This window comes from Nocardioides sp. Z13_37 (assembly GCF_058355585.1).
In genome coordinates this window covers 1-54,811 of the sequence record NZ_JBZGDV010000002.1, presented here as the reverse complement: position 1 = coordinate 54,811, position 54,811 = coordinate 1, and the positions used below count along the sequence as shown (strand labels likewise).

The 54,811-nt window shown below is 73.0% G+C and carries 57 protein-coding genes, 1 tRNA gene and 1 riboswitch (1 of these 59 cut by a window edge); of the genes, 30 read left to right on the top strand and 28 right to left on the bottom strand.

Annotated features, from left to right (window positions below; all coding sequences use genetic code 11):
• Positions 1 to 1,076: the 3' portion of a NosD domain-containing protein gene (locus AC4H2S_RS05205; RefSeq protein WP_491496740.1), read on the top strand. It extends 379 nt beyond the left edge of the window; the window shows 1,076 of its 1,455 coding nt (coding positions 380-1,455); its start codon lies off the left edge, out of view; it ends in the stop codon at positions 1,074 to 1,076.
• Here AC4H2S_RS05205 and AC4H2S_RS05200 read toward each other — a convergent pair.
• The 3 genes from AC4H2S_RS05200 to abmR form a co-directional block, all read right to left on the bottom strand.
• On the bottom strand, positions 1,062 to 1,574 hold the full coding sequence (locus AC4H2S_RS05200; protein WP_491495905.1) for a GNAT family N-acetyltransferase: 513 nt from the start codon (positions 1,572 to 1,574) through the stop codon (positions 1,062 to 1,064). The two genes, AC4H2S_RS05205 and AC4H2S_RS05200, sit on opposite strands and share 15 nt — an antisense overlap.
• Before the next feature lie 2 nt (positions 1,575 to 1,576).
• On the bottom strand, positions 1,577 to 2,113 hold the full coding sequence (locus AC4H2S_RS05195; RefSeq protein WP_491495904.1) for a DinB family protein: 537 nt from the start codon (positions 2,111 to 2,113) through the stop codon (positions 1,577 to 1,579).
• A gap of 81 nt (positions 2,114 to 2,194) precedes the next feature.
• Complete coding sequence (gene abmR, locus AC4H2S_RS05190; protein ID WP_491495903.1) at positions 2,195 to 2,737, bottom strand: ATP-binding transcription factor AbmR; 543 nt, start codon at positions 2,735 to 2,737, stop codon at positions 2,195 to 2,197.
• 50 nt (positions 2,738 to 2,787) lie between these two features.
• Here abmR and AC4H2S_RS05185 point away from each other — a divergent pair, with 50 nt between their 5' ends.
• The gene (locus AC4H2S_RS05185) at positions 2,788 to 3,159 is read left to right on the top strand and encodes a YchJ family protein (protein ID WP_491495902.1); all 372 of its coding nucleotides are present in this window, start codon (positions 2,788 to 2,790) and stop codon (positions 3,157 to 3,159) included.
• Here the strand turns inward: AC4H2S_RS05185 and AC4H2S_RS05180 are convergent.
• From AC4H2S_RS05180 to AC4H2S_RS05160, 5 genes are read right to left on the bottom strand one after another with little or no spacing between them, the layout of a single operon-like run.
• A complete protein-coding gene (locus tag AC4H2S_RS05180) occupies positions 3,149 to 3,778 on the bottom strand; it encodes a YigZ family protein (protein ID WP_491495901.1) in 630 nt (209 codons plus the stop codon). The two genes, AC4H2S_RS05185 and AC4H2S_RS05180, sit on opposite strands and share 11 nt — an antisense overlap.
• A complete protein-coding gene (locus AC4H2S_RS05175) occupies positions 3,775 to 4,845 on the bottom strand; it encodes a YihY/virulence factor BrkB family protein (RefSeq protein WP_491495900.1) in 1,071 nt (356 codons plus the stop codon). The genes AC4H2S_RS05180 and AC4H2S_RS05175 overlap by 4 nt, the downstream gene beginning before the upstream one ends.
• Positions 4,846 to 4,881: 36 nt before the next feature.
• Positions 4,882 to 5,661, bottom strand: a complete 780-nt coding sequence (locus AC4H2S_RS05170) for a TSUP family transporter (RefSeq protein WP_491495899.1) — start codon at positions 5,659 to 5,661, stop codon at positions 4,882 to 4,884.
• 14 nt (positions 5,662 to 5,675) lie between these two features.
• Entirely contained in the window at positions 5,676 to 6,104 is a 429-nt protein-coding gene (locus AC4H2S_RS05165) for a hypothetical protein (protein WP_491495898.1), read from the bottom strand.
• A complete protein-coding gene (locus AC4H2S_RS05160; protein WP_491495897.1) occupies positions 6,101 to 7,492 on the bottom strand; it encodes a cystathionine beta-synthase in 1,392 nt (463 codons plus the stop codon). Before AC4H2S_RS05160 ends, AC4H2S_RS05165 begins: the two co-directional genes overlap by 4 nt.
• 61 nt (positions 7,493 to 7,553) lie before the next feature.
• On the opposite strand from AC4H2S_RS05160, the gene AC4H2S_RS05155 reads away from it, so the two are divergent.
• Entirely contained in the window at positions 7,554 to 8,621 is a 1,068-nt protein-coding gene (locus AC4H2S_RS05155; protein WP_491495896.1) for an SGNH/GDSL hydrolase family protein, read from the top strand.
• 96 nt (positions 8,622 to 8,717) lie between these two features.
• Here the strand turns inward: AC4H2S_RS05155 and AC4H2S_RS05150 are convergent, their stop codons facing one another.
• A complete protein-coding gene (locus tag AC4H2S_RS05150) occupies positions 8,718 to 9,578 on the bottom strand; it encodes a Bax inhibitor-1/YccA family protein (RefSeq protein ID WP_491495895.1) in 861 nt (286 codons plus the stop codon).
• A 190-nt stretch (positions 9,579 to 9,768) separates the two neighbouring features.
• Between AC4H2S_RS05150 and AC4H2S_RS05145 the strand changes: the two genes are divergently transcribed.
• Positions 9,769 to 9,984 (top strand): helix-turn-helix transcriptional regulator, encoded by a 216-nt coding sequence (locus tag AC4H2S_RS05145; protein ID WP_491495894.1) that lies wholly within the window; start codon positions 9,769 to 9,771, stop codon positions 9,982 to 9,984.
• Complete coding sequence (locus AC4H2S_RS05140; protein WP_491495893.1) at positions 9,971 to 10,366, top strand: hypothetical protein; 396 nt, start codon at positions 9,971 to 9,973, stop codon at positions 10,364 to 10,366. Before AC4H2S_RS05145 ends, AC4H2S_RS05140 begins: the two co-directional genes overlap by 14 nt.
• Before the next feature lie 39 nt (positions 10,367 to 10,405).
• On the opposite strand, the gene AC4H2S_RS05135 is transcribed toward AC4H2S_RS05140, so the two are convergent.
• From AC4H2S_RS05135 to mfd, 11 genes are all read right to left on the bottom strand, one after another.
• Positions 10,406 to 10,482 (bottom strand) — tRNA-Leu (locus AC4H2S_RS05135).
• Positions 10,483 to 10,490: 8 nt separating this feature from the next.
• Positions 10,491 to 11,048 (bottom strand): peptide deformylase, encoded by a 558-nt coding sequence (def, locus tag AC4H2S_RS05130; protein WP_491495892.1) that lies wholly within the window; start codon positions 11,046 to 11,048, stop codon positions 10,491 to 10,493.
• 11 nt (positions 11,049 to 11,059) lie between these two features.
• Positions 11,060 to 11,587 (bottom strand): glycine cleavage system transcriptional repressor, encoded by a 528-nt coding sequence (locus AC4H2S_RS05125; RefSeq protein ID WP_491495891.1) that lies wholly within the window; start codon positions 11,585 to 11,587, stop codon positions 11,060 to 11,062.
• Between the two features lie 4 nt (positions 11,588 to 11,591).
• Positions 11,592 to 12,425: a uracil-DNA glycosylase gene (locus tag AC4H2S_RS05120; RefSeq protein WP_491495890.1), complete on the bottom strand. Its 834-nt coding sequence runs from the start codon at positions 12,423 to 12,425 to the stop codon at positions 11,592 to 11,594.
• A complete protein-coding gene (locus tag AC4H2S_RS05115; protein WP_491495889.1) occupies positions 12,422 to 13,351 on the bottom strand; it encodes a Ppx/GppA phosphatase family protein in 930 nt (309 codons plus the stop codon). The genes AC4H2S_RS05120 and AC4H2S_RS05115 overlap by 4 nt, the downstream gene beginning before the upstream one ends.
• Positions 13,352 to 13,394: 43 nt before the next feature.
• Complete coding sequence (locus tag AC4H2S_RS05110) at positions 13,395 to 13,895, bottom strand: DUF501 domain-containing protein (protein ID WP_491496739.1); 501 nt, start codon at positions 13,893 to 13,895, stop codon at positions 13,395 to 13,397.
• A gap of 32 nt (positions 13,896 to 13,927) precedes the next feature.
• The gene (locus AC4H2S_RS05105) at positions 13,928 to 14,554 is read right to left on the bottom strand and encodes an FtsB family cell division protein (protein WP_491495888.1); all 627 of its coding nucleotides are present in this window, start codon (positions 14,552 to 14,554) and stop codon (positions 13,928 to 13,930) included.
• 19 nt (positions 14,555 to 14,573) lie between these two features.
• A complete protein-coding gene (gene eno, locus AC4H2S_RS05100) occupies positions 14,574 to 15,851 on the bottom strand; it encodes a phosphopyruvate hydratase (protein WP_491495887.1) in 1,278 nt (425 codons plus the stop codon).
• A gap of 54 nt (positions 15,852 to 15,905) precedes the next feature.
• Positions 15,906 to 16,391, bottom strand: a complete 486-nt coding sequence (locus AC4H2S_RS05095) for a MazG nucleotide pyrophosphohydrolase domain-containing protein (RefSeq protein ID WP_491495886.1) — start codon at positions 16,389 to 16,391, stop codon at positions 15,906 to 15,908.
• A 4-nt stretch (positions 16,392 to 16,395) separates the two neighbouring features.
• Complete coding sequence (locus AC4H2S_RS05090) at positions 16,396 to 17,064, bottom strand: hypothetical protein (protein ID WP_491495885.1); 669 nt, start codon at positions 17,062 to 17,064, stop codon at positions 16,396 to 16,398.
• 4 nt (positions 17,065 to 17,068) lie between these two features.
• Positions 17,069 to 20,770, bottom strand: a complete 3,702-nt coding sequence (mfd, locus tag AC4H2S_RS05085) for a transcription-repair coupling factor (protein WP_491495884.1) — start codon at positions 20,768 to 20,770, stop codon at positions 17,069 to 17,071.
• Positions 20,771 to 20,843: 73 nt separating this feature from the next.
• On the opposite strand from mfd, the gene AC4H2S_RS05080 reads away from it, so the two are divergent.
• From AC4H2S_RS05080 to AC4H2S_RS05070, 3 genes are all read left to right on the top strand, one after another.
• On the top strand, positions 20,844 to 21,557 hold the full coding sequence (locus tag AC4H2S_RS05080) for a hypothetical protein (RefSeq protein ID WP_491495883.1): 714 nt from the start codon (positions 20,844 to 20,846) through the stop codon (positions 21,555 to 21,557).
• Between the two features lie 110 nt (positions 21,558 to 21,667).
• The gene (locus tag AC4H2S_RS05075) at positions 21,668 to 22,339 is read left to right on the top strand and encodes a hypothetical protein (RefSeq protein WP_491495882.1); all 672 of its coding nucleotides are present in this window, start codon (positions 21,668 to 21,670) and stop codon (positions 22,337 to 22,339) included.
• 42 nt (positions 22,340 to 22,381) lie between these two features.
• Positions 22,382 to 23,896: a M28 family metallopeptidase gene (locus AC4H2S_RS05070; RefSeq protein ID WP_491495881.1), complete on the top strand. Its 1,515-nt coding sequence runs from the start codon at positions 22,382 to 22,384 to the stop codon at positions 23,894 to 23,896.
• 21 nt (positions 23,897 to 23,917) lie between these two features.
• On the opposite strand, the gene AC4H2S_RS05065 is transcribed toward AC4H2S_RS05070, so the two are convergent.
• Entirely contained in the window at positions 23,918 to 24,328 is a 411-nt protein-coding gene (locus AC4H2S_RS05065) for a VOC family protein (protein ID WP_491495880.1), read from the bottom strand.
• Positions 24,329 to 24,413: 85 nt separating this feature from the next.
• Positions 24,414 to 24,478: riboswitch (guanidine-III (ykkC-III) riboswitch) on the top strand.
• Between the two features lie 12 nt (positions 24,479 to 24,490).
• Between AC4H2S_RS05065 and AC4H2S_RS05060 the strand changes: the two genes are divergently transcribed.
• Complete coding sequence (locus AC4H2S_RS05060; protein WP_491495879.1) at positions 24,491 to 24,805, top strand: DMT family transporter; 315 nt, start codon at positions 24,491 to 24,493, stop codon at positions 24,803 to 24,805.
• Between the two features lie 34 nt (positions 24,806 to 24,839).
• Here the strand turns inward: AC4H2S_RS05060 and AC4H2S_RS05055 are convergent, their stop codons facing one another.
• Positions 24,840 to 25,610 carry a 3'(2'),5'-bisphosphate nucleotidase CysQ gene (locus AC4H2S_RS05055; RefSeq protein ID WP_491495878.1) on the bottom strand — a complete coding sequence of 257 codons (771 nt, stop codon included), beginning with the start codon at positions 25,608 to 25,610 and terminating at the stop codon, positions 24,840 to 24,842.
• A 10-nt stretch (positions 25,611 to 25,620) separates the two neighbouring features.
• The gene (locus tag AC4H2S_RS05050; RefSeq protein ID WP_491495877.1) at positions 25,621 to 26,472 is read right to left on the bottom strand and encodes a helix-turn-helix transcriptional regulator; all 852 of its coding nucleotides are present in this window, start codon (positions 26,470 to 26,472) and stop codon (positions 25,621 to 25,623) included.
• A 440-nt stretch (positions 26,473 to 26,912) separates the two neighbouring features.
• Between AC4H2S_RS05050 and AC4H2S_RS05045 the strand changes: the two genes are divergently transcribed.
• The 7 genes from AC4H2S_RS05045 to AC4H2S_RS05015 all read left to right on the top strand — a co-directional run bounded on the left by AC4H2S_RS05045 (position 26,913) and on the right by AC4H2S_RS05015 (position 35,505).
• Positions 26,913 to 28,361: a sensor histidine kinase gene (locus AC4H2S_RS05045; RefSeq protein ID WP_491495876.1), complete on the top strand. Its 1,449-nt coding sequence runs from the start codon at positions 26,913 to 26,915 to the stop codon at positions 28,359 to 28,361.
• Entirely contained in the window at positions 28,339 to 29,022 is a 684-nt protein-coding gene (locus tag AC4H2S_RS05040) for a LuxR C-terminal-related transcriptional regulator (protein ID WP_491495875.1), read from the top strand. Before AC4H2S_RS05045 ends, AC4H2S_RS05040 begins: the two co-directional genes overlap by 23 nt.
• 349 nt (positions 29,023 to 29,371) lie before the next feature.
• Positions 29,372 to 30,838 (top strand): sugar transferase, encoded by a 1,467-nt coding sequence (locus AC4H2S_RS05035; RefSeq protein WP_491496738.1) that lies wholly within the window; start codon positions 29,372 to 29,374, stop codon positions 30,836 to 30,838.
• A gap of 47 nt (positions 30,839 to 30,885) precedes the next feature.
• On the top strand, positions 30,886 to 31,614 hold the full coding sequence (locus AC4H2S_RS05030; RefSeq protein WP_491495874.1) for a hypothetical protein: 729 nt from the start codon (positions 30,886 to 30,888) through the stop codon (positions 31,612 to 31,614).
• A 4-nt stretch (positions 31,615 to 31,618) separates the two neighbouring features.
• Entirely contained in the window at positions 31,619 to 32,893 is a 1,275-nt protein-coding gene (locus tag AC4H2S_RS05025; RefSeq protein ID WP_491495873.1) for an MFS transporter, read from the top strand.
• On the top strand, positions 32,890 to 33,906 hold the full coding sequence (locus tag AC4H2S_RS05020) for a TolB-like translocation protein (protein ID WP_491495872.1): 1,017 nt from the start codon (positions 32,890 to 32,892) through the stop codon (positions 33,904 to 33,906). The genes AC4H2S_RS05025 and AC4H2S_RS05020 overlap by 4 nt, the downstream gene beginning before the upstream one ends.
• 147 nt (positions 33,907 to 34,053) lie before the next feature.
• Entirely contained in the window at positions 34,054 to 35,505 is a 1,452-nt protein-coding gene (locus tag AC4H2S_RS05015; protein ID WP_491495871.1) for a DUF4082 domain-containing protein, read from the top strand.
• A gap of 13 nt (positions 35,506 to 35,518) precedes the next feature.
• Here AC4H2S_RS05015 and AC4H2S_RS05010 read toward each other — a convergent pair whose 3' ends face one another.
• Positions 35,519 to 36,388 (bottom strand): GNAT family N-acetyltransferase, encoded by an 870-nt coding sequence (locus AC4H2S_RS05010; protein WP_491495870.1) that lies wholly within the window; start codon positions 36,386 to 36,388, stop codon positions 35,519 to 35,521.
• Between the two features lie 119 nt (positions 36,389 to 36,507).
• Between AC4H2S_RS05010 and AC4H2S_RS05005 the strand changes: the two genes are divergently transcribed.
• Positions 36,508 to 37,167, top strand: coding sequence for a polysaccharide deacetylase family protein (locus AC4H2S_RS05005; protein ID WP_491495869.1), 660 nt, complete (start codon positions 36,508 to 36,510; stop codon positions 37,165 to 37,167).
• A gap of 10 nt (positions 37,168 to 37,177) precedes the next feature.
• On the opposite strand, the gene AC4H2S_RS05000 is transcribed toward AC4H2S_RS05005, so the two are convergent.
• Positions 37,178 to 38,131 (bottom strand): hypothetical protein, encoded by a 954-nt coding sequence (locus AC4H2S_RS05000; RefSeq protein WP_491495868.1) that lies wholly within the window; start codon positions 38,129 to 38,131, stop codon positions 37,178 to 37,180.
• 137 nt (positions 38,132 to 38,268) lie between these two features.
• Between AC4H2S_RS05000 and AC4H2S_RS04995 the strand changes: the two genes are divergently transcribed.
• The gene (locus tag AC4H2S_RS04995) at positions 38,269 to 39,399 is read left to right on the top strand and encodes a hypothetical protein (RefSeq protein WP_491495867.1); all 1,131 of its coding nucleotides are present in this window, start codon (positions 38,269 to 38,271) and stop codon (positions 39,397 to 39,399) included.
• A 43-nt stretch (positions 39,400 to 39,442) separates the two neighbouring features.
• Here AC4H2S_RS04995 and acpS read toward each other — a convergent pair whose 3' ends face one another.
• The gene (acpS, locus tag AC4H2S_RS04990) at positions 39,443 to 39,853 is read right to left on the bottom strand and encodes a holo-ACP synthase (RefSeq protein WP_491495866.1); all 411 of its coding nucleotides are present in this window, start codon (positions 39,851 to 39,853) and stop codon (positions 39,443 to 39,445) included.
• 204 nt (positions 39,854 to 40,057) lie between these two features.
• On the opposite strand from acpS, the gene AC4H2S_RS04985 reads away from it, so the two are divergent.
• From AC4H2S_RS04985 to AC4H2S_RS04930, 12 genes are all read left to right on the top strand, one after another.
• On the top strand, positions 40,058 to 40,327 hold the full coding sequence (locus AC4H2S_RS04985) for an acyl carrier protein (RefSeq protein WP_491495865.1): 270 nt from the start codon (positions 40,058 to 40,060) through the stop codon (positions 40,325 to 40,327).
• Between the two features lie 22 nt (positions 40,328 to 40,349).
• Positions 40,350 to 41,192, top strand: a complete 843-nt coding sequence (locus AC4H2S_RS04980) for a serine O-acetyltransferase (protein ID WP_491495864.1) — start codon at positions 40,350 to 40,352, stop codon at positions 41,190 to 41,192.
• Positions 41,192 to 43,189 (top strand): asparagine synthase (glutamine-hydrolyzing), encoded by a 1,998-nt coding sequence (gene asnB / locus AC4H2S_RS04975; protein ID WP_491495863.1) that lies wholly within the window; start codon positions 41,192 to 41,194, stop codon positions 43,187 to 43,189. Before AC4H2S_RS04980 ends, asnB begins: the two co-directional genes overlap by 1 nt.
• Positions 43,186 to 44,199, top strand: a complete 1,014-nt coding sequence (nadE, locus tag AC4H2S_RS04970) for an NAD(+) synthase (protein WP_491495862.1) — start codon at positions 43,186 to 43,188, stop codon at positions 44,197 to 44,199. The genes asnB and nadE overlap by 4 nt, the downstream gene beginning before the upstream one ends.
• Before the next feature lie 25 nt (positions 44,200 to 44,224).
• Positions 44,225 to 44,872, top strand: coding sequence for a hypothetical protein (locus AC4H2S_RS04965; protein ID WP_491495861.1), 648 nt, complete (start codon positions 44,225 to 44,227; stop codon positions 44,870 to 44,872).
• Positions 44,869 to 45,843 carry a glycosyltransferase gene (locus AC4H2S_RS04960; protein ID WP_491495860.1) on the top strand — a complete coding sequence of 325 codons (975 nt, stop codon included), beginning with the start codon at positions 44,869 to 44,871 and terminating at the stop codon, positions 45,841 to 45,843. The genes AC4H2S_RS04965 and AC4H2S_RS04960 overlap by 4 nt, the downstream gene beginning before the upstream one ends.
• A 91-nt stretch (positions 45,844 to 45,934) precedes the next feature.
• Positions 45,935 to 47,503, top strand: a complete 1,569-nt coding sequence (locus tag AC4H2S_RS04955; protein ID WP_491495859.1) for an acyl-CoA ligase (AMP-forming), exosortase A system-associated — start codon at positions 45,935 to 45,937, stop codon at positions 47,501 to 47,503.
• Positions 47,500 to 48,726 (top strand): pyridoxal-dependent decarboxylase, exosortase A system-associated, encoded by a 1,227-nt coding sequence (locus AC4H2S_RS04950; RefSeq protein WP_491495858.1) that lies wholly within the window; start codon positions 47,500 to 47,502, stop codon positions 48,724 to 48,726. The genes AC4H2S_RS04955 and AC4H2S_RS04950 overlap by 4 nt, the downstream gene beginning before the upstream one ends.
• Complete coding sequence (locus AC4H2S_RS04945; RefSeq protein ID WP_491495857.1) at positions 48,723 to 49,010, top strand: acyl carrier protein; 288 nt, start codon at positions 48,723 to 48,725, stop codon at positions 49,008 to 49,010. Before AC4H2S_RS04950 ends, AC4H2S_RS04945 begins: the two co-directional genes overlap by 4 nt.
• Positions 49,011 to 49,025: 15 nt before the next feature.
• The gene (locus AC4H2S_RS04940; RefSeq protein WP_491495856.1) at positions 49,026 to 49,835 is read left to right on the top strand and encodes a hypothetical protein; all 810 of its coding nucleotides are present in this window, start codon (positions 49,026 to 49,028) and stop codon (positions 49,833 to 49,835) included.
• Positions 49,832 to 51,166, top strand: coding sequence for an O-antigen ligase family protein (locus AC4H2S_RS04935; RefSeq protein WP_491495855.1), 1,335 nt, complete (start codon positions 49,832 to 49,834; stop codon positions 51,164 to 51,166). Before AC4H2S_RS04940 ends, AC4H2S_RS04935 begins: the two co-directional genes overlap by 4 nt.
• A 44-nt stretch (positions 51,167 to 51,210) precedes the next feature.
• Complete coding sequence (locus AC4H2S_RS04930; protein ID WP_491495854.1) at positions 51,211 to 52,665, top strand: hypothetical protein; 1,455 nt, start codon at positions 51,211 to 51,213, stop codon at positions 52,663 to 52,665.
• Positions 52,666 to 52,774: 109 nt separating this feature from the next.
• On the opposite strand, the gene AC4H2S_RS04925 is transcribed toward AC4H2S_RS04930, so the two are convergent.
• Entirely contained in the window at positions 52,775 to 53,821 is a 1,047-nt protein-coding gene (locus tag AC4H2S_RS04925) for a helix-turn-helix domain-containing protein (protein ID WP_491495853.1), read from the bottom strand.
• Entirely contained in the window at positions 53,818 to 54,474 is a 657-nt protein-coding gene (locus AC4H2S_RS04920) for a hypothetical protein (RefSeq protein WP_491495852.1), read from the bottom strand. The genes AC4H2S_RS04925 and AC4H2S_RS04920 overlap by 4 nt, the downstream gene beginning before the upstream one ends.
• Between the last annotated feature and the right edge of the window lie 337 nt (positions 54,475 to 54,811).

Sequence of the window (54,811 nt, the reverse complement as noted above, 5' to 3'; positions counted from 1 at the left end):
GGCTGCGCGGGGCCGGGCGGGGCGCCACCGTGCTCCGCACGTCGCTCGACGGGGAGGACGACAGCGCCGTCGTACGTGCGATGGGCGTGCACGACGCCGCCCTCGCGGCTCTCACCATCAGCTCCGAGCACGCCGGCGAGCTCGGCACCGACCCCGACGACGAGGGGCCGGGGGGTGGGCCCATGTATGGCGTGCAGATCGGTGACGGCAGCCGGCGGATCCTGGTCGAGGACGTCTCCGTGGAGCTGTTCCAGCGTCACGGCATCACGCTCAAGGCCAGCCGCGAGGTGACGGTGACCGGCTGCCGGGTCGCCGACGCCACCAGCGTCGGCCCGGGCGGGTCGGGCTACGGCATCGCCGTGGAGGGCATGGCCGACCAGCGCGATCCCGACGCCGCCGACGACTCCCGGCACAACGTGGTCGTGGACAACCACCTGGACGGCACGCACCTGCGCCACGGCATCCTGCTGCAGTTCCCCACGCACCACAACCTGATCGCGGGCAACACCATCGACGGGGGCGTGCTGGACGCGATCGACCTGCACGGTGAGGGCGAGTACCTCAACGAGATCCGCGACAACACGGTCACCGACGTCGGCGCTGCCGCCGTGGCACTGGGCAACTCCGGAGGCGAGCAGCACCGGCACGACGCGAGCGGTGAGGGCAACTGGATCCACGACAACCGGCTGGTGGGCAACGTCCAGGGGGTGCTCGTCATCCTCGGCACCCCCGACACCCTCGTCGAGGACAACGACATCGTGGGCAGCCGCGGCTCCGCCGTGGGCATCGAGCTGCGCAACGCGCCCGGGACGGTCGTGCGCGACAACACCGTCGCCGGGGGCGACGACGACTTCTGGGCGATCCGGGTGACCGAGGACGAGGGCACCGACGGCCGGGGCGCCGGCGTCGCCACCGACGTGCTGATCGCCGGCAACCGGCTCACCGGCCCGGCGAACGGCATCGACGTCGAGGCGGGACGCGCGATCGAGGTCACCGGCAACTCGATCGACGTCGACGGCACCCCGGTGCGGGTCTCCCCGGACGCGGAGGTCCGCGGCGTGTCAGGGACGCGATGACACGTGGGGCCGGGCCAGGTCGAGGTACATCACGTGGAGGCCGACCCTGCCGTGGCGGGCGCTGTCGAAGGCACGCGGCACCGTGCCCACGACCTCGAAGCCGAGCTGCTGCCACAGGCGCACGGCGGCCGCGTTGGTCTCGACGACCGCGTTGAACTGGATGCCGGCGAAGCCCTGCCCGCGGTGCCAGGCCACCATGTCGTCGGCGAGCCGCCGCCCGACGCCGCGGCCGCGGGCCGCCGCGTCCACCATGAAGGACGCGGTGCCGACGTGCGCGCCGCGCCCCGGCCGGTTGGGGCCCATCTTGGCGGAGCCGAGCACGCGGCCGCCCTCCTCGAGGACGGTCACCCGGCTGCCGTCGAACCACCAACCGCGCGCCTGTTCGGAGGTCGCACCGAGCGGGTAGGCGTAGGTCTCGCCGGCCTCGACGACCTCGCGCCAGATCGGCCAGATGGCGGGCCAGTCGGCCTCGGTGGCATCGCGGATGCCCGTCGCCACGCTCATACGTCGGTGGCGCCGTCGATCGACTGGCGGATCAGGTCGGCGTGGCCCGCGTGCCGGGCGTACTCCTCGACCATGTGCACGAGTACCCAGCGGATGGTGGCGGTCTCGCCCCTCTCCGGCGGACGGGGGCGCGCGACGCGCCGGCCGATGTCGGGGTCGGTCGCCAGCGCGGCGTCGAGGCAGGCGTCGGAACGCTGGATGGCCGCGGCGAGCAGGCCGTCGAGCTCGGCGTGGGTCTGCCCGGCGGCGCTGTGCCAGTCCCAGTCGGGGTCGTCGCCCCACGGGGCGGCGTCCCACGGAGGAGCCGGCTCGTTGGCCGCGAGGTGGTAGGACAGCCACCAGTCCTCGACGTAGGCCAGGTGCTTGAGCATCCCGCCCAGGGTGAGGTCACTCGGCGCCAGCGGCTGGTCGAGCTGGGCGTCGGTGAGCCCGCTGGCCTGCAGCCGGACGGTCGCGCGGAAGTGGTCGAGGAAGGACCGCAGCATCGTGGTCTCGTCGGCGTTGAAGGGCGGGTCGGGCCGCTCGATCGTCATGGCAGGTGACGCTAGCGGTTCGACGCGCGGACATCGCACCGGTTTTCGTGCGGCGACCCCGCTGCGGGAGCGGGGCGGCGCTCAGAGCTCCGGGCCCTCGCCGCGCAGCTTGTCGACCTCGGCCATGGCGTCGCGCAGCTGCCCGAGCCACTCCTCGGCGTGCTCGCCGACGAGCCGCACCGACCACGCGAGCGCGTCGGACCGGGACCGGGCGACGCCGGCGTCGACGAGGGTGTCGAGCACGCGCCGCTCGGGCTGACGCAGCCGGGTCATCACCGGCGCGGCGACGTGGGTGAAGAGCGCCTCGGTGTCGCCGATCCGCACCCCCCACGACACCTTGCGCTGGTAGCGGGCCTGGGCCTCGCGCGCGATCTCGATGCGCTCGGCCTTGGTCTCGGCGCGGAAGCGGCCGATGCGGCCCTCCGCCTCGGCGCCGCTGAGGTCGTCGGCACCGGCCAGGGTGCCCACGACGAGGATCTCCTCACGGTCGACGGTGACGTCGACCGTGCTGAACCATGCCTCGGGCAGCCGCCCGTGGAACCACTCGGACGCGTCGGAGGCGTCCGGCAGGTCGGCGACCTGCCACCCGCCGCGGCGACCGCGGCGGCTCTCGTCTGTCTTCATGTATTACATGATTACACCGCAACGCAAACGGTGTCGATATCCTCGCGGGCGTGCTCTCCACCCCCTGCCCCTGCGGGTCCGGCGCCACCTACGACGCGTGCTGCGGCCCGCTGCTCGCCAACGTCGCGCAGGCCTCGACGCCGGAGCAGCTGATGCGCTCGCGCTACACCGCCTTCGTCACCGGCGACGCCGACCACCTCTTCCGCACCTGGCACCCGCGCACCCGCCCCGACGACGTGCGCCCCGACCCCGGCACGCGCTGGACCGGCCTGCGGATCGTGGCCGCCGAAGGCGACACCGTCGAGTTCGTCGCGACCTTCGAGGGCGGGCAGGTGCACGAAGTCAGCAGGTTCGAGCGCCGCGCCGGACGGTGGTGCTACGTCGACGGCGACGTGGAGCTGGGCGGGGACGTCACTCGCTGACGTCGACCCACCGCTCCCCCACCGCGACCGGGCGCAGCCGGCCACCGGTGGCCGCGGCCACGAGCTCGCCGAGGCGGTCGACCTCGGCGGGCGGGGCGGCCAGCAGCAGCCGCACCTGCGCGTCGTACGCCGCGTCGAGGACCGTGACGCCCCGCGAGCGCAGCTCCCCCTCGACCCGGCCCGCGTCGGCGTGGTCGAGGTCGAGTGCGAGCTCGGTCAGCAGCGAGCGGCGCAGCACCCCGGCCGCCGCCACCGCTCCCCGCACGGCGTCGCCGTAGGCCCGCACCAGGCCGCCCGCGCCGAGCAGCGTGCCCCCGAACCACCGGGTCACCACGGCCGCGACGTCGCTCAGCCCGGCCCCGCGGAGCACCTCGAGCATCGGGGCGCCCGCCGTGCCGGCCGGCTCGCCGTCGTCGGAGGAGCGCTGGACGGCGGCGTCGGGGCCGAGCACGAACGCCGAGCAGTGGTGCCGCGCGTCCCAGTGCTCGCGCCGCAGGGCGGCCACGAGGGCGCGCGCCTCGTCCTCGGTGGACACCCGGCTCAGCGTGCAGAGGAAGCGCGAGCCTCGGTCCTCCACGACGGCGGTCGCGTCGCGCGCGATCGTCAGGTAGGAGGTCACGCCGGGCGCTGCGACGGCTCGTCCGAGGTCTCGGGCGCCGGCTCCGGCGCCGGCTCAGGTCGGCTGTCGCGTGGGTCGTCCGGTGGACGCTCGGCGGGACCGGGCTTCCAGCGCACCACCACCTCCTCGAACCCCTTGTGCCGCTGCATGCCCGCGTAGAGGGCATAGGCCCTGCGGTCGGCATCGGTCAGCTCGACGTTGTCGGTGAACGGCGTGAGCAGGGCCCGCGGCCACAGCCGGCGCGAGAGCACCACGTTGATCTCGGTGGCCAGCACGGCCATCACCGCGCCGATCCACAGGAAGCCGATCAGGCCGAGGACGAGGCCGAACGTCTTGGTCATCGAGGTGGTGTTGACCAGCGTGCGGTCGACGTAGGCCGCGCCGCCGATCTGGAGCAGCTGCCACATCACCGCGAGGGTGAACCCTCCCGGCGCCGCCCGCCAGAACGAGTGCTGTCCGGTGGCGGCGAAGCGGAAGAGGTAGGTCAGCCCGGTGCCGACCACCAGCACCGTGATCACCGGGAGCAGCCCCTTCACCGCGCCGCCGATGACCTCGGTGAACAGGTCGGTGGTGCTGGCGACGGTCGACACGATCGTCACCGCGAGCAGCGAGAGGCCGGCCGTCAGGAGCAGCAGCAGCGTCTTGACCCGGGCGTAGAGCGGGTTGGGGCGGCTGTTGCGCGGCACCGACCAGGCGACGTGCTGGGTGTTCTGCAGCGCCTGGCCGAGCCCCATCGCGCCGTAGAGCGCGGCGAGCCCACCGACCACGACACCGGCGACGGAGCCCTGCAGCCCCTCGGGCCGGCCGAGCTCGTCGCCGATGATGGGGAACTGCGAGAGCGCCGAGTTGAGGATCGCCTCCTGCCACTGCGGCTCGTCGCGCAGGACCAGGCCGAGGATCGAGGTGCCGAGCAGCATCAGCGGGAAGATCGCGATGAAGGCGTAGTAGGTCAGCGCGGCGGCCAGGTAGGGACCCTGGTCGTCGAAGAACTTGTAGATCACCGCGATCGGGAAGCCCAGCACGGGATGCCGACGCTGGAACCCGTCGACTGCCGAGACCGCTCCCACCACATGGAGGCTACCGGGCGCACCCGCCCGATCCCGTCACCACCAGCCGAGCAGCTGCCCGCCGAGTCTCACGACGAACCCCGAGACCACGACGAGGAAGAACGCCCGGACGAAGCGCGCGCCCCGCGCCATCGCCAGCCGGGCACCGCAGTAGCCGCCGGTCACGTTGGCCGCGGCCATGACCAGCGCGAGGTCCCAGATGACCGCGTCCTGGGGGATGAAGACGGCCAGCGCGGCCAGGTTGGTCGCCCAGTTGGCGAGCTTGGCCTTGGCGGAGGCCTCGAGGAAGTTGTAGCCCAGCAGCCCGACCAGCGCGAACACCAGGAACGAGCCGGTGCCCGGGCCGATGGCGCCGTCGTAGAACCCGATGGTGAGGCCGGTCAGGGTGACGACGGTGAGGTGACCCCCGTGCTGGAAGCGCAGCCGGGTCAGCTCGCCGACGCTCGGCCGCATCAGCACATAGCCGCCCACGACCACCAGCACGACCAGGATGATCGGGTCGAAGGCGCTGCGCGGCAGCATCGAGGCCACCAGCGCCCCGCCCGCCGACCCGAGACCGGCGGCCAGCATCAGCGGCAGGAACGTGCGTGGGTCGGGGCGGATGCGCCGCACGTACGTCGCTGCGCTGATCGACGTGCCGCAGAACGACGCCAGCTTGTTGGTGGCCGCGATCTGCACCACGGACGCGCCCGGCAGGCCCACCAGCAGGGCGGGCAGCTGCACCAGGCCACCGCCGCCGACGACGGCGTCGACGAACCCGGCGACCAGCGACGCCAGCACCAGGAAGAGGATGACCTCGGCGGAGAGGTCACCCATGTCGAGCCCCCACGTCAGCTGGAGGTGGTGTCTCGGCTGAACTCCTGCACCACGACGGCGTCATAGTCGTTCGGCATGGTGGCGCTCAGGCCGGGGCAGACGAACTCCTGCGACTGGTCGGGCGCCATGGTGGCGGCCGAGCAGTTGAGGGTCGCGACCGGCGCCCCGTCGGCGGAGAACACCATCTCGAAGATCGCTGCCCGCTCCTCGTCCGAGGCGTTGGTGATCGTGCCCTTCACCTCGGGGGTGGTCACCTCCTCGGCGCCCGTCGAGCGCTTGACGCCCTGGAGCTTCCAGCCCTCCTCGACGCTGAAGCCGTTCCAGGTGAATGCCTCGCCGACCTCGACCTCGACCGGGTCGGTGCCGGTGTTGACGTCGTCGCCACACGCGGCCAGCCCACCGAGGCACGCGAGGGACAGCACGGTCGCGACGAGACGCCTCACGAGGCGGCCACGAAGGTGAGGAGGTCCTGGCGGGTCAGCACGCCGATGGGCTTGCCGTCCTCCTGCACCAGCACGGCGTCGGCGTGCTCGAGGAGCGTGACGGCGTCGGCGGCGGCCTCGGTCGAGCCGATGGTCGGCAGCGCCTCCGACATGTGGTCCTCGACCTGGTCGGTCAGCTTGGCGGTGCCGGTGAAGAGGGCGTCGAGGAGGGTGCGCTCGGAGACCGACCCCGCGACCTCGGCGGCCACGATCGGCGGCTCGGCGCGGACCACGGGCATCTGGCTGACGCCGTACTCCTGGAGGATGTGGACGGCCTCGGCGATCGTCTCCCCCGGGTGGGTGTGCACCAGGTCGGGCAGCTGGCCGGCCTTGCCGCGCAGCACCTCGCCGACGGTGCGGTGGTCGGCCTGTGCGCCGGTGGCGAAGCCGTACTGGCCGAGCCAGTCGTCGTTGAAGACCTTGGTGAGGTAGCCGCGGCCCGAGTCGGGCAGCAGCACGACGACCACGGCGTCGGTGCGCCCCTCGGCCGCCAGCTCGTGGGCGACCTGGCGGGCGGCGAAGGCCGCCATGCCGGCGGACCCGCCGACGAGCATGGCCTCCTCACGGGCCAGGCGCCGGGTGAAGGCGAACGAGTCGGCGTCGGAGACCTCGATGACGCGGTCGGCCACGCCCCGGTCGTAGGTCTCGGGCCAGAAGTCCTCGCCCACGCCCTCGACGAGGTAGGGGCGCCCGGTGCCGCCGGAGTAGACGGACCCGGCCGGATCGGCACCGATGACCTGGATGTCGGGGTTCTGCTCCTTGAGGTAGCGCCCCACCCCGCTGATCGTGCCGCCGGTGCCCATGCCGGTGACGAAGTGCGTGATCCGGCCGTCCGTCTGCTCCCAGATCTCCGGGCCGGTCGTCTCGTAGTGCGAGCGCGGGTTGTGGGGGTTGGAGTACTGGTCGGGCTTCCACGCGCCGGGCTGGGAGGCGAGGCGGTCGCTCACGTTGTAGTAGGAGTCGGGGTGCTCCGGCGCGACGGCGGTCGGGCAGACCACGACCTCGGCGCCGTAGGCCTTGAGCACGTTGCGCTTGTCCTCGCTGACCTTGTCGGGGCACACGAAGATGCAGTGGTAGCCCTTCTGCTGGGCCACCATCGCCAGCCCCACGCCGGTGTTGCCCGACGTCGGCTCGACGATCGTGCCGCCCGGCTCGAGCTCGCCCGACGCCTCGGCGGCCTCGATCATCCGCGACGCGATGCGGTCCTTCACCGACCCCCCCGGGTTGAGGTACTCCACCTTCGCGAGGACCAGCGGCGCGACCGCGTCCTCGGCGAGGTCGAGGGTCCGGCCGAGCCGGACGAGCGGGGTGTTGCCGATCAGGTCCAGGAGCGAGTTCACGTACTGCACGCGGCCAATCTAGCCCGCGGTTCGCCCGAAGCCGTCAACGCCGGTTGCGTAGCATCGGGGTGTGGGGGCAACAGGAGCAGCACGCAAGCTGGCATCGGCCGCCGCCCTGGGCGGTGGCGGGCTGTCCGTGCTCGGCGCCGGGCTCTACGGGGTGCTGGTCGCCGAGGCGAAGTTCGCGCGGAGGATCATCGGCAACGCGGACGACATCCCGCCCGACGCCACCGGCTGGTACGGCCGCGGCAGGCCCGGGCCGGCGATCCGGATCGCCCTGCTGGGCGACTCCAGCGCGGCCGGCTACGGCGTGGAGCGCGTCGAGGAGACGACGGGCGCCCACCTCGCCACCGGGGTCGCCGCCCAGGCCGACCGCCGGGTGCACCTGCGCTCCTTCGCCGTCGTCGGAGCACAGTCGAGCGCTCTCGCCGAGCAGGTCGACGCCGCCCTCGGCACCCACCCCGACCTCGCCGTCGTGCTGATCGGCGCCAACGACGTCACCCACAGGCTGCGGCCGTCGGCGTCGGTGCGACACCTGGCCGAGGGCGTACGCCGCCTGCGCGAGGCGGGCGTCGTGGTCGTGGTCGGCACCTGTCCCGACCTCGGCACCATCCGCCCGATCCCCCCGCCGCTCAAGCAGGTCGCCCGCGAGTGGTCGCGCCGCCTCGCGGCCGCCCAGACCATCACGGTCGTCGAGAACGGCGGCCGGTCGGTCTCGCTCGGCGACATCCTCGGCCCGGAGTTCGACGCCGCTCCCGCGGTGCTCTTCGGACCCGACCAGTTCCACCCCTCGGCCGACGGCTACGAGCAGCTCTCGTCCGTGCTGGTCCCCTCGTGCCTGGCCGCCCTGGACCTGCTGCCCGAGGACGAGGCGATGCCCGAGCCGCGGCGTCGCGAGGGCGTCCTCCCGGTCGCGGCCGCGGCCGTGCGCGCCGCGCGCACGCCCGGCACGGAGGTCGACGGCACCGAGGTCGGCGGCACCCAGCGAGGCCTGCGCGGCCGCTGGGTCGAGCTGCGCCACCGCCGGCGCCGCCCCTCCACCGACGCCGAGTCGCCGGGCGAGCACGAGGACGAGCACGAGGACAAGCACGCGGTGGCCGAGGTCTCCCCCGTCGGCACCCCAGCCGCCCAGGACTGAGCGACGGGCCCTACGACCTCCGGACGTGCCGCGGCCCGCCCGAGCTGAGCTCGGGCGGGCCGGCGGTGTGGTGCAGGTCGGTGCGGGTCGGACGCCTCAGTCGCCACGCAGGATCGCGAGGATCCGGAGCAGGTTGGTGTAGATCCAGACCAGGCTGACGGTCAGGCCGAAGGCCGCACGCCACGACTCGCGCTCGGGGAGGCCGGCGGCGACGCCGTTCTCCACGAAGTCGAAGTCGAGGATGAGCATGAAGACACCGAGGGTGAGGCCGACGATCGACATGACCAGGCCGAGGGTGCCGAAGCCGAAGAGGCCGGTCTGGACGCCGAAGAGGCTCAGCACCAGCGACAGCAGGCCGAGGCCGACCATGCCGAACATGCCCGCGATCACGAAGGTGCGGAACTTGGCGCCGACCTTGATGTCGAAGAACTTGTAGGCGGCCAGCGTGCCGATGAACGCGGCGAAGGTGCCGAGCACGGCCTGGGTGACGATGCCGTCACCGAACTGGGCGTCGAAGACCTTGCTGATCGCGCCGAGGGCGACACCCTCGGCGGCCGCGAACGCCAGCACCAGCGCAGGGCTGATCACGCGCTTGAAGCTGTTTACCAGCGACAGCAGGAACGCCACACCGGCGCCGAGCATCGACAGGGTCAGCGCCCGGCCGTAGGCCTCCTGGCTGACCGAGGTCATGTCGCCGATCCACCACCAGGTGAGGAACGCCGTCACGAAGACGAGGCCGACGGACATGGCGGTCTTCTGGACCACCGAGTCGACCGTCATCCGGCCCTGGTCGACCTGACCGGGCGCGCCGGTGCCCCACGTCGAGGGGTCGGTGCCCGCGTCGCCGTAGCCGGGGTAGGCGCCGCCTCCGCCGGCGTAGGTCTGGTTGCCGTAGGCGTTCGACGAGGAGCGGTTGAACTCCTCGGAACGGGCGAAAACTGGGTTGTTGCTTCTCATGGTCTCTCCTTGGAGGCCGCCTCCGGAGCTTCCGGGGGGTCGGCGCCGTCGCGGTGACGACGCCTGTGGTGTCACGCCACTCTAGCCGGGGTGACATCGGTTCAAACGTGCGTACGCGGCGCGCTGTTCCCCGTCACAGCAACTTCTCAGGTTGCCGCGTGGTGTCAAGCGACCTTGACAACTCCGGGTCATGTCAAGCACCCTTTACGCCGTGCGCAACACCATCCGCGAGGTACGGCTCGAGCGAGGCCTGTCGCAGGCCCAGCTCGGGGAGGCGATGGGCGTCTCGCGTCAGACCATCATCTCGATCGAGACGGGGCGCTACCTGCCGTCCCTCCCGTTGGCCGTCGGCCTCGCCCGATTCTTCGACACCGCAGTAGAGGAGCTCTTCCATGACGACGACTGACGTCACGCAGCGCAGGCGCTGGACGATCCCGACCGTCGCAGTCGCGATCGGTGTGGCCTACCTCGTCGCAGGCCTCATGGGCGGCGACACGGCCTTCGCGTGGGGCGGCCTGGCCCTGATGACGGCGTTGGCCGTCGGGGCCTGGTTGCTCAGCATGCGCAGCGAGACCGTCGAGGGGCTGCTCGATCGCCGGGACGAGCGCATCAACAGCATCGACCGCGACGCGTCCCTCGTCAGCGGGATGGTCGTCCTCGTCGCGGTCCTGGTGGGATTCGTCGTGGAGGTCGCCCTCGGGCGGGACGGACAGCCCTACGTCACCCTCGGCGCCATCGGCGGACTGGCCTACATCGCCGCGCTGGTCTGGCTCCGCTTCCGCCGGTGATCCGCCCCCGGCACGACCTGGAGCCCGATCGCGACGTGGTGGTGCCCCGGCTGGGGTTCGAACCCAGACTGTGCGGTTTTTAAGACCGCTTCCTCTACCGGTTGGGATACCGGGGCGTGCGCACCTACAGGTAGGTCTTGCGAGCGTAGACGGCGTGGGCGCCGGCGGCGCGATCGAGGAACAACAGCCCGTCGCAGTGGTCGATCTCGTGCTGCAGCGCCCGCGCCTCGAACGCCTCGGCCTCGATCTCGACCTCCTCGCCGGTGCCCGGCAACTGCCCGCGCACGACGACGCGGCTGGCGCGCTTGACGTCGCCAGTGAGGTCCGGCACCGACATGCACCCCTCGCGGGCCTTCTCGTTGCGGCTGCCCGAGACCACCTCGGCGTTGCAGAGCACGAAGGTGCCGTGGTGCGCCCGGGTCTTGGGGTGCGCGGACACGTCGACGCAGAACACCTTGGCGCCCACGCCGACCTGCGGCGCGGCCAGGCCCACGCAGCCGGGCGAGACGCGCATGGTGGCGACGAGGTCGGCGGCGAGCCGGACGACGTCGGGCGAGGTCGGGTCGACCCTCTCGCCGACCGTCGACAGCACGGCGGCGGGCGCTCGTACGACCTCGCGGAGCTCCCCGGCCACGCCGAGGTCGGTCTCGGTCCACTCCAGGACCCGGGTGTTGACGGCCATCGCTCGCGTGCTCAGAGCTCGTCGGTGTCGGCGGCGCGGAGGGTGACGCCGACACCGAGGTCGGCGGCCACCCGGGACAGCTCCCCCTCGACGGCGGCGGCGTCGGTGCCGGCCGGCAGGTCGACCTCGGCGACGAGCAGGTAGAGGTCGCCGGCGAGCCGGGTGGTGAGGTCGGTGATGTTGCCCCCGACGCCCGCGATGACCGTGACGACCGCGGACACGATGCCGGGACGGTCGCCGCCGTGGACCGACAGCACCCACGACGTCCCGTCGCTGGCCGGGACGTGCTCGGTGGGGACCTCGCGGACCGTCACGGTCAGGCTGCCGTCGGCGGCGAGCGGCGCGAGCGCCTGCTCGATCTCGGCGTCGGGCACCGAGCCCTCGCAGACCAGCATCATCGCGAAGTGGCCGCGCAGCAGGGTCATCGTCGAGTCCTCGAGGTTGAGGCCCAGCCCGGCGAGCCTGCCGGTGGTCTCGGCGATGATGCCGGGGCGGTCGTGGCCGAGGACGGTGATGGCGTGGAGGGTCACGCCGCGCATCCTCTCAGTCGGCCGCGGTGGCCAGCGCGCGGGCACGCTCGAAGACCTCGTCGGTCATCTCGCGGGTGAGCCGACGCGTGTAGGTGTTGTGCGGCGAGGGGTGGTAGCAGCCGAGGAGGGCGACCCCGCCCATCACCACCTCGACACCGTGGCCGAACCTCGGTCGGCTCGCCGGCGCGGGCGCGCCCGCCGCGACGAGCGAGCGCAGCGCCCCGTCCCACCCGAAGCCGCCGAGCGCCACCACCACCCGCACCGTGGGCAGCAGCGCGAGCTCGGCGGCGATCCACGGCGCGCAGGTGTCGCGCTCGGCAGCGGTCGGCTTGTTCTCCGGCGGCGCGCACCGCACGGTCGCGACCATCCGCGCGCCCATCAGCCGCTGCCCGTCACCGGCGTGCTCGCTCGTCGGCTGCGCGGCCCACCCGGTGCGGTGCAGGCTGGCGAAGAGCCAGTCGGCGCTGGGGTCGCCGGTGAAGATCCGTCCGGTCCGGTTGCCGCCGTTGGCCGCGGGCGCCAGGCCGACGACCAGGAGCGACGGCTCCGGGTCGCCCCAGCCCGCGATGGGCCGGCCCCAGTAGGGCTGGTCGGCGAACGACGCCCGCTTCGCGACCGCGACCTCCTCGCGCCACGCGACCAGGCGCGGGCACGCGGAGCAGACGCTCACCCGGGCGTCCAGCTCGGACAGCGGCACGTCGCTCGCCAGGCGTCGTACGTCGTCGGCGTCGCGCGCGACGGGCGTGTCGGGCGCGGCCGGGTCGTCGGGCCACCCGGTGCCGGGGGCGACCGGGCTGGTGAAGGAACCGCCCACGACGGGGTGCGGCAGGAGCACCTGCTCGCTCATCGCGCGACCGCCGCCGCCATGCCGTGCAGGATGTCGGCCTCGGAGACGACGTGCTCGAGCACCGGCACGCGGTCGAGGATGCGACTCCAGATCAGCGCACCGGCACCGATGACGTCGGCGCGGCCGGGATGCATGTAGGGCAGCGCGCGACGCTGCGCCACCGTCATCGCCACCAGCGCGTCGACGAACGACGCGGTCGCGGCGTTGGGGAGCACCGCCCCGTCGAAGCCGTCGCGGTCGTAGGCCCCCAGGCCGAGGACGCCGCACGCGATCGTCTTGATGGTGCCCGAGGTGCCGACGACCGTGCGCGCCCGCCCGAGCGGGACCCCGCAGTCGTCGAGATGCCGGTCGATGTCGGCGACGCAGGCGGCGACCTCCGCCGCCGTCGGGGGGTCGCTGTGGAGGTGGCGCTCGTGGAGGCGCACCGAGCCGATGTCCATCGACACCGCCTGCCGCTCCTCCCGGCGGCCCAGCACGAGCTCGGTCGACCCGCCGCCGATGTCGACGACGAGCACGGGCGCCGGCGGCACCGGGTCCTGGGCGGCGATCGCGCCGGCGTAGACCAGCGCGGCCTCCTCGTCACCCGACAGCACCTCCGGCTCGATGCCCAGCCGGCTGCGCACCCCCTCGGCGAAGACCTCCGCGTTGGCGGCGTCGCGGGTCGCGGACGTCGCGCAGAAGCGCACCCGCTCCGGGGGGACACCGAGGTCGCGGACCATGGCGGCCATCTCGTCGATCGCGGCGAACGTGCGCGCCAGGGCCTCGTCGGCCAGCACGCCGGTGCGGTCCACGTCCTGCCCGAGGCGTACGACCCGCGACTCGCGCAGCACCACGTCGAGCCGGCCGCCGTCGAGGACGCGTCCGACGAGCAGCTTGATCGAGTTGGTGCCGCAGTCGACGGCGGCGACGAGCCCGGGATCGGTCATGGACTCATTGTGCCGCCCGGATCGCGCCGCCCCTCGGGTCGCGTCAGTCGACGCTCACGCAGGGGCCGGACGACCACCAGTCGCCGAGCAGGTCGAGGACCTCGTCGCCGAGCGGGTTGACCCCGCGACCCATCGCCAGCGACTGCGCGGCGAGCACGTGCAGGCACTTGACCCGGTCGGGCATGCCGCCCGCGGTGATCCCCTCGATCTCGGGCACGTCGAGCCCGGCCCGCTCGGCGACCTCGGCGCGGGCCTCCAGGTAGCGCTCGTGCGCCCGGCGGTAGGCCGCGGCCAGCTCCTCGTCGGCGCCGAGGCGGGCCTGCATCTCCTTCATCAGGCCCGAGCCCTCGAGGGTGCCGATGCGCGAGGCCGCCCGCGGGCAGGTGAGGTAGAAGGTCGTGGGGAACGGCGTTCCGTTGGGCAGCCGCGGCTCGGTGGTCACCACGTCGGGGTTCCCGCAGGGGCACCGGTGGCCCACGGAGTCGATGCCGCGCGGGCGGCGCTTGAGCTGGGCGCGGATGGCGGCCTCGTCGGCCGGGTCGATGCGCTGCTCGGGAGAGGGGGTCGTGTCGTCGCTCACTGCTTCGTTCCGTCGGTGGTGCCGTCGACCAGGTCGGCCGGCCGCTGCTCGGGCGGGGGTGGGTTGCCGGCGAACTCCATGGACTCCCAGGCGGTCGTCCACCAGGCCGTGGGCACCGTCTTGATCACGTCGTCGGGGTCGTTGAGGGAGGCCTGCGCCTCCAGGGGCCTGCCGTCGGGCCCGATCACCTCGAAGCCGGCCTCGCCGGGCATCAGGTAGCCGAACCGGGCGCGGGCCTGGGCCTTGACGTAGGCCGGGTCGTCCCAGCGCTTCTTCTCCCGCTCGAGGTCGTTGATGCTGGCCTCACGCTCGGCGATCTGCGCCTTGAGGTCGCCGATGTGCGAGCGCTGCTGCAGGTAGGCCCGCAGCGACGAGGCGTAGGACACCGTCAGCACGGCCAGCACCAGCACCAGCACAGCGGCGCGCCCGGTGAACCGCGGCGGACGGCGCCGGCCGCTCCCCGAGCCGTCACCGGAGCCGCGCCCCGGTGGCTTGTCGGAGCCACGCCCCGGTGGCTTGCCGGAACCGCTCGCCGAGCCGTCCGCGGCCGGCCCCCGCGCACGGGAGCCCCGCGCTCCCGGTCGCGTGCCGCCCGCACGCGGACCGGGACCGGAGGAAGGCATGGCGCCCAGTGTGCCTGCTTCAGCCGCCGAATCGCGGGAAGGCACCCCGGCCGGCGTAGCGAGCCGCGTCACCCAGCTCGTCCTCGATGCGGAGCAGCTGGTTGTACTTGGCGACGCGGTCGGACCGGGCCGGCGCACCGGTCTTGATCTGGCCGCAGTTGGTGGCCACCGCCAGGTCGGCGATCGTGGTGTCCTCGGTCTCGCCCGAGCGGTGGCTCATCATGTTGCGGAAGCCGGCGCGGTGGGCGAGCTCGACCGCGTCGAGGGTCTCCGACAGCGAGCCGATCTGGTTGACCTTGACCAGCATCGCGTTGGCCTGGCCGCCGTCGATGCCGCGCTGCAGGCGCTCGACGTTGGTCACGAAGAGGTCGTCGCCGACCAGCTGGGCCTTGGTGCCCAGGGCGTCGGTGATCGCCTTCCAGCCGTCCCAGTCCTCCTCGTCGAGCGGGTCCTCGATGGAGACGATGGGATAGCTGGCGACGAGGTCGGCGTAGTAGTCGACCATCGCGTCGGTGGTCGTCTTCTTGCCCTCGAACGTGTAGGAGCCCTTGTCGTGGAACTCGCTCGCGGCGACGTCCATGGCGAGCGCGATGTCCGTGCCGAGGGTGAAGCCGGCGGCCTTGACCGCCTCGGCGATCAGGTCGAGCGCGGCGCGGTTGCTCGCCAGGTCGGGGGCGAAGCCGCCCTCGTCGCCGAGCCCGGTCGACAGGCCCTTCTTCTTCAGCACCGACTTGAGCGCGTGGTAGACCTCCGCGCCGTGCTGCAGGGCCTCGCGGAAGGTCGGCGCGCCGATCGGCGCGATCATGAACTCCTGGACGTCGACGTTGGAGTCGGCGTGGGCGCCACCGTTGAGGATGTTCATCATCGGCACGGGCAGCAGGTGCGCGTTGGGACCGCCGACGTAGCGGAACAGCGCCAGGCCGGCCGACTCCGCCGCGGCCTTGGCGGTCGCGAGGGAGACGCCGAGGATCGCGTTGGCGCCGAGGTTGGCCTTGTTGGCGGTGCCGTCGAGGTCGAGCATCGTCTGGTCGACCAGGCGCTGGTCGTCGGCGTCGAGCCCGATGATCGCCCCGGAGATGGTGTCGACGACGCCGGCGACGGCCTTCTGCACGCCCTTGCCGAGGTAGCGCTTGCCGCCGTCGCGCAGCTCCACCGCCTCGAAGGCGCCGGTGGAGGCCCCGCTGGGCACGGCCGCGCGGCCGAACGCACCGTCCTCGAGCAGCACCTCCACCTCGACGGTGGGGTTGCCGCGCGAGTCGAGGATCTCACGGGCACCGACAGCAGCGATGATCGACATGGAGGACTCCTGTGGGGAACGTCTGAGGGAGGAACGTCGTGCTCGGCTGCCAGCCTAGTCGCGCCCGCCCCCGGCGTCGTCGGGGCGTCCCGGCGCGGACGTCACGGGACCCTCGGACTTCTCGGCCGCCTTCTCGGCCGCCTTCTCGGCCGCCTTCGCAGCGTTGTAGAGCCGCATCACCTCGGCGGTGTCGGTCGCCACGGCGTCGCCGAAGACGTGCGGGTTGCGGCGCTCCATCTTGGCGATCACCCCGCGAGCCACGTCGTCGAGGGTGAACTCGCCGGCCTCCTCGGCCATGACCGCGTGGATCACCACCTGGAGCAGCAGGTCGCCGAGCTCGTCGCACAGCGCGGCCGGGTCGCCCGACTCGATCGCCTCGACGACCTCCTCGGCCTCCTCGCGCACGTAGGGGATCAGCGAGGTGTGGGTCTGCTCCCGCTTCCAGGGGCACTCCCGCTGGAGCACCCGCATCTGGTCGGCGAAGGCCTCCAGCGCGGAGCCCTGGGTGCCCTCGGGGTCGTCGGAAGCGCCGCCCGTCATGGCCTCAGCCGCAGCGCTGGGTGACCGGCAGGGAGGAGGCGAACGACGGGTCGGGCTCGGTCGCGAGGCCCGACCTCGCGAAGTCGCCGACCGCCACCGAGGTGTTGGTGTCGACCGGCGAGAGCACCCCGTCGACGCTGCGCAGGCCGTAGCGCGGGTCGATCTCGAGGTCGTGGGTGTCGGGCCACGTGTTGAAGACCTCGATGCCGGCCTGCGTGGTCTGCTCGGTGGTCGGGTCCGGCACGCCCTGGTCCTCGAGGACGATGCGCCCGACCTGGTCGAGGACGTCCTGGGCGTAGGCCGAGGCGGACGCCAGCTCGACGAAGTCGTCGCGGACCTCCTCGGGCTTGGTGGCCGCGGTGCCCTGTCGCTGGGCGACGTCGTTGTAGTAGCCCGAGCCCGGCTCGACGCCGTACTCGTCGGCGATCTGCGAGACCTGGGCGCGCAGGGTCAGCAGCTGCACGACGTACTGGCGCACGAAGCCCATCGGCACCTCGGTCTCGAGCTCGCCCACCGCGGTGCAGTAGTTGGCCGTCACCCGGTCGACCTCGCGGGTCGTGATCTCCTCGTCGCCGACCTGCACGGCCACACCGGGGCTGATGCCGCCGCAGCCGGTCAGCAGCAGTCCTGCGAGGGCCGTCGTCGCGGCCGTCATCAGGCGGGTCTTGCTCACGGGGTCACTCCTTGGTCGATGCTGCGGGGGCGGCGCCGCTGGGCGCGGGGGCGGGCGGGGCGACGACCTCGTCGATCACGCCTCGGGCCCATTCAAGCAGGGCCACGCCCGCCACCGGACGCACGGGGAACCCGGTGCCCTGCGGCCGCGGCACGAGGATCGTGCTGACGGGGGCCTTGACGACGCTGCGCGGGTGGAGCCGCTGGAGGCGTACGACGCGCGACTCGGGGAGGTCGACCGGCGCGAAGCGGACGTACTTGCCGGCCACCGTGACCTCGCGGACGCCGACCTGGCGGCAGCGCGCCCGGAACCGGGCCACGACGAGCAGCGACTCCACCACCTCGGGCGGGGTGCCGTAGCGGTCGACCAGCTCGGCGCGCACCTCGTCGACGTCGGCATCGGTGCGCACCTCGGCCAGCCGCTTGTAGATCTCCAGCCGCAGCCGCTCGCTGGGGATGTAGTCGTGGGGCAGGTGGGCGTCGACCGGCAGCTCGATGCGCACCTCGGCGAGCTCCTCCTCGCCGCCGCCCTTGAAGTCGGCGACCGCCTCGCCGACCAGCCGCACGTAGAGGTCGAAGCCGACGTCGGCGATGTGGCCCGACTGCTCGCCGCCGAGCAGGTTGCCCGCGCCGCGGATCTCGAGGTCCTTCATCGCGATGGCCATGCCGCCGCCGAGGTCGGAGTGCTGGGCCAGGGTCGCGAGCCGCTCGTGGGCGGTCTCGGTCAGCGGCTTCTCGGCCGGATAGAGGAAGTAGGCGTAGGCGCGCTCGCGCGAGCGGCCCACCCGCCCGCGCAGCTGGTGCAGCTGGGACAGGCCGAGGGTGTCGGCGCGCTCGATGATCATCGTGTTGGCGTTGGACACGTCGAGACCCGACTCCACCAGCGTCGTGCAGACGAGCACGTCGAAGCGCTTCTCCCAGAAGTCGAGCATGACCTGCTCGAGCTGGCGCTCGTTCATCTGGCCGTGCGCGGTCGCGACCCGGGCCTCCGGCACGAGCTCGCGGATGCGGGCGGCCGCCTTCTCGATCGACTGCACCCGGTTGTGGATGTAGAAGACCTGGCCCTCGCGCAGCAGCTCGCGCCGCACGGCCGCGACGATCTGGCGGTCCTCGTAGGCGCCGACGTAGGTGAGCACCGGGTGCCGCTCCTCGGGCGGGGTGGTGATCGTGGACATCTCGCGGATGCCGGTGACCGCCATCTCGAGCGTGCGCGGGATCGGCGTCGCGCTCATCGACAGCACGTCGACCGACGTGCGCATCCGCTTCATCTGCTCCTTGTGCTCGACGCCGAAGCGCTGCTCCTCGTCGACGATGATCAGGCCGAGGTCCTTGACCACGATGTCGGGGTTGAGCAGGCGGTGGGTGCCGACGACGATGTCGATCGAGCCGTCCGCGAGGCCGGCGACGACCTCCTTGGCCTCCTTGTCGGTCTGGAAGCGCGAGAGCGCCCGGATCTCGACCGGGAAGCCGCTCATCCGCTCCGAGAACGTCGACAGGTGCTGGGTGACGAGCAGCGTCGTGGGCACCAGCACGGCGACCTGCTTGCCGTCCTGCACCGCCTTGAACGCCGCGCGCACCGCGATCTCGGTCTTGCCGTAGCCCACGTCGCCGCACACCAGCCGGTCCATCGGCACGACGCTGCGCATGTCGGACTTGACCTCCTCGACCGTCGTCAGCTGGTCGACGGTCTCGGTGAACGGGAAGGCGTCCTCGAGCTCGCGCTGCCACGGGGTGTCGGGCCCGAAGGCGAAGCCCTTGGTGGCCTGCCGGGCCGCGTAGAGCTTGATCAGCTCGGCGGCGATCTCGCGGACCGCGCGGCGCGCCTTGTTCTTGCGCTTGGTCCAGTCGCCGCCGCCGAGGCGGTCGAGGCTGGGGTTCTCCCCGCCGACGTAGCGGGTGACCTGGTCGAGCGTGTCGGCCGGGACGTAGAGCATGTCGTTGGGGCCGCCGCGCTTGCTGGGGCCGTACTCCAGGACGAGGTACTCGCGCACCGCGCCGCTGATCTCGCGCTGCCTCATCTCCACGAAGCGGCCGACGCCGTGCTGCTCGTGGACGACGTAGTCGCCGGCCTTGAGCTCGAGCGGGTCGATCTGCTTCTTGCGCCGCGCCGGCATCTTGCGCATGTCGCGCGTCGAGGCCTTCTGCCCGGACAGGTCGTCGCCGGTGACGACCGCGACGCGCGCCTCGTCGTCGACGATGCCGTGCACGAGGTGGCCGCAGGTCACGGTGACCACGTGGGGCCCCGCGGTCTCCTCGTCCTCGACGAGGCGGGCGGCGATGTCGTTCTCGCCGAGCAGCTCGACGAAGCGCTGGGCCGGACCGTGGCCGGCGTGCACCACGACGACGTCGACGTCGTCGGTGACCCAGCCGCGGATGTCGTCGACGGCCTGCTGGAGGTCGCCGCGGTAGGCCTCGGCGGGATGCACCGGCAGGGTGCGGCTCGGCACCCCGGCGGTCGCGGCGTCGGGCACCACGTCGTCGGTGTCGATCCCGAACGGGCTCACCGTCCACCACGCGTGGCCCAGCCCGAGCGCGTGCTGCCGGACGTCGGCGACCTCGCGGTAGGACGCCGCGCCGAGGTCGATGGGCGCCGTGCCACCACCGGCGGCCGCGGCCCAGGAGGCGCCGAGGAACTCCTCGCTGGTCGCGACGAGGTCGTGGGCGCGGGTGCGGGCGCGCTCGGGGTCGAGCACCAGCACCGTGGTGTCGGCCGGCATGAGGTCGACCAGCAGCTCCATCGAGTCGACCAGGGCGACCGCGAGCGACTCCATGCCCTCCACCGCGATGCCGGCGGCCATCTTGTCGGTGAGCTCGACCAGCTGGGGGTGCGCCTGGCCGAGCTCGGCGGCGCGGCGGCGTACGTCGTCGGTCAGCAGCAGCTCGCGGCACGGCGGCGCCCACAGCCGCTCGACCGTCTCGAGGGTGCGCTGGTCGGCGACGGAGAAGGCGCGGACGTCCTCGACGTCGTCGCCCCAGAACTCCACGCGCAGCGGGTGCTCCTCGGTGGGCGGGAAGACGTCGACGATGCCACCGCGCACCGCGAACTCCCCGCGCCGCTCGACCATGTCGACGCGGGAGTAGGCCGCGTCGGCCAGGCCGCGCACGACCTCCTCCAGCGGACGGGTGTCGCCCGGCGCCAGCTCGACCGGCTCGATGTCGGCGAGGCCGGCGACCTGCGGCTGGAGCAGGCTGCGGATGGGGGCCACGACGACCTTGAGCGGGCCGTTGGCGGCGTCGGAGCCCGGGTGGCGCAGGCGCCGCAGCACGGCGAGGCGGCGCCCGACGGTGTCGCTGCGGGGGCTGAGCCGCTCGTGGGGCAGCGTCTCCCAGCTCGGGTAGTAGGCGACGGAGGCGGGGTCGACGAGGTCGGCCAGCTCCTCGACGAGGTCCTCGGCCTCGCGCGAGGTCGCCGTGACGGCGAGCACCGTGCGGCCGCGCTCGACCAGCCCGTGCACGACGAACGGCCGCACCGCCGCGGGGCCGGTCAGGTCGAGCGTGGACTGCACCGCGGCGTCGGCCAACGCGCCGCCCAGCGTGGGAGCGGCGACGACGCGCCGAGCGACGGCGGCGAGGGGCGTGGACGACACCGGAGATCCCTTCGAGAGCACGCGTGAGAGCCCCCGTGTGGTCCGAGACGGGGGAGGATGAAAGTCTACGGGGGCTGCCGGAGGGGGACGGGAGAGAGGGGTTTGTCCCGTGCGTCCCATGGGTAGCAAGCACGTCGACGCCCGGCGCAGCCGGGCGTGTCAGATCTTTCACCTGAGAGGAACACACGGGGACATGCGCATCACTCGTCTCATCGCAGGAACGGTCACGGCCGGACTGCTCGGCCTCGCGCCCATCGCCATCGCCGCACCCAGCAGCGCGACCGAGAACCTGACCGCCACGGTCACCGCCACGCCCAGCGCGACCGCCGTCAAGTACGGCGACGACTTCTACGTCAGCGTGACGCTCACCGGCTCCGACGGCCGCAGCGTCAGCTACGGCAACTCGACCCTCTACGCCTTCGAGGCCGGCTCGGCCGGGTGGGTGCCGGTCGCCACCGGTGACTACGCGTCGAGCTCGTTCTACGACGTCAAGCCGGCCGCCAACACCCAGTACAAGGTCGTCTACAACGGCTACACCGCCACCTCGACCTACCAGAACAACTACGCGCCCGCTGAGTCCGCGCCGTTCACCGTCGGCGTCGCGCGCAACGTGACGATCGGCAAGGCCAAGGCCCGCCTCACTATCAAGGGCAAGGTCAAGCCGGACTACAAGAAGAGCAAGGTCAAGATCCAGATCAAGAAGGGCAAGAAGTACAAGAAGTTCAAGACGGTCAAGACCGACAAGAAGAGCAAGTTCCAGGTCCGCCTTCCTGCCGCCAAGCGGGGCAAGCGCCTCTACTTCAAGATCACCGTCCCGGGGAACTCGAAGTTCCTCGCCTACAGTGAGGTCTGGTACACGTACAGCTACAAGGCACCTCTCGCGCGCAGCGCCGCCGAGCGGGCCTGAGGCTCACCAGCTCCACCACTGATCACCACTGCTTCACCACGTGAGCCAGCGTCGCCCGTCGAGGGTGGCGCTGGCTCACGGCCCATCCCGAACCACCGAGGGGCGCGAGAATGTCCTCCCACCGCGGCACCGCCCGAGTCCTCGTCGCAGGAGTGCTCGTCGCCACGATGACCGCGGTCGCCGCCCCCGCCACGGCCGCTGACACGGTGTCGACGACGACCGCCGCCCTGCCGAGCGAGACGGTCGTCGAGTTCGGGGACCTCATCGACATCGACGTCGACGTCGACGCCCCGTCGGGCTCCGCGCCCACCACCGGCACGACGACCCTCCTCGCCAAGCGGGCCACGTCCGAGGAGTGGCGCGCGATCGCGACGAACTCCTCGCCCCTGCTCGACTTCACCGGCATCAAGCCGCGGATGAACACCTCGTACAAGGTCGCCTACAACGGCGACAAGGCGAGCTCCTCGCAGGACGACAGTTACCTCTCCAGCACGTCGGACGAGTTCACCGTCCAGGTCGCCCGCACCATCACCCGCCCGTCCGGCGGGTTCGCGATCAAGGGCAAGGTGCGACCCCGCTACGCGCAGAAGAAGATCGTCGTCAAGGTCTCGCGCAAGCAGTACTCCGGCTACACGCGCTACCGGGTCATCAGGACCGACGAGCGAGGCAGGTACCGCCTGGCCCTCCCCCGCCGCAAGGGAACGTGGTTCTGGTCGTTCGAGACCAAGGGCGACATCGCCTACCTCCCCGCGAGCTTCCGCTGGCGCACCTGGGTCTCCTGACCTCTTTACCGTTCGACTGTCGGACACATAGGTTCGCCTTCCATGAACCACTTCTCGGGATCAGACCAGTCCACCCTGCCCACCCACACCACCGAGCCCGGCTCGTCCACCCCGGCGCTCACCCGCCGCAGGCTCCTCGCCGGGGCCGCGGGAGGCGTCGCGATCGTCGCCGCCGGGCAGCCCGCCTGGGCCGCCGACGCCACCCGCCCCGGAGCGGTGCGCGGCCCCTCCCTCGCCGTCCGTGACCGCCTCGTCGTGAAGGGCATCCGCCCCTCGCGCGCGCTGTCGGACCTGCGGGTGCTCTCCGAGCGCATCGGCCCGCGGATCGGCGGCACCGCCTCGGAGCGGGCCGCCGCCGAGTTCGCGCTCACCTCGTTCCGCAGCGCCGGCTGCCGCGACGTACGCCTCGAGCCGTTCGCCGTTGCCGACAAGTTCCTGGCCGACATCGGCGACCCCGACCGCCAGCTGGCCAACGACATCAGCTGGCAGGCCGGCGCGTCCCCCGACGCGGGACTGGACCGTGCCCCGGTCACCGGGCGCGTGGTCGACGTGAAGGCGGCGACCGCCCCCACGTGGCCCGCCGACCCGGCGGCGATCACCGGCGCGGTCGTGCTGGCCGACGACGCCCAGGACGCCACCCCCGCCACCCGCGTCGAGCTGCGGGCGGCGTTCGTGCTCGAGGCCCAGCGCCGCGGGGCGGCGGCCGTGATCCTCCTGCCCGCCGACCTGGAGTATCCCCGCCGGGCCTCCGCCTCCTCCCTGCGCCTGGTGCCCACGACGGGGTCGAGCGCCCCGCCGTGGACGCCCGTCGCGACGATCCCCGTGCTGGGTGTCGCGCAGGTGCAGAAGCGGCTGCTGCGCGAGGAGCTCGCGGTCCGGCCGCTGCGCCTGACGATCCGCACGACCTCGCACCGGGGCCTGACCAGCAACAACGTCTTCGCCGACATCCCCGGTCGCGCGCGCTCCGGGGGCCCGCTCGTCTACATCTCCGGGCACTACGACTCGGTGATCGGCGCCCCCGGCGCCAACGACGACGGCTCGGGCACCGTGCTCACGCTCGAGCTGGCCCGGGTCCTGCGCAAGCTGCCCAAGGTCGACGCCACGATCCGGCTCGCGCTGTGGGGCTCGGAGGAGCAGGGCCTCCTCGGCTCCCGCCACCACGTCTCCCAGCTCTCCGCGACCGAGCGCGGCCGCATCCGCGGCGTGTTCCAGAACGACATGGTCGGCACCAGCTGGAGCCCCGCCACCCGCTACTGGCAGCTGTCCTTCTCGGGCGCCGGCAACGCGACCACCGACCAGATCACCGCGGCCTCGCGACGGCTGGGCTACGAGCCGCAGATCTCGCCGGTGACCCAGCGCGGGGCCAGCGACCACCAGTCGTTCCAGGAGGTCGGCATCGCCTCGGCCAACTTCTCCTGGCGTGGCGAGGCGACGCCGGCGCTGCTCGAGCCGCCCTACCACTCGCCCGAGGACACCATCGAGAAGAACATCAGCATGGACCGGCTCACGGTGAGCATGGAGATGATCGGCTGCGCGGCCTACGCGCTGGCCACCTGACCCACGGCGCAGGCCGTCTGCTCACGCGGGCGGGGGTGGACCGGCGTCCACCTCCGCCTGCGAGCGCAGGATGCAGAACTGGTTGCCCTCCGGATCGGCGAACACCACCCACCCGGTGCCGGGCCCCCACCGCCCGCGGTGGTCGCCGAGCTCGGTCGCGCCGAGGCCGCGGACCCGCTCCACCTCGTCGGCCTGCGTGCCCGTGCGCGGGCGCAGGTCGAAGTGGACGCGCTTGGCCGGCAGCTCCTCGTCGGGCACCTCGATGAACAGGATGCGGTGACCGGTGTCGGGGTCGAGGATCATGCACTCGTCGTGGCCAGGCTCGTTGGGGTCGTCCTCCTCGTCGACGTAGCCCAGCAGCTGCTTCCACCACTCGGAGAGCTCGTAGGCGTCGTGGCAGTCGACGGTCGTGTGCGAGACGAAGGAGGTCATGCCGCACACGCTGGCAAGGTGCAGCGGTGCCCCGCAAGGGGGTTTGCGGCCGAGTTGCCCGGCCCGACCCGGCGTGACACCGTGGGCCGTGCCCCGACCGCGGGCGACCGGACGAGGGAGCCGTACCCGGACAGCGACAAGACGGCCGTCGAGGAGATGGCCATGGCCTGGTTCGTGCTCGTCCTGTCCGGCGTCCTGGAGGCGGTGTGGGCCACCGCCCTCGGCCGCTCCGACGGGCTCACCCGCCCGCTTCCCACCGCGACGTTCCTCGTCGCGCTCGCGATGAGCATGGGCGGCCTGGGCTACGCCATGCGCACCCTGCCGGTCGGCACGTCGTACGCCGTGTGGGTGGGCATCGGCGCCGTGCTGACCGTGGTGGTGGCGATGCTCACCGGCACCGAGTCGTTCTCGGTGGTCAAGGCCCTGCTGCTCGCCGGGCTCGTCGGGTGCATCGTCGGGCTCAAGCTGGTGCACTGACGGCGCCCGGCGCGTCGGGCCCAGACGCCGGGCGTCAGTCGGTGCCGTGGCGGCGGACGAAGTCCACGATCTGCTCGGCCAGCTCGGGGCGGCACACGATCAGGTCGGGCAGCGAGGTGTCGTCGGCGTTGTAGACCAGCGGCGAGCCGTCGACGCGGCTGCAGTGCAGGCCGGCCGCCCGCGCGACCGCGACCGGCGCCGCGTTGTCCCACTGGTACTGCCCGCCGGCGTGGACGTAGGCGTCGGCGATGTCGCGCACCACGCTCATCACCTTGACGCCGGCGCTGCCCATCGGCACCAGCTCGGCGTCGAGGTCGGCGGCCAGCGCCTCGACGAAGGCGGGCGGACGGCTGCGGGAGACCGCGATGCGCGGACGCTGCGACGTGCGCGGGGGCACCACGCTCGGCCGGCCGGTGCTGAAGGTCTCCCCCAGCGCGGGCTGGGCGACCGCGCCGGCGACGAGGTCGCCGTCCTCCCACAGCGCCACGTGGACGGCCCAGTCGTCGCGGGGCGGCTCGGAGAACTCCCGGGTGCCGTCGAGCGGGTCGATGATCCACACGCGACGCGCGGTGAGGCGCGACTTGTCGTCGGCCGCCTCCTCCGACAGCACCGCGTCGTCCGGGCGGTGCAGGGTGAGGACGCGGTCGAGCTCGGCCTGGGCCGCGGCGTCGCCGGCGTCCTTCAGGGCCTTGCCCTCCAGGCCCTCGGCCGCCGCCCCGGCGCGCACGTCGAGCAGCACCGAGCCGGCGCGCTCGGCCGCCCAGGCGGCGAAGGCGTGGTCGTCGAGCGTGGCGGGATCGATCATGGACGGCAGCCTAGCGACGCACCAGCACCAGGGCCGGGGGCGCCTGGTCCGGGCGCCCCTTCCGGGGGTCCGGGACCAGTCCCGTCGCGGGCAGCACCGACCCGACCGGGACGCGCACCTCCCCCGCCGCTCGTGGCTCCGCGGCCGGCTCGGCCCGCGGCGGCTCCCCCGGCTCCGGGTCTGCCTCCGGGTCTGCCTCCGGGTCCGACTCGTAGGCCTGGTGGAACATCGCCACGGCCTTGAGCTGCGTCGAGACGCCGAGCTTGGCGCGCAGCGCCTTGACGTGGCTGCGGACGGTGCCCTCGGCGACCCCCATCTCGACGCCCACCTCGGCCACCCGCCGCCCGGACGCGAGCAGCTCGAGGACGCGACGCTGCTGGGGCGAGAGCGTCTCGAGCTGGGCGCGTGCCTGCCGCCGCCGGTCGAGGTCGCGGGCGTGGGCGGCGCGGAGCTCGGCCCGCGTGGCCGGATCCATCGCCGAGTCGCCGGCGACGAGTCGTCGTACGACGTCGGCGAGCTGGGTCACCGAGGTCGACACGGTCACCACGTCGACGGTCTCGTGGGCCAGGACACCGCCCCATCGCACGGAGGCCTCGGCGGACGTCACCACCACGACCCGGCCTGCGCCTCGGCGCGCCAGCGCCTCGACATGAGCCACAACCTCGGAGTTGTCAAGACCGTCCACGACGGCGACGAAGATCGCAGGACCGAGATCCTCCACGTCGCCGGAGGATGCCGGACCGACCACGGACTCCCACCGTCGGGTGCGCGCGGGCACCCCGACGGAGTCGAGCGCGGCTGTGATCGCCTGCGCCACCAAGAGGTGCGGGGACAGCACCCACACCGGACCCGCCACGCTCATGTACGCCTCCCTCGCCGCTGATCGCGCCTCCCAGCCTGTCCGGACCGGGGCGGGGGCAGGGCCCTCACTGCCGAACGTGCACCGAATTGGGGAGGCGGGCCGAGCCGGGGCCGCAGCGCCCTACCCGCTTGAAGGGAAATTCGCGGCCGCTGGACCTGCCCTGACAGCGTCCTGCACGGCTCCTTGACGAAGCCTGCAGGACTCCTGCGAACGGCGGACCAGACCGGCTTTGCCCGATATGGGGTACGCCTCACACAATCAATGGACCCCCCGCACCACGGATCGCACTCTCGTCAAGGGAAGTGCACTCACATACCAACCACGTCGACCTCGCAGGGCGCCGGGAACGCTCACCGCGATCGACGTGGACGCCACGAAGCTGTATCGCAGGGGGAAGCACGATGTTGGGGATGTTGGGGATGGGGTTCTGCAGTGGGGACATGCGTCATTGGGGCCGCATGGGGATGACGGGACTGGTCTCGTTCCTGGTGCTGGTCTGGATCGGATCGGGGTCGGACCACCCGTGGTGGGCACCGCCGTCGGCGACGACGGTGCCGACGCTCGGGGAGGGCGTCGTCAGCGGCGTCTTCGTCGCCGCAGCCGGGTGCGCAGCCATGGTCACCTGGCGCAAGCACGCCGGGGCGGTGGCCGGATGGATCGTGGCGACCGGGGCGCTCGTCGCCGGCCAGGCGCTCGCCGTCACGCTGATCGCGCTGCACGACCCGCCGCCGCACGGAGGGAGCATGCACCTCGCACTGCTCGTGGCCGGGCTGATCGGCATGCTCGGCGTGATCGTGCCGCTCCTGGCACCCGAGCGGGTACGGCGCGTGGTCGACGAGACCTTCGTCATCGGCATGGGGCTCGGGCTCGTCGCCGCGGGCCACCTGCTGCTGCAGTTCCCGCGGACGCAGCCGCCCTCACCGGCGATGCAGCTGCTCGTCGGTGTGCTGCTCGCGACGCACCTGCTGGCCGCCGTGCTGGTGCTCCAGCAGCGGATCGCGTCCCGCCCGCTGAGCCTGCTGCTGCTGGCCACCGTCGGCGTGGTCGTCTCGGGCCAGCTGGTCCCGCCGACCGGGCTCGCCGGCGGCACCCTCGACGCCGCCCTCTGGCTGGCGCGCACCGCGGTCGGCGCCGCGTGGCTCGGGATCGCCTTCGCGGGCCTGCGCCGCAGCCTGGAGGAGGAGCGACGTCGCATCGACTCCTTCGAGCACGTGCTCGTCGACTCCACCCGCGAGCAGCGCGAGCGGCTCCACGAGCTGCGGAGCATGGTCGCCGGCCTGGTCTCCGGGTCGGCCCTGCTCGACCGGCAGGACATCCCGCCGCAGACCCGCGAGCGCCTGTGGGCCTCGGTGCGCCGCGAGCTCGACCGGATGGAGCGGATGCTCACCGGCGCCGGGGACCCCGCCGCCGACCTGCGCCTCGACGACGCGCTGACCCAGATCCTCGACCTGCAGCGGCTCAAGGGCCGCCGCGTCGAGCTGCACGCGGCCCCCGAGGTCGTGCGGGCCCGCTTCGACTCCCTCGCCGAGGTCCTCAACATCCTCGTCGACAACGCCGCCAAGCACGGCGGCACCGACGCCAGCGTCGTGGAGGTCACCCGCCGCGACGCCGAGACCGTCGACATCACGGTGACCGACTTCGGCCGTGGCATCCCACCCGAGCAGCGGCCACAGATCTTCGACTGGGGACGCCGCGGCAGCGACTCGCGTGGCGAGGGCATCGGCCTCAACGTCGCCCAGCGGCTGATGACCGAGGCCGGCGGGTCGCTTCGGCTCGCCGAGCGCGAGGGCGCCGGGTCGTCGTTCGTGATCTCGCTGCCGGCCGCCCGCCGCTCGACCGAGAACGACCTGAGGATGGAGGACGACCGTGCCGGGCGCATCTCGCGGTGAGCACCGCGTCCTGATCATCGACGACCACGTGCTGTTCGCGGAGTCGCTCGAGCTCGCCCTGTCGCTGGAGGGCTACGACGTGCGACGCCTCGAGCCCCCGGAGGAGGGCGGCTCGATGGCGACGCTGAGGTCGCTGGCCCTGCGGGCCAACCCCCGCACGGTCCTGCTGGACCTCGACCTCGGCCGGTTCGGCGACGGGATGAACCTCGTCGCGCCGCTCGCCCGGGCCAACGCCAACGTGGTCGTGCTGACCGCCTCGGACGACGTCGGCCGGTGGGGGGCGTGCATGCGGCTGGGGGCGCGCAAGGTGCTCTCCAAGAGCGGGGCGCTGCAACAGGCGCTCTCGACCGTGCGGCGGCTGCACCAGGGGCTGCCGGTGGTCACCCGCGAGGAGCTCGAGTCGCTCCTCGAGGCCTGGGCGCGCGACCGCCAGGTCCACGACGACGTACGCCGCCGCCTCGACCTGCTCACCCCGCGCGAGCGGCAGGTGCTGGGAGCGCTCATCGAGGGCCGCACGGTGCGCTCGATCGCCCAGGACAGCGTGGTGTCGGAGGCGACCGTCCGTACGCAGGTGAAGTCGATCCTCGGCAAGCTCGAGGTCTCCTCGCAGCTCGCTGCCGTCGGCATGGCCAACCAGATCGGATGGAAGCTCGGCGCCTGACCCAGCGGACCCGCGCACGCGGTTGCGGCGGCCGAGGAGGGGGACCTCGGCCGCCGCCACTGGTTCGCGTCGGTTCCAGGTGACGAAGCGTGGGGTTCCGCGTCACGCGAGCGGCCACCGAAGTGGCCAGTGCGGGGCTGGCCCGAGTGATGCGAACCAGTGCTGGTGTACCGCCTCGAGCCTAGGGCCGGCCCCCGCGCGGTGCCCATCCCTCTGAATGGGTATCTCCCGGGCCTGCACCGCTTTCGCTCATTTGCGGCATGCCCCCGGCGACAGGGCTTCCTAGGCTCGCGGCAAGGTCAGCAACGGGGTGCCTTGGGCGGTGTCTCCGGAGGGGGGGTTGGTGAGCATGACGCAGGTCGTGTCCGACGTATTCACCACGGACGGAGGCGTGCTGGGGAGACCGATCCCCCGCCCGCGCGGCATCGCAGCGGTGCCACCCCTGGTGGCGCCCGTCGCGGAGCCACTCGTCGACACCGTCCCCCGTCGCGCGTCGACTCCTCGCGCCTGGCCGGCGCCGGCCCTGGACCTGGCGCTCGCCATGACCCTCGCGGTCGGCTGGTCCACCCTCGGCAGGGTCGGGCTCGGCGCCGCACTGGCCGTCGCCGTCGTGTGGCCCGCCGCGCTCGCGATGTCGGGCCGCTACCGCCACCAGGCCCTCGGCCACGCGCGGTCCGAGCGGCTCGCGGTGGTGCTCGGCGCCGGCGGGCGCACCGCCGTCCTCGCTCTGGCGGCCTCGCCGTGGCTCGCCGACGCCCACCCGGCGTCCCTGGGCGTGCTCGTGGCCGGCCTCACGGTCACCAGTGCCGTCCCGTTCGTCGGCCCCGGACGCTCCCGGCCCCGCATCGTGCTCGCCGGCAAGCCGCGTGCGGTCCGCGAGGCCGTGGCGCAGCTCCACGCCAGCGGCACCCACGAGGTGGTCGCCGCCTGCCTGACCCGGGCCTCGACCACGCCGGTCGAGGGCGACGTGCCCGTCTACGTCGGCATCGAGTCGTCCTCGACGGCCGCGCAGGACCACGGCGCCGACGCGCTGGTGGTGCTGCCCGGAGCGCACCTGTCGCCGGTCGAGGTGCGGCGGCTGCACTGGTCACTGGGCAGGACGGGCACCGAGCTCTTCCTCGGCACCGGTCTCCTCGACGTCGAGCCCACGCGCACCCGCGTCATGTCGACCGCCGGCCTCGACGTGCTGCACGTCGGCAAGCCGACGCTCCACGGGCCGCGCCGGCTGCTCAAGGACCTCGTCGAGCGCACGATCGCCCTCGTCGCCCTCGTCCTCGCCCTGCCGCTGATCGCGGTCCTGGCGGTGGCCATCCGCCGCGAGACGCCGGGCCCGGCGTTCTTCCGCCAGGAGCGCATCGGGCGCGACGGCGTGCCGTTCACGATGCTCAAGCTGCGCTCGATGGGGATCGACGCCGAGTCGGTGCGCACCGGCTTGGCCGACGTCAACGAGAAGGACGGCGTGCTGTTCAAGATCGCCCAGGACCCCCGGGTCACGCGGCTGGGCAGCCGGCTGCGCCGCTACTCCCTCGACGAGCTGCCCCAGCTGTGGAACGTCGTGCGGGGCGACATGTCGCTGGTGGGTCCCCGCCCGGCGCTGCCGAGCGAGGTCGCGCAGTACGACATCGACCCGCGGCGCCGGCTCGTCGTCAAGCCGGGCGTGACGGGCCTGTGGCAGGTCTCCGGTCGCTCCGACCTGACCTGGGCGGAGTCGGTCCGGCTCGACCTGAAGTACGTCGAGAACTGGTCGCTGCGCCTCGACCTCTCGATCCTCGTCCGCACCGTCAGCGCCGTGCTCGGGCACCGCGGCGCCTACTGATCACGCAACAGCTCGTTCCACCAACGACCGTGGGGGTCGGCACATCCATGAACACCACACCAGCGCGCATCGCCGTGCTCGGCGTCGCAGCCTGCCTCGTCCTCGGCGGCTGCGGCGCCGGACCGGCGTCGCCGGAGGACACGTCCAGCTCGCCCTCGGCCGCAGCGGGCTCGGCCGGTCCGCCGTCGCCGTCACCGTCCGCCGGCAAGGCGAGCGGGGAAGCGGGCAGGGAAGCGGGCGGGTCCGGAGCCGCCGAGACCGACGGCAGCGTTGCCGGCGACGCCGGCGACGAGGGAGCCGACCCGCCCGACGGCGCCGACGACGGCACGAGCCCGGGGCTCGAGGTGCCGCAGGCGCCCGAGGCCCCGGTCACCAGCCTCGCCCAGCTCCTCCCCCCGAGCGACCCCGCGCCGCTCGTGACCTCGCCCCTCCCGCGCGCGGCGAGCGCGCGGGGACGCCTGGTGCGACGCTTCCCCTCCGCCCTGCGGCCCACCCGCGCCGCGCGGGTGCAGAGCAGCAGCGTCTCGCCCTCGGGCGACCGCCTCCAGGTCGGACTGGTCGCCGTGACCACGCTGTCCGCGCCGCAGGTGCTCCTCGCCTACCGCGACCGCCTCGCCCGCCGGGGGCTGACCGAGACGACCGCGCCGCCGGCCCTGGCCGGCTCCGAGGCGGCCGCCTTCCGGCGCGGCGACAGCGTGGTGACCGTGACGGTGACCCCGCGCGGGTCGGGGGCGACCTACTCGCTCCACGCCTCGCTGCGCGCCGGGCGCGGGTGAGCCGGTGTACATCACGCTCCGCGACCGGCCCGTCGCCGGCGCCACCACGACAGGCACCACCACGACGGGCACCACCTCGACCCGGCCCCCGGTCGGGCGGGTCGTCGTCACGCTGGGCATCGTCTCGCTGCTGACCGACGTGTCGTCGGAGTCGGTCTCGGCGATCCTCCCGCTCTACCTCACCGCCGTCGTCGGCCTCACGCCCGTGGCGTACGGGCTCGTCGACGGCCTCTACCAGGGCGTCAGCGCGCTCGTGCGTCTCGGTGGCGGGTGGCTGGCCGACGCCTCCGACCGTCCCAAGTGGGTGGCGTTCCTGGGCTACGGCCTCTCGGCGGTGGCCCGCGTGTTCCTGCTGTTCGCCAGCGGGGCGGCCGGGATCGCCGCCGTCGTCACCGCCGACCGGATCGGCAAGGGGATCCGCACCGCCCCGCGCGACGCGATGATCAGCACCGCCGCGCCGACCGAGCACCTCGCGCGTGCCTTCGGCGTGCACCGGATGCTCGACACGATCGGCGCCGCCCTCGGTCCGCTGATCGCGTTCGGCCTGCTGCTGGTGGTCCCCGACGGCTACTCGGTGGTGCTCGTGGTCTCCCTCGCGTTCGCCCTGGCCGGCGTGGCGCTGCTGGGACTGCTGGGCCCCGACGTGCGCACCCGGCGCGACGCGGCCCCGGCCGGGCCCACACCGCCGCCCTTCCGGTGGCGCGACCTCACCGACGCCCGGCTGCGCCCGCTGCTCGCGGTCGCCGGAGTGCTGGGCCTGCTCACGGTGGGCGACGGATTCATCTACCTCGCGCTGCTCGACCACGGCGGCATCAACGTCACCTGGTTCCCGCTGTTCTACGTCGGCACCAACGTGGCCTACCTGCTGCTGGCCGTGCCGATCGGGCGCCTGGCCGACCGGGTCGGACGGGCCCGCACGCTCATCGTGGGCCACCTGGCCCTCGTCGGCGCCTACCTGTGCGCCGTGCTGCCGACCTCGACCGCCGCGGCCACCGTCGGGACGCTGCTCCTGCTGGGCACGTTCTACGCCGCGACCGACGGCGTCATCGCCGCGATCGCCGGTCGACTCGTCCCCGTGCAGGCCCGCACCAGCGGCATCGCCGCTGCCCAGACCGTGGTGGCCCTGGCCCGGATGCTCGCCTCGGCGGGCTTCGGCGTGCTGTGGCTGGTGCTCGGCCCGGCGGGCGCCATGGCCACCGTCGCGGCCCTGCTCACCGTGGCCGTCCTGATCGCCGCCACCCGCGTGGGGCGCCTCGACGGCGCGGCGGTCACCTCGTGAGCGCTCGCGCCCGCGTGCTGGCGTTCCTCGCCCTGGTGGTGGTCCTCGCCGTCGCGGCGACCGCCTACGTCGTCGTCGAGCGCCGCGAGGTGCGCGCTCAGCGCGCGGCCGAGCCCGACGCCGAGCAGGCGCCGATCGCCACGGTGACGGACGGCCCGCGGATCGTCTTCCGCCACACCGGCACCGACAGCGAGTACGGCGTCGTGGCGGTCGTGCCGCTCGACGACCCCAGCGGTCCGCGGGCGTTCACCGGGGTCTCGTGCGACCGCGTCGCGGCCCGCAGCACCGGCGCCTCCTGCCTGGTCACCGACCCCGGCGTGGCATCGGCCGCCGAGGTGGTCGCGCTCGACGCGGACTGGCAGGAGATCGGGCGCGAGGACCTGCCCGGCATCCCGAGCCGCACCCGGCTCAGCCCCGACGGGACACTCGTGGCGACCACGATCTTCGTGGCCGGGCACTCCTACATGTCGACCGGCTTCTCCACCGCCACCGAGGTGCACGCGGTCGACGGTGGCGAGCGGTGGGGCAACCTGGAGGACTTCCAGCTCGTGATCGACGGCCGGCGGGTCAACCCGGTGGACCGCAACGTGTGGGGGGTGACGTTCGCGGACGACCGGACGTTCTACGCCACCGTCGCGACGGGTGGGCGTACGTGGCTGGTCGAGGGCGACCTCGCCGAGCGCACGCTGACCTCGGTGTCGTCCGACGCCGAGTGTCCCTCGATCTCCCCCGACGGCACCCGGGTGGCGTTCAAGGTCGACGTCGACCCGGGCCGCCGGGTCGTGTGGCAGGTCGCCGTCCAGGACCTCGCCACCGGCGAGCGGACCCTGCTCGCCGAGGGACCGCGCGGGCTCGACGACCAGGTCGAGTGGCTCGACGACGACACGATCCTCTACGGGATGCCGCGTGCCGACGAGCCCGGCGTGAGCGACACCTGGGCGGTCGACACGACGGCGGACGCCGCTCCGCGGCTGCTCATCGAGCAGGCGTGGTCGGCCACCGTCGTGCGCTGATCGCGCCGTCCGCGGCAGCCGACACAATTTGGGGAACTTGCCCAGCGGCCTTGTCGACCCCCGTAAGGGTGAGGATGATCCCGTGGGAGCTGCGCACACCCCCACCAGCGCGGTCCTGCCCCTGCCCCCGTTCATCGAGGTGCCCCCATGTCCTCCCCCAGCGTCGCCACGTCCCGAGGCCGCCGCCGGCTCGTCCCCCTGTTCGTGCTGGCCGTGGTGCTGACCGCCCTCGCGCTCGCCGAGCGCCCCACCCCGTCCGCCCACGGCGGCACCGCCCCCGAGCGGACGCGTGCCGACGAGGTCGGCGTGCTGACCAGCCGCGCCCCCGCCGCCGAGGTGCGCCGGGGCGCGCAGCGCGAGGTCGGGATGCGGTTCTCCCCCAAGGTCGCCGGCACGGCGATCGGCGTGCGCTACTACAAGCCACGGCGCTCGCGGGCCTCGACGCCCGAGACCGCGACGCTGTGGTCGCGGCGCGGTGAGGTGCTGGCCCGGGCCGACGTGCGACCGGTGCGCGGCAAGGGCTGGAAGCGGGTCGCGTTCGGCTCGAGCGTCACCCTGGCGCCCGGCACGGGCTACGTCGTGTCGGTGCACACCGGCGCCGCGGGGATCCACCCCGCCACGGCCGGCGGCTTCCGCAAGGCCAAGGCCAACGCCCACCTGCGGGCGCCGGGCGGGCGCAACGGCGTCACCCGGGTCGGCGGCACCTCGCGCTTCCCGAGCAAGCAGGCACCCCGCGACGCCAACTACTGGGTCGACGTGCGCTTCGTCCCGTCGAGCGACGAGCCCACGTCCGAGCCCACCCCGCCCCCGCCGCCGAGCAAGTGGCCCGGCCCCGACAACACCGGCGTGCCCGCCGGCACGACGCTGACGCCCTACACCGGCCCGTGCACGATCACCTCGGCGCGCACGCTCTCCGCCGTGGACGCCACGTCGTGCGGCGCGCTCGTCATCAACACCACGGGCGTGGTCATCGAGAAGTCGCTCGTGCCGCGCGTGCAGTCGATCTACGGCGACGGCAGCAGCTCGGTCACCATCAGCGACTCCGACGTGCGCGCCGGCGCCACCTCGACCGGAGCGCTCTGGGGCTACAACATCACCGCGCGACGGGTGGACGTCACCGGTGGCCAGCACAGCTTCCACTGCAACAACAACTGCGAGGTCACCGACTCGTGGCTGCACGACCAGTACAACGCCGAGGGCGAGAGCTTCCACAACAACGCGTTCATCTCCAACGGCGGGCGCAACATGGTCCTGCGCCACAACACGCTGCACTGCACCGCGATCCTCAACCGCACCGACGGCGGGTGCACGGCCGACGTGTCGCTGTTCGGCGACTTCGACCCCATCGACAACGTCACCATCGACAACAACTACCTGCGGGCCAACAACTCGTCGATCTCCTACTGCGCCTACGGCGGCGACTCCACGTCCAAGCCCTACACCGCCACCAACGTGCGGTTCACCAACAACGTCTTTGAGCGTGGCGCCAACCGCAAGTGCGGCGTCTACGGCCCGGTGACGTCGTTCGATCGCAACGCCTCCGGCAACGTGTGGACGGGCAACGTGTGGGACAGCGGCGAGACGGTGGGTCCCGGCTAGGCCGGCGGGCCGCTCACCACGGCACGCAGGTCAGCTCGCTGTAGAGGTAGTCGACCGCGCGGGGCTCGAGCGAGGCGCCGCGGAACATCCGTGGCCGCGGAGCCGACTGCATCCGCGACAGCCGGGGCCGGTGACCCGTCACCCGCCGCTCGGCGAGGGTGACGAGGGCGCGATGGCGCAGGAGCAGGTGCCGGTAGGGCGCGTGCCCGGCGCGGGCGAGCACCGCGGGGTCGGAGACGTGGAGCAGCGAGGCGAAGAGCGGCAGGCCCTTGCGCCGCTCGCTGCGGGCGATCACGTAGCAGGTGTCGTGCCCGACACGCACCACGAAGTGCAGTGCCGCGGCGGCGTCGCGGTGGTCGCGGTAGACACGCAGGTCTGCCCCGGTCAGCGCCGCCTCGATGTCCTCCGGCGCCGTCAGCACGCGGACGCCCCGGCGGGTCGGGAGCGGGAGGTTGGGGACGAGCGCGGTGGCGGTGTCGAGGCTGCGGAAGCCCAGGCGCTCGTTGAGCGCCACCACGTTGCCGCTGGGCGAGAGGTCGACGAAGTCGTAGCCGCGCTGTCGCAGCATCGCCCGCGCCAGGCGTACGCCGTGGGCGCGGTGCTCCTCGAGCACGCACCACGCCGCCACGTTGCACAGCCGGTGCGTGCGGCCCTCGACCACCCGCTCGGAGTAGAACGCCAGGTAGACCCCCACCACGTCGTCGCCGTGACGCAGCAGGAAGCCGTGGTTGGGGGCGTCGACGCTCCAGGGCGGCACGGCGCACCTGGCCCACTCGGCCGCACTCAACCTGGCGTTGAGGTGCTGGTGCAGGAACGTGGCGACCGCCCCGATGTCGTCGTCGGTGATCGGCGCCAGGTCCACCCCCACGGACTCCCCTGACATGTTCCCACCGTAGGAAGGTGCGTCCGCCGAGCCGGGCCGACCCCGGGGCACATACCCACATTTTGTGAGCCTCCGCGGCAGGCGAGCGGCACGCGGGCGGGCCGCCTACGGTTCGAGCCATGAGCGTGGTGAACGTCTGCTTCCACGGCATCGGCGCCCCGCAGCGCCGACGCGAGCCGGGTGAGGACACCTACTGGATCGACCGCGACGTCTTCCTGGGCGTGCTCGACCGGGTGGTCGGGCGGCCCGACGTGCGGCTGAGCTTCGACGACGGCAACTCCTCCGACGTGGAGATCGCCCTGCCGGCGCTGCGCGAGCGCGGCCTGCGGGCGACCTTCTTCGTGATCGCGGGGCGGCTCGACCAGCCGGGCAGCCTGAGCCGCGACGATGTCCGGCTGCTGCACGGCTCGGGCATGGGCATCGGCAGCCACGGCATGGCCCACCGGCCCTGGCGCGGGCTCGACCCGGCCCGGCGGCGCGAGGAGCTGGTCACCGCGCGCTCGGTGCTCGAGGACGTGACCGGCACCCGGGTGCACGACGCGGCGCTGCCGCTCGGCCGCTACGACCGCGGCGTCCTCGCCGAGCTGCGCCCGCTCGGCTACCGCACGGTGCAGACCAGCGACCGCCGCTGGGCGCACCCCGACCGGTGGCTGCAGCCGCGCTACAGCATCCGGCGCGGCGACACCGTCGAGTCGGTGGAGCGCGAGGTGCTGCGCCGGCCGCCCGTGACCGTGCGCGCCCGCGGCGCGCTCGTCGGGACCGTCAAGCGGCTGCGCTGACGGGCGATGGTCAGCCCGGCAGGAGCGCGGTGCCGTCGTCCCAGGTGTTGTCGCGCCACTCGTTGCCCGCGGCACCGGCGTCGAACGACGTCACCGGGCCGTAGACCCCGCACGTGCCGTTGGATCCGCGTTCGAACACGTTGCCGGTGACCACCACCCCGCTGGCGTCGGGGAACGACTTGCCCGGCGCGTGGCCCAGGAAGGCGCAGTAGGACGCAGAGGAGCCGTTGGCCTTGAGGAGGTTGTCCTCGACCAGCACGTCGCGGATCGGCTCGAAGTCGCCGAAGAGCGAGAGGTCGGCCGTGCACCCGCCGTCGGTGGCGTTGAGCTCCGCCGTGCAGTGCAGCGTGTTGTGCCGCACCACCATGTCGGTGCCGCCGTTGGAGATGAACGCGTTGTTGTGGGATGCCTCGCCGTCGGGGTTGAACTGCTCGTGCAGCCACGAGTCCTCGACCACGCAGTGGCTGCCGCAGTGCACGCTGTGCTGCCCGCCGGTGACCTCCACCCGCCGCACCGTGAGGTTGCTGCCCCACACCGCTCCGCCGATCCACTCGCCGGCCACGACCTCGGAGTCGACCACCTCGACCGAGAACGTCGGGTCGACCTGGGTGGCGGTGGACTCCACCCGCGGCACCCGCGACGACTCGATCCGCACCCCAGGCGCCTGCACCACGAGGGCCGGGCACACCCCGGTCGCGTCCACGGCCGTGAGCACGACGGTCTCGGTCAGGGTGCAGGGCCCGTCGTAGGCGGTGAGCTCGGTGCCCTCCGGGACGCCGGTGCTGCCGGCGTCCGGGTAGGGCTCCGGCGCCGGGTCGGCCGCGGCGGCCGCCCCGGCCGGGTCGGACCGGGCAGCGGTGGGCTCCTCGCGGAGGACGCGCACCGCACCGACGGCGACGACCGTCGCCAGCGCGAGCACCGCCACGGCGGCGGCCAGCCGCCTGCGGTGTCGGATGGGTGTCATCGCTGCCCCCTCGGCCTCCATTCTGGGCCCGCCGGCCGCGCCGGCGCGTACCCCACTCGGGGGATTCGCGTCGCACCCCTGCGGCGAGTGCCGCGACCGCGTGGTCGACTCCCAGCGTGGGGATGACCATCGCGTGCGTGTACAACGACCCTGTCGTGAGGCGCCACTGCCTCGACCGGTCGATCGAGGCCTACGACGGACCGGTGGAGGTGGAGTACCTCCCGGTCGACAACACCGGGCACGCCTTCGCCTCGGCGGGCGCCGCCCTCAACCACGCCGTGCGGCAGGCCCGCCACGACGTCGTCGTGCTGGTGCACCAGGACGTCTACCTGCACGACCTCGACCGGCTCGCGGCGTGCGCCGCCGCGCTGGACGACGAGCGGTGGGGCATCCTCGGCGCCAACGGCGTGGCCGCCGACCGCACGTCGGTCGGCCGGCTGCGCGACCGCGTGATCCTGATCGGCGAGTCGGCCCCCGTGCCGGAGCCCGTCGACACCCTCGACGAGGTGCTGGTCATCGCGCGGCGCGACGACCTGGTCCGCGAGCCGCTCAGCGAGGACCCGCGGCTGGCCTGGCACGCGTACGCCGTGGAGTACTCGCTGCGGGTGCGTGCCGCCGGCCGCCTCGCCGGGGCCGTCGACACCTCGATCACCCACAACAGCATGACGACCAACCTGGCGCGCCTCGACGAGGCGCACCGCCACGTCGGCGACCTCCACCCGGAGCTCGTGCCGATCCACACCACGTGCGGCGTCGTCGACCCGGGGGCCCGGGACTGGGGCCGGCTACCGATCGTGCGCCGGCACGGCTGGCGGCGCCGATGGCTGCGCCAGTCGCGCGCCGCCGCCCGCGTACGCGCGGAGCTCGGCGTGCCGGTCGTGCTCGCCGACATCGCCCACGAGGTCGACCTCCTGGGCTTCTCCGCCGAGGAGCCGCTCCACCTCGTCAACGCCGACCGCGCCGGAGGCTTCGCCGACGCGGGCGCGGGCGGGTGCGTCGTCCTCGACCGCGCCGGCCGTCCGGTGCACATGTCGGCCGTGGCGCCGCGCCACGTGCCCGAGGCCCTGGCCTCGCTCGACCACGCCCAGCACGTCCTGGTCACGGGTCTCGCCATCGGCGACCTCGCCGACCTGGCGGGCCGGATCGAGGGCGACTGGCTCGCGGGCGTGCAGTGGGACGAGGTCTGGCTGGTGCGCGGGCCCTCGGCCCGGCAGCGGCCCGCGGAGTGGACCCGGCCACAGGCGGTGCCCCTCGGCGCGAGCCGGTAGCGGGTCAGTCGGCCGGGTCAGTCGGCCGGGTCAGTCGGCCGGGTCAGTCGGCAGCAGCGTCGGCGACGGCGACCGCGACCGCGTACTCGTCGCAGTGCGACAGCGAGACGTGGATCGGCCCGGCGCCACGACGCTCGGCGAGCGCGCGGACGTCGCCGTCCAGCGACACGTGGGGCGCTCCGTCGGCGTCGCGCCCGATCTCGATCGAGCGCCACGCGAGCGGGGCGTCCCGGGCCGGCCGGAGCGCCTTCAGCACCGCCTCCTTGGCCGCCATCCGGGCCGCGAGGTGCAGCTCGGGGCGGGCGCGGGCGGTGCAGTAGGCGATCTCGTCCTCGGTGAACCACCGCCGCAGGAACCGGTCGCCGCCGGTGCTGACCAGGGCGGCGATGCGAGCCACCGAGACGATGTCCGTGCCCGTGCCGACCGTGGCCGATCCCTGGCTGCTGGTGACCATCGCGAGCTCCTCCACCGGGGCCGTCCCCACGCCGGCCAGGGCCTACAGACTACGGAGGGCACCTCACCCCGGAGGGGGGTCTTCGGGACCGCTCACCACTATTGGGGAGCGTGCGGCCCACCCGGCCCCGACCCGCTGCGCTGGTGCTCAACTGTCAGGCGGGCCGACAGGGGTGGAGGCCCGGAGACTGCCTGGGGAGGCGACGTGCACGACGACATCAAGCACCAGCTGAGAGAGTTCATCGGGGACAACTACCTGTTCGGCGACCACGACCGGCTGCCGGCCGACGAGGCCTCGCTGCTCGAGGAGGGCATCGTGGACTCCACGGGTGTCCTCGAGCTGATCGAGTTCCTCGAGGACCACTTCGGCATCGTGGTCGCGGAGTCAGAGACGGTGTTCGAGAACCTCGGCAGCGTCGGGGGCCTGACCCGCTACGTCGCGGGCAAGGCGCTCGTCGGCCAGCCCGTGGGCTGAGCCCCCGTCACGGGGAGCGACCATGGGCCAGAGCCACGACCGGGTCACCGACCCGGACGCGCGTCCGTTCCGCACGGACGTCGACAAGTACTACGCGATCACGGCTGGGGGCCGCCGCGGTCCGGCGCAGCGACTGCGCCTGTGGCTGTGGAACGCCGACTTCCGCGTGGTCGCCTGCTACCGCTTCGACCGCGCCGCCCGCCGCCACCACGCGCAGCACCGCCTGACCGGGCTGCCGGTGCGGATCTTCGCGGGGGTGTGGCGCCGGCGGGTGAGGAACATCCACCACGCCGACATCGACCACCGTGCGCAGATCGGGCCCGGCATGTTCCTGATGCACCACACGGGCGTGTTCATCGGGCCGTCGACCATCGGCGACAACTGCGTGCTGCACCACAACGTCACGATCGGGCAGCGGGTGGCCTCGGGCGACCAGGGTGTCCCCCGGCTCGGCGACGACGTGTGGATCGGGCCCGGGGCCACGATCACCGGCGCCGTGACGATCGGTGACGGCGCCACCATCTCGGCCGGCAGCGTGGTCTCGCGTGACGTGCCGGCACGCGCGCTGGTCGCGGGCAACCCGGGGCGCGTGATCGCCACCGACTACGACAACTCGGCGATGCTCAACTACCGCGTCGAGCGTCCCGCGCCCGAGCCGCCCTCCGGGGACGTGGAGCGCGCGCTCACCGAGTACCTCCGGCTGCGCGACCCGAAGGGCGACCGCCAGCTCGAGGCGGTCAAGGCCGCGATCTTCCTGGAGGACGTCTTCGACGTCGTGCTGCGCGAGGAGCACATCGACCCCGACCTCCTCTGCACCGCCGAGGGCATGCGCACGGTGCTCTCCCGCGCCGGCGGGACCCGCTGATGTGCGGCGTGTGCGGTGTCGTCGACCTCGACGGCCCGCCCCCCGACCGCGAGCTCGTCACCCGGATGATCGGCCGGCTGCGGCACCGCGGTCCCGACGGCAGCGGCCTGTACCGCGACGAGCACGCCGCGCTCGGTCACACCCGGCTCGCGATCATCGACGCCGAGGGCGGGGCCCAGCCGCTGTCCAACGAGGACGGCACGCTGTGGATCTCCTTCAACGGCGAGATCTTCAACTACGTCGAGCTGGGCGAGGAGCTGCGCAACCGCGGGCACCGGTTCCGCACGGCGAGCGACACCGAGGTCGTCGTGCACGCCTGGCAGGAGTGGGGCGAGCAGTGCTTCTCACGCTTCAACGGCCAATGGGCGCTGGCGCTGTGGGACTCGCGCCGGCGGCGTCTGGTGCTCTGCCGCGACCGCCTCGGCGTGCGGCCGCTGTTCTTCACCCGTGACGGCCGGCGCATCGCGTTCGCCTCCGAGGTCAAGGCCCTGCTGGCCGACCCCGCCCTGCCCCGGGTCCTCGACCCGGCCGGCCTCGACGAGGTGCTCACCTACTGGTCGACGGTCGCGCCGCGCACGGTCTTCCGGGGCATCGAGCAGCTCGAGCCCGGCCACGTCGCCGTGCTCGACCGGGACGGCTTCGACCGCCGCCCCTACTGGAGCATCGACTTCCCGGAGCGGGGGGCCGAGCCGGGGCAGGACGTGGAGGCCAACGCCGCCGAGCTGCGCGAGCGCATCGTCGAGGCCGCCCGGCTGCGCTTCGTCCGCAGCGACGTGCCGGTGGGTGCCTACCTGTCCGGCGGCATCGACTCCTCGATCACCGCCGCGGTGATCGCGCGCTACACCGACGCCCCGCTGCACACGTTCTCGCTGCGCTTCACCGACGACGAGTACGACGAGGGGATCCACCAGCAGAAGATGGTGGCCGAGCTCGGGGCGCGCCACGAGGAGGTCACCGTGTCGCCCGGCGACGTCGCCGACGTCTTTCCCGACGTGGTCCGGCACACCGAGACGCCGATCCTGCGCACCGCGCCCGCGCCCCTGTTCCTGCTGTCGCGGCTGGTGCGCGAGCACGGCTACAAGGTGGTGGTGACCGGCGAGGGCGCCGACGAGGTGCTCGGGGGCTACGACATCTTCCGCGAGGGGCGCGTGCGCGCGTTCTGGGCACGTGACCCGGGCTCCGCCACCCGCGACCGGGCGGTCGAGCTGCTCTACCCGTGGATGGAGCGCAACCCCGGCCGCGCGCCGGCGTTCGCGCGCAGCTTCTTCGGCCAGGACCTCGACCCCGCCGACCCGGCGATCTCGCACCGCCCGCGGTGGGCCTCGACCTCCGCGGTCAAGGGTCTGCTCGCGCCCGACCTCCGCGCCGAGCTCGCCCACGAGTCGGGCGCCGACGTCGTGTCGCGCATGCCGGCGGACAGCGGACGGTGGGACGCGCTCTCGCGCGCCCAGTGGCTCGAGATGACCACCCTGCTGCCGGGCTACATCCTGGCCAGCCAGGGCGACCGGATGCTGATGGCCAACTCGGTGGAGGGTCGCTTCCCGTTCCTCGACAAGGACGTCGTCGAGCTGGCCAACCGCCTGCCGGCGCGCCACAAGCTCTGTGGCCTCGACGAGAAGCACCTGCTCAAGATCGCCTTCGAGGACCTGGTGCCGGAGGAGATCCGCACCCGGCCCAAGCAGCCCTACCGCTCCCCCGACACGGCCAGCTTCTTCAGCGGGCCGCCGCCGGAGTGGCTCGCCGAGGTCACCTCGCCCGCCGCGCTGGCCGACGCGGGCGTCTTCGACCCCCGCCCGGTCGCCGGGCTGCTGGCGAAGGCGGCCCGCACGGGCGGCGTACGCGCCGGCAACACCGACAACATGCGCCTGCTCGCGGTCGTCTCGACCCAGCTGCTCCACCAGCAGCTCGTCGTGGACGGCGGCGCGGGCAGCGACGACGTCCCACCCGCGCCGATGACCGTGGTCGACCGGGTCCAGCCGATGAGGAGCACCGCATGAGCACCACCATCCAGGGCCACATCCAGGGCCACATCCAGGGCGACGCTGAGGTGCTCGCGATCGACCCCGAGGCCGAGGTCGCCAGGATCACCGCGTCGCTGCGCGGCTACCTCACCAGGTCGCGGCGCAAGGGCGCGGTCGTCGCGCTGTCGGGCGGCATCGACTCCAGCGTCGTCGCCGCGCTCTGCGTCGCCGCGCTGGGCAAGGACCGGGTCTTCGGGCTGCACATGCCCGAGCGCGACTCCGCCGACGACACGCTCGCCTTCAGCACGCTGGTCTCCGACTCCCTGGGCATCGACTCGGCCGTCGAGGACATCACGCCGGTGCTGGAGGCCGCCCGGTGCTACGAGCGCCGCGACGACGCGATCCGGATGGTCTGCCCCGACTACGGTCCCGACCACCGGTCCAAGATCGTGCTGCCCAGCGTCGTGGAGTCCGCGCGCCTGCGCCTCTACTCGGTCGTCGTCCAGGCGCCCGACGGCACCACCACCCGGCACCGGCTCACCACCGAGTCCTACCTCGGGATCGTGGCCGCGACGAACTTCAAGCAGCGCGTGCGCCGGATGTCGGAGTACTACCACGCCGACCGGCTCAACTACGTCGTCACCGGCACGCCCAACCGGCTGGAGTACGACCAGGGGTTCTTCGTGAAGCTGGGCGACGGAGCGGCCGACGTGAAGCCGATCGCCCACCTCTACAAGACCCAGGTCTACGCGCTCGCCGACTTCCTCGGCGTCCCGGAGGAGGTCCGCACCCGGCCCTCGACGACCGACACCTACTCGCTGCCGCAGTCGCAGGAGGAGTTCTACTTCTCCCTGCCGTGGAACCTGATGGACCTGTGCCTGCACGGCAAGAACACCGGCGCACCGCTCGAGCAGGTCGCCGCGGCAACGGGGCTGACGACCGCGCAGGTCGAGCGGGTCTACGGCGACATCGACCAGAAGCGCACGACCACCGCCTACCTCCACCTCCCGCCGCAGCTCGTCGAGCCGGTCGAGGAGATCGGATGAGCGACGCCGGCACCTGCGGGGCACCGTGACGGCGCGAGGGTTCCTGGCGGCCGCGCTGCACTGGTGGTACGTCGTGCTGCTCGGCGCCGTGGTCACGCTCGGCGCGCTGCTGCTCGTCCAGCGCCAGCAGCCCGTGTGGTTCACCCAGTACAACATCGTGGTCGTCGGGCCCTCGGGCACCGAGGACACCAGCGTCCTGGAGAACCCGCTCTACGGCCTCCAGCCGCTCGTCGGCGTCGTCTCCACCGACCTCAACGACGGCCACCCGCCGCTGCTGACCGGTGACGTGGCCGCCACGATGGTCGGGATGGGCCACCGCGAGGGCGTCCAGGTGCGGGTGCCCAACCTCGGCACCCAGTGGCGGCCCCTGTTCTCTGCCAACTACCTCGACGTGCAGGTCGCCGGCGCGAGCCTCGAGGAGGTGCAGGCCTCGGCCGGCGCGACGTCGGCCCGGGTCGCGGAGGTGCTCGAGCACCGCCAGGACGAGCTCGGCGTGCCGCCCACCCTGCGCGCCCGGGCGGTGCCGTCGTCGGAGGACCCGATCATCGTGCCGGTCGCCGGCAGCCGGTCGCGCGCGCTCGCCGCCACCGGGATCACCGGGGTCGCCCTGACGATGGTGGTGGTGTTCCGGCTCGAGCGCCGGCGCTCGCGACGGCGCGAGGTGCTCGGATGAGGCCGGTGACGGTGGCCGTGGTCACCTGGAACAGCGCCGACGTGCTCCCGGGGCTGGTGGCGTCGCTGCCCGAGGGCGCCGGGTCGGTGCCCTACCGGCTCGTCGTCGTCGACAACGACTCGCACGACGACACGGTCGCGGTGGCCCGTCGCCTGGCCCCGGACGCCACGATCGTGCAGACCGGGCGCAACGCCGGCTACGCGGCGGGCGTCAACGCCGCCGTGGCCGCCACCCCGGACGCGCCGGCCGTGCTGGTGCTCAACCCGGACGTACGCCTGCTGCCGGGCTGCCTGCCCGCCCTCGTGGCGGCCCTCGACCGGCCCGGCACCGGGATCGCGGTGCCCCGGCTCACCGACGGCGACGGCGCGCTGATCCACTCGCAGCGCCGGCGGCCCACGCTGCTGCGCGCCTACGCCGACGCGTTCGTGGGCGCCACGCGCGCGGGCCGCTGGCCGGCCACCGGCGAGGTCGTCACCGACCTGGCGCGCTACGTCGCCGACGCGACGCCCGACTGGGCCGAGGGGTCGACGCAGCTCGTCAGCCGGGCCTGCCTCGACGCCTGCGGCCCGTGGGACGAGTCCTACTTCCTCTACTCCGAGGAGACCGAGTTCCACCTGCGGGCCGGGGCGAACGGCTTCGCCGTGCGCTACGTGGCCGACGCGGGCGCCGTCCACCTCGAGGGCGACTCGGGGAGCTCGCCGCCGTTGTGGGCGCTGCTCACGGCCAACCGGCTGCGGCTCTTCTCGCGGCTGGGCTCCCCGCCGCGCACGGCGCTCTACTGGCTGGCCCTCGTCCTGCGCGAGGCGAGCCGGGCCGCGCGCGGCGACGCCATCGCCCGCGCCGCCGTCCGGGTGCTGCTGCGCCCCGACCTGCTGCGGGCCGAGCGCGGCCCGGCCTGGGTCGAGCGGGTCGCTACCCCAAATCCGGTACTCCCGCCCGAGGGAGCCCGCGCGGGCGCCGGCCGTCCGTAGCGTGGATCACGGACGACGGGTGGGGCACTCGTCGCGCCAGAGCCGGTCGCCGGGGGGCGAGCCCGGCCACGGGACGAGGGGGCCTGACCTGATGCGGACGCACCTGCACCACCTGCTCGAGGAGGGCGCCGCCCGCTTCGGCGACCGCCCGGCCCTGAGCCACCAGGACGTCACCCTGGACTACGCCTCGGCGTGGGAGCAGGCCTGGCGCACCGGGGCCGTGCTCGCCGGCCTCGGCACCGTCCGCGGCGACCGGGTCGCGGTCCACCTCGACAAGCGGCCCGAGACGATCGCCGCGATCTTCGGATCGTCGGTGGCCTCCGCGGTCTTCGTGCCGGTCAACCCGGCGCTCAAGGGTCCCCAGGTGGCCTACATCCTGCGCGACTGCGACGTGCGGGTGCTGGTCACCACGCGCCAGCGCTGGGAGTCGCTGCGCGACGACGCGAAGGGCTGCCCCGCGCTCGCCCACGTGCTGCTCGTCGACGCCGGTCCCGGCGACGTCCCCGACGGCGACGAGGTCGCGGTCCACGACCTCGCGTCCCTGCTGGGCCAGGTCACCGACCCGCCGGCGCCGAGCGGGGCGATCGACCTCGACACCGCCGCGATCCTCTACACCTCCGGCAGCACCGGCCGCCCCAAGGGCGTCGTGCTGTCGCACCGCAACCTGCTGGTGGGGGCCGAGAGCGTGTCGAGCTACCTGCGCAACGACGGCTCCGACGTCATCCTGGCGGCGCTGCCGCTCAGCTTCGACGCGGGCCTGAGCCAGGTCACCACCGCCTTCTCCGCAGGCGCGCACGTCGTGCTCGTCAACTACCTCCTGGCCCGCGACGTGGTGCGGCTGTGCGCCCGGCACGGGGTCACCGGCCTCACCTGCGTGCCGCCGCTGTGGATCCAGCTCGCCGCCGCCGACTGGCCGGCCGAGGCGACCGCGTCGCTGCGCTACTTCGCCAACACGGGCGGGCGGATGCCGCGCGCCACGCTGTCGCGGCTGCGCGAGATCTTCCCGCAGGCCGAGCCGTACCTGATGTACGGCCTGACGGAGGCGTTCCGCTCCACCTACCTCGACCCCGCCGAGGTCGACCGCCGCCCCGACTCGATCGGCAAGGCGATCCCCGACGCGGAGATCCTGGTCCTGCGACCCGACGGCACGCCCTGCGCGCCGGGCGAGGAGGGCGAGCTGGTCCACCGCGGCGCGCTCGTCGCGCAGGGCTACTGGGGCGACGCCGCCCGCACCGCCGAGCGGTTCCGCCCGGTCCCCGGCGGGCCCGACTGGCGTACGCCCGAGCCGGCCGTGTGGTCCGGCGACCGGGTGGTGGCCGACGAGGACGGCTTCCTCTACTTCGTCGGGCGCACCGACGACATGATCAAGACCTCCGGCTACCGGGTGAGCCCGACCGAGATCGAGGAGGTCGCCTACGACAGCGGCCTGGTCCGCGACACGGTGGCGCTCGGCCTGCCCGACGACGCCCTCGGCCACCGCGTGGTCGTGGTGGTGAGCCCGGCCGGCGACGGGCTCGACACCGAGGCGCTGCTCGCCGTCTTCCGGCGCCAGCTGCCCCGCTACATGGTGCCCGCGGAGGTCGTCGTACGCGCCGAGCTGCCGCGCTCGCCCAACGGCAAGTTCGACCGGGTGCTGCTGCGCGAGGAGCTGACCGCATGAGGACCAGTGACCACGTCCACGCCCACGGCACCGTCGACGGCACCCTGCTGGTCGGCGGCGTGCCCGTCGACCGGCTCGCCGAGCGGGTCGGGGCGACCCCGTTCTTCGCCTACGACCGGGCGATGATCACCGAGCGGGTGGCCGCGGTGAAGGCGGTGCTGCCGGAGGCGATGCGGCTCGGCTACGCGGTCAAGGCCAACCCGATGCCCGCCGTGGTCCAGCACCTCGCCGGGCTCGTCGACCACCTCGACGTCGCCTCGGCGGGCGAGCTCGCCGTGGCCCTCGACACCGGCCAGGACCCCGCCGCGATCAGCTTCGCCGGCCCGGGCAAGACCGACGCCGAGCTGCGCCGCGCCGTCGCGTCGGGCGTGACGATCGAGATCGAGTCGCGCACCGAGCTGCAGCGCCTGGTGCGCACCGGCAAGGAGCTCGCGCTGCGCCCGCGCGCCGCCGTACGCGTCAACCCCCCGTTCTCGGTCAAGGGCTCGGGCATGCGGATGGGCGGCGGCCCGCAGCAGTTCGGCGTCGACGCCGAGGCGGTGCCGTCGCTGCTCGGCGAGGTCAGCGAGCACGACGTCGACATCGTCGGCTTCCACGTCTTCGCCGGCTCGCAGAACCTCACGGCCGCGATCCTGGGCGAGGCCCAGGAGCGCACCGTCGACCTCGTGCTCGACCTGGCCCGGCACGTGCGCGGCGACGTCGAGTACGTCAACCTCGGAGGCGGCTGGGGCATCCCCTACTTCGAGCGGGACGAGCGCCTCGACCTCGACGCCGTCGGGGAGCGGCTCTCGGGCCTCGTCGACGGCCGGCTCGCACCCGCGCTGCCCGACGCCACCGTCGTGATCGAGCTCGGTCGCTTCCTCGTGGGCGAGGCGGGCGTCTACGTCACCCGGATCGTCGACGTGAAGGAGTCGCGCGGTCGCAGCTATGCCGTCGTCGACGGCGGCATGCACCACCAGCTCGCCGCGTCCGGCAACTTCGGCCAGGTGATCCGCCGCAACTACCCGCTCGCCGTCGGCACCCGCGCCCTCGACGACCCGACGGGTCCCGTGACCGTCGTCGGCTGCCTGTGCACACCGCTCGACCTGCTCGGCGACGCCGTCGAGCTCCCCGGCGCGGAGGTCGGCGACCTCGTCGTCGTGTTCCAGGCGGGGGCCTACGGCCTGACCGCCAGTCCCACCGCCTTCCTCGGCCATCCCTCACCACCGGAGGTCCTCGTATGACCCAGCACGCAGACACCGTCGCCGCCTCGCTCCCCGGAGTCGTGGAGGTGCTCACCCGCACCCTCGGCATCGAGGAGCGGGCCGCCTCGATCACCCGGGAGACCCGGCTGTTCGGCGAGCTGCCCGAGCTCGACTCGCTCGGCGTGGTCGAGCTGGCGGCCGCGCTCGAGGACCGCTTCGACGTCGTCATCGACGACGAGGACTTCACCGGCGACGTGTTCGAGAGCGTCGGCACGCTGACCGACTTCATCGACGCGCGCCGCGGCCTCGCCGCGGACGGCTGAGACACGGGAGCCGACGTGGAGATGCGGGTCGTCTGGCGCGCGCTGCGCCGCCGCTGGTACCTCGTGCTCGCCCTCGGGGTGCTCACGGCCGCCGCGACGTTCCTCGTCGCCCAGCGGACCGGCGAGACCTACGAGGCGACCGGCACCGTGCTGGTCTTCCCGCCCTCGCAGTCGGAGGGGCCGACGGGCACGATGTCGGAGGAGAACCCCTACCTCACGCTCGGGGGCGTGGGGCAGGCGCGCGATGTCGTGGTGCGCGCGCTGACGTCGAAGAAGGTGGCCGACAGCTTCGGCGAGACCTACCCCACGGGCACGAAGTTCGAGATCGTGCCCGACTACACCAACAGCGCGCCGATCATCCTGTTCACCGTCGAGGCGGCCGCGCCGGACGTCGCCGCCGAGGCGCTCGCCTCGCTGATCGACCGGGTCCCGGTCGAGCTGGAGAAGCTGCAGTCGGGGCTCGACCTGCCCGCCGAGCAGCGCGTCACGTCCGTGGTGCTCACCCGCGACGAGGACCCGGCGTCCACGCGGAAGTCGATGATCCGGGCGGCGCTGATGACCATGGCCGCCCTGGGCGGCATGGGACTGCTGCTGATCGCGCTCGTCGACGGCTGGCTGGCCGGCCGCCGCGACCCCGACCCCGACGACCTGGCCACGGCCGACGACGCCGGCGCGCCTCCGGTGCCGGTGTCGCTGCACCGGGTGCCCGCCGAGGGCGAGCCCGAGCGCAAGGTCACGAGCACGCACGAGGCGCCTCCGGTCGAGGTCACCGCCCGGCTGCTGAAGCGACGCCGGCGACAGGACGAGCACGGCGAGGCGTCATGACGCTCGCGGTCCAGGAGAGCGCCGGCATCACGCGGCGCGGCGGTGTCGATGCCGCGGCCCTCCTGACCGCGTACCTGTGCCTGCTGTGGTTCATCCCCTCACCCATGGTGGTCAGCGCCCTGGGGAGCGCGGGCAGCCCGGCCACCCTCTTCGGCATCGGGATCTTCCTCTACTGGGCGTGGCACACCGTGCGACGCACCGAGCCCACCGACGGCCTGCGCCACCCGGTGCGCGCGGCGATGCTCGCCATGGTGCTCGCCATGCTGATCGTCTACGCGCACGCGATGGCCGGGCCGCTGCCGGGCGACGAGATCAGCACCGCCGACTCCGGCATGCTGCGGCTGCTCGGGCTCGCCGGCGTCGTGCTGCTCGCCTGCGACGGCATCACCAGGGTCGACCGCCTCGAGTCCGTGCTGCGACGCCTGGCGTTCGCCGCCGGGCTGGTGGCGCTGCTGGGGCTGGCGCAGTACGCCACCGGCGAGCTCTTCGTCGACCGCATCCGCATCCCGGGGCTGACCGCGGGCACGGAGGGATGGACGCTCAGCATGCGCTCCGGTCGCATCCGGCCGAGCGGCACGTCGATGAGCCCGATCGAGTACGGCGTGGTGCTGGGCATGACGCTGCCGCTCGTCACCGTGTGCGCGTCGGTGCAGTCGCGCTACCGGTGGCTCTTCCGGGCGATGCTCGTGGCGATCGTCGCCTCGATCTTCTTCTCGATGTCGCGCTCGGCCTACCTGTGCGCGCTGGCGGGCATGGTGGTGCTCGCGATGTCGTGGGACCTGCGCCAGCGGCTGCGGGCCCTCGCGTTCCTCGGCGTGGTGAGCGCGGTCATGTACGTGGCGGTGCCGGGCCTGCTGGGCTCGATCCAGGGCCTGTTCTCCAACGCCGGGCAGGACCCGAGCATCGCCTCGCGCACCGGCAGCTACGACATCGCCGGCGAGTTCATCTCCAGCTCGCCCTACGTCGGCAAGGGCTTCGGCACGTTCCTGCCGAAGTACTGGATCCTCGACAACGCCTACCTGGGCATGACGATCGAGGCCGGCCTCCTCGGCCTGCTCGCGCTGATCACGCTGATCGTGGCGGGCCTGGTCAGCGCACGGCAGGCACGCCGGACGCTCCAGGACGAGCAGGACGTCCGAGAGCGGGCGCACCAGCCGTTGGGCGAGGAGCACGTCCAGTACGCCCAGGCGGTGCTCGCCTCGGTCGCCGCGGGGGCGTGCGGGCTGGCGTTCTTCGACGCCTTCGCCTTCCCGCAGACGGCGGGGTGCTTCTTCCTCTTCATCGGCCTGGCGGGCGCGATGCGGCGGATCACGCGAACGGCTGTCTCCTGAGGATTGACTCTTGTCTTTCGAACATGTGTTCGATACAATGAGTCATGACCGCAGCCCTCGTCGACGCGCAGCCGCCCCTGGCGGCTGATGAGACGTCGCAGAGCGAGCTGCTGGCCAGGGCCACCGAGGCACTGCGGGCGAGGCGTCTGGGCGAGGTCGCCGAGCTCGACCTCGCGATCCAGTGGGCCGTGGTGCACGGCCACCCGCGCGACGACCGCGACCCGATGGTCTCCCCCGCCGGCGACGGCGCCCCGTCGCTGCGCGAGCACGCCATCCCGGAGCTGGCGATGGCGCGTGAGACCCACCCGGCCACCACCCGCGCGCTCATCGCCGACGGCCTCGACCTGGCCCACCGGCTGCCGCTCACGTGGGCGGTCGTCCGGTCCGGCGACTGCGAGCCGTGGGTCGCCCGCAAGGTCGCGGTGCTCTCCCGCGCCCTGCTCGCCGACCAGGTCGGCCGCGTCGACCGAGCCGTGGCCAGGGCGATCGCCGGCCACGCCCCCTCGACGGTGCTCGAGATCGCCCGCGCCAAGGTCATCGAGGCCGACCCCGAGACCCACGCCGCCGAGCGCGAGCGCCACCAGCGCTACGTCTCGCTCTCCCGGGCCGACGAGCACGGCTACCGCCACGTCATCGCCCGCGTCACCGCCGGCGACGCCGCGTGGATCGACGCCATGGTCGACCGGGTCGCCGAGATCCTCCGCACCACCATGGGCCACGACCACAACCACGGCGAGCTCCGCTCGGTCGCGATGGGATGGCTGGCGCGACCCGTCGAGCTGCTCAAGCTCCTCCTCGAGCACACCGAGCTCGCGACCGATCCCGACACCGGCGAGCTCGAGCGTCCTGCGTGGATGCCCGAGCACACCCTCCAGACCCTCGAGACGTTCTGCGCCCTGCCCGCCCGGCACCTGGCCCGCCTGCGCAACCGCGGCCGGCTCTTCGTCCACGTCACCGACACGGCCCTGCGCACCGGCGTCGGCGTCGCGCGGATCGAGGGCGCCGGCCCCATCGACGTACGCCAACTGCCCGAGGTCCTCGGCAACGCCGAGGTCACCGTGACCCCCGTCCTCGACCTCCGCGGCCGGCGCCGCGTCGACGCCTACGAGCACCCCGAGGACATCAAGGACCACGTCTGGACCCAGACCGGCGGCGACTGCTTCCCCTACTCCCCGCGCACCGCCAGCCGCGACGGCGTCGACTACGACCACGCTGTCCCCTACGACGACACCGGCCCGCCCGGCCAGACCGGCCCCCACAACTCCGGCCCGCTCCGCCGGCGACACCACCGCACCAAGACCTTCGGCGGCTACTCCTCCCGCGTCACCGGCCCCGGTCGACACCTCTGGCGCACGCCCACGGGCCTGGCCTACCTCGTCGACCACACCGGCACCCACCGGCTCCCCGCCCACCAGGCCGAGGTGATGGCTGCGGCGGCGGAGGACGGGGTGGAGGTCTACTTCGCTCCGGCCGGGCTGGACTATCGGCTGTCGGGCTGACCGGGACACTCGTTTTCTCGCGGTCATCAGAAGTCGATGTGCGGCAGCCCGCCCACTATGACGCGGGCTCGGCGCCGCTAGATTAACAAAGCGCTACGGAGCATTTCGCTCAGACGATCCGGAGCCGACCCCCGGCGGTCACCGGCAGCAGTCGGTTGTCTTCGGGGGTGGCGAACCCGGCAATCTTCGCCACCTCATCGGGGGCAAGGCCACGCTCAGCCAGAGCTGCAGCGATCTCCCCGGTGAGTCGTGGGTGCTCGGGCACCAGTTCATCGCTGAGAGGCTCGCGCGTACGCCAGCCGCGAGCACTGAGCATCTTCCACATACTCGTGCGCTGGGTCGCGGTCAATAGCTCCGAGCGATAGGCCCGCTCGACCAGCGCTCCCATCGAGACGCCCCACTCGCGTTTGAGGTCGAACAGCGCGTCGACGCGTAGACCACGCAGTTGCGGGCGGATCACCTCAATGGGCATGAGCAGCTCGGCAGCGAACGTGTTCGCTTGGTCCTCCATGTCTTCGGTGACCTCGCTGGCGTGCAGCACCAGGTGCCCGAGCTCGTGGGCCAACGTCAAACGCTTTCGGTCGGTGGGAACCGCGGTGTTGACGAAGATCAGTGGGATGTCGTTGACCCACTGCGACATGCCGTCAACGCGGGTGGTCCCGAAGTCCTCCTCAATCACCATGCAGCCGGCGGCCTCGATCCAGCCGATCAGGTTGCGCACCGGCCCGACAGGCATCCCCCACTGCATCCGCACCAGACGCGCGGCATCCTCGGGTGAGGTGTCGATCGGGTCGAAGGTCGGGATCCGCTGCTCAGAGCGGATGCGCACCTCTTCGGCCATGAGGCTGGCGTGCATCCGGTACATGTTCAGCCGGGCCTCCAGCCGCTTCCAGATCGTGGCCTGAGCGGTGCCGCGGCGGCGCATGTGGGCGTCGACGGCCATCGCTCCCCGGACGCGGCCGGCGTGCTGGATGAATCGGGCAGTGACGCCGAGCTCGCGGGCAAGGGCGTCCAGGGTGGCGTCGTCTGGCTCGCGCAGGCTGTTCTCGTACCTCGAGAGGGCAGCCTGCGTGATGCCAACGGCATCGGCGAGTTCTCCCTGGGTCTTGCCGCTGGCCCGGCGAGCTGTGGTCAGCACCTCGCCGAGGTTGCTCATTCCGCTGAGTTTCCTTCGCTGTCGGAGGCCTCTGCATCGCCGGCGACCTCGATGGTCGGCAGCGTGGGGCCCTCGGTGGTGGGCACGATGGGCGTGACCGGGGTGACGACCGTACCGATGCCTCCAACGGGAGCTGCGGGCAGGTCGATCATCCAGACGACGTCCTCGAAGGAGCCGTCGCGGAGCGTCATGACAGGGGCGCTCATCATGCCGGACTCGGCGTCCCACTCGTAGCCGACACACAGGTGTACGGTCCTCATGCCCAGCAGCGACAGCAGGTCGTCGGGTTGGCTCACGAAGTCGAGAGCGCCTTGCGTGCGGACGTTCGCGATCCTCCCGGTGGCTGTGTGGCGTTTGAAGCGCACGCGGAAAATCGTTTGCTCCGGCGAAGCGATGTAGGCGTCGAAGTGGGGCTCGTGCTCGGTGAAGGACACTTCGCTGAGGCCGTCAAACTCGGCGCGGGCTCGTGCGCGCATCGCGTCGTGAATCCAGTTGGCCAAGCCGCGGCCCGAGGCTCGGGAAACGGCCCCGGGCAGGACTCGGCGATACTCGGCGAGGTCGGTGGCAGCGCCGAGCACGATGGAGGAAAACCCGTGCACGATCTTGTCGCCGAGCTCGTCGGAGACCTGCTGGGAGGTCATGTAGGTGGCCACCCAGAAAAGATACCACGAAATATACCGGGCCCTGGACGCCGGGTGTGCTGTCGGTGCGTCCGCGACCGAACACCTGGATGTCTTTAAGGTCACTGGGAGTTGCGCGCTTCGGGACCCGGGCTCGGTTCGCCCTAGGGGCGGCGGGGTGACGGCGTAGCCGAGTTCGCGCAGCTTGCAGCGGCCCTCGGCCCCCACCACGCGGCCAGAGGCTGGGGTCGAATCGCTCGCCAGTGCGCTGGGCGCTCGTGCTCAGCCACCCCTGTCGACGACGCTCGAAAATGAGGCCATAGCGACGGGCGAAAACGAGGCCACCCCGACAGATTGGGTGGGTGATCTC

Excerpts from the sequence above, each read along its gene's own strand:
- AC4H2S_RS05170 (WP_491495899.1), bottom strand. The coding sequence starts at position 5,661 with ATGGGTGACCTCTCCGCCGAGGTCATCCTCTTCCTGGTGCTGGCGTCG.
- AC4H2S_RS05050 (WP_491495877.1), bottom strand. The coding sequence starts at position 26,472 with ATGAGCGTGGCGGGTCCGGTGTGGGTGCTGTCCCCGCACCTCTTGGTG.
- AC4H2S_RS05120 (WP_491495890.1), bottom strand. The coding sequence starts at position 12,425 with ATGAGCGAGCAGGTGCTCCTGCCGCACCCCGTCGTGGGCGGTTCCTTC.
- AC4H2S_RS05010 (WP_491495870.1), bottom strand. The coding sequence starts at position 36,388 with ATGTCAGGGGAGTCCGTGGGGGTGGACCTGGCGCCGATCACCGACGAC.
- AC4H2S_RS04980 (WP_491495864.1), top strand. The coding sequence starts at position 40,350 with ATGGGCCAGAGCCACGACCGGGTCACCGACCCGGACGCGCGTCCGTTC.
- nadE (WP_491495862.1), top strand. The coding sequence starts at position 43,186 with ATGAGCACCACCATCCAGGGCCACATCCAGGGCCACATCCAGGGCGAC.
- AC4H2S_RS05015 (WP_491495871.1), top strand. The coding sequence starts at position 34,054 with ATGTCCTCCCCCAGCGTCGCCACGTCCCGAGGCCGCCGCCGGCTCGTC.
- AC4H2S_RS05095 (WP_491495886.1), bottom strand. The coding sequence starts at position 16,391 with ATGACGGGCGGCGCTTCCGACGACCCCGAGGGCACCCAGGGCTCCGCG.
- AC4H2S_RS05080 (WP_491495883.1), top strand. The coding sequence starts at position 20,844 with ATGCGCATCACTCGTCTCATCGCAGGAACGGTCACGGCCGGACTGCTC.
- AC4H2S_RS05060 (WP_491495879.1), top strand. The coding sequence starts at position 24,491 with ATGGCCTGGTTCGTGCTCGTCCTGTCCGGCGTCCTGGAGGCGGTGTGG.
- AC4H2S_RS05045 (WP_491495876.1), top strand. The coding sequence starts at position 26,913 with ATGCGTCATTGGGGCCGCATGGGGATGACGGGACTGGTCTCGTTCCTG.
- AC4H2S_RS04935 (WP_491495855.1), top strand. The coding sequence starts at position 49,832 with ATGACGCTCGCGGTCCAGGAGAGCGCCGGCATCACGCGGCGCGGCGGT.
- AC4H2S_RS04960 (WP_491495860.1), top strand. The coding sequence starts at position 44,869 with ATGAGGCCGGTGACGGTGGCCGTGGTCACCTGGAACAGCGCCGACGTG.
- AC4H2S_RS05125 (WP_491495891.1), bottom strand. The coding sequence starts at position 11,587 with ATGCGCGGCGTGACCCTCCACGCCATCACCGTCCTCGGCCACGACCGC.
- AC4H2S_RS05035 (WP_491496738.1), top strand. The coding sequence starts at position 29,372 with ATGACGCAGGTCGTGTCCGACGTATTCACCACGGACGGAGGCGTGCTG.
- AC4H2S_RS05075 (WP_491495882.1), top strand. The coding sequence starts at position 21,668 with ATGTCCTCCCACCGCGGCACCGCCCGAGTCCTCGTCGCAGGAGTGCTC.
- AC4H2S_RS04945 (WP_491495857.1), top strand. The coding sequence starts at position 48,723 with ATGACCCAGCACGCAGACACCGTCGCCGCCTCGCTCCCCGGAGTCGTG.
- AC4H2S_RS04955 (WP_491495859.1), top strand. The coding sequence starts at position 45,935 with ATGCGGACGCACCTGCACCACCTGCTCGAGGAGGGCGCCGCCCGCTTC.
- AC4H2S_RS05000 (WP_491495868.1), bottom strand. The coding sequence starts at position 38,131 with ATGACACCCATCCGACACCGCAGGCGGCTGGCCGCCGCCGTGGCGGTG.
- AC4H2S_RS05140 (WP_491495893.1), top strand. The coding sequence starts at position 9,971 with ATGACGACGACTGACGTCACGCAGCGCAGGCGCTGGACGATCCCGACC.
- AC4H2S_RS05005 (WP_491495869.1), top strand. The coding sequence starts at position 36,508 with ATGAGCGTGGTGAACGTCTGCTTCCACGGCATCGGCGCCCCGCAGCGC.
- AC4H2S_RS04930 (WP_491495854.1), top strand. The coding sequence starts at position 51,211 with ATGACCGCAGCCCTCGTCGACGCGCAGCCGCCCCTGGCGGCTGATGAG.
- AC4H2S_RS05145 (WP_491495894.1), top strand. The coding sequence starts at position 9,769 with ATGTCAAGCACCCTTTACGCCGTGCGCAACACCATCCGCGAGGTACGG.
- asnB (WP_491495863.1), top strand. The coding sequence starts at position 41,192 with ATGTGCGGCGTGTGCGGTGTCGTCGACCTCGACGGCCCGCCCCCCGAC.
- AC4H2S_RS05150 (WP_491495895.1), bottom strand. The coding sequence starts at position 9,578 with ATGAGAAGCAACAACCCAGTTTTCGCCCGTTCCGAGGAGTTCAACCGC.
- AC4H2S_RS05030 (WP_491495874.1), top strand. The coding sequence starts at position 30,886 with ATGAACACCACACCAGCGCGCATCGCCGTGCTCGGCGTCGCAGCCTGC.
- AC4H2S_RS04950 (WP_491495858.1), top strand. The coding sequence starts at position 47,500 with ATGAGGACCAGTGACCACGTCCACGCCCACGGCACCGTCGACGGCACC.
- def (WP_491495892.1), bottom strand. The coding sequence starts at position 11,048 with ATGGCCGTCAACACCCGGGTCCTGGAGTGGACCGAGACCGACCTCGGC.
- AC4H2S_RS05065 (WP_491495880.1), bottom strand. The coding sequence starts at position 24,328 with ATGACCTCCTTCGTCTCGCACACGACCGTCGACTGCCACGACGCCTAC.
- mfd (WP_491495884.1), bottom strand. The coding sequence starts at position 20,770 with ATGGGACGCACGGGACAAACCCCTCTCTCCCGTCCCCCTCCGGCAGCC.
- abmR (WP_491495903.1), bottom strand. The coding sequence starts at position 2,737 with ATGAAGACAGACGAGAGCCGCCGCGGTCGCCGCGGCGGGTGGCAGGTC.
- AC4H2S_RS05070 (WP_491495881.1), top strand. The coding sequence starts at position 22,382 with ATGAACCACTTCTCGGGATCAGACCAGTCCACCCTGCCCACCCACACC.
- acpS (WP_491495866.1), bottom strand. The coding sequence starts at position 39,853 with ATGGTCACCAGCAGCCAGGGATCGGCCACGGTCGGCACGGGCACGGAC.
- AC4H2S_RS05195 (WP_491495904.1), bottom strand. The coding sequence starts at position 2,113 with ATGACGATCGAGCGGCCCGACCCGCCCTTCAACGCCGACGAGACCACG.
- AC4H2S_RS04925 (WP_491495853.1), bottom strand. The coding sequence starts at position 53,821 with ATGAGCAACCTCGGCGAGGTGCTGACCACAGCTCGCCGGGCCAGCGGC.
- AC4H2S_RS05115 (WP_491495889.1), bottom strand. The coding sequence starts at position 13,351 with ATGACCGATCCCGGGCTCGTCGCCGCCGTCGACTGCGGCACCAACTCG.
- AC4H2S_RS05055 (WP_491495878.1), bottom strand. The coding sequence starts at position 25,610 with ATGATCGATCCCGCCACGCTCGACGACCACGCCTTCGCCGCCTGGGCG.
- AC4H2S_RS05105 (WP_491495888.1), bottom strand. The coding sequence starts at position 14,554 with ATGCCTTCCTCCGGTCCCGGTCCGCGTGCGGGCGGCACGCGACCGGGA.
- eno (WP_491495887.1), bottom strand. The coding sequence starts at position 15,851 with ATGTCGATCATCGCTGCTGTCGGTGCCCGTGAGATCCTCGACTCGCGC.